The 54941-nt window shown below is 44.5% G+C and carries 74 protein-coding genes and 2 other annotated features (1 of these 76 running past the window's edge); of the genes, 70 read left to right on the top strand and 4 right to left on the bottom strand.

Translation table 11 applies throughout. From position 1 onward, the window contains the following. The 57 genes from clpC to rplQ all read left to right on the top strand — a co-directional run. Positions 1-345, top strand: the 3' end of a protein-coding gene (gene clpC, locus BBA02S_RS13460) for an ATP-dependent protease ATP-binding subunit ClpC (RefSeq protein ID WP_041101835.1). 2097 nt of this gene lie to the left of the window's left edge; the window shows 345 of its 2442 coding nt (coding positions 2098-2442); its start codon lies beyond the left edge, outside the window; the stop codon is at positions 343-345. A 134-nt stretch (positions 346-479) separates the two neighbouring features. Further along, positions 480-1853, top strand: a complete 1374-nt coding sequence (gene radA / locus BBA02S_RS13455) for a DNA repair protein RadA (protein WP_041114398.1) — start codon at positions 480-482, stop codon at positions 1851-1853. Between the two features lie 112 nt (positions 1854-1965). Continuing rightward, positions 1966-3060: a PIN/TRAM domain-containing protein gene (locus tag BBA02S_RS13450; protein ID WP_041101831.1), complete on the top strand. Its 1095-nt coding sequence runs from the start codon at positions 1966-1968 to the stop codon at positions 3058-3060. A gap of 13 nt (positions 3061-3073) precedes the next feature. Then, complete coding sequence (ispD, locus tag BBA02S_RS13445; protein ID WP_041101829.1) at positions 3074-3760, top strand: 2-C-methyl-D-erythritol 4-phosphate cytidylyltransferase; 687 nt, start codon at positions 3074-3076, stop codon at positions 3758-3760. A 19-nt stretch (positions 3761-3779) separates the two neighbouring features. Further along, positions 3780-4277 (top strand): 2-C-methyl-D-erythritol 2,4-cyclodiphosphate synthase, encoded by a 498-nt coding sequence (ispF, locus tag BBA02S_RS13440; protein ID WP_041101827.1) that lies wholly within the window; start codon positions 3780-3782, stop codon positions 4275-4277. Between the two features lie 57 nt (positions 4278-4334). Then, positions 4335-5795 carry a glutamate--tRNA ligase gene (gltX, locus tag BBA02S_RS13435; RefSeq protein WP_041114397.1) on the top strand — a complete coding sequence of 487 codons (1461 nt, stop codon included), beginning with the start codon at positions 4335-4337 and terminating at the stop codon, positions 5793-5795. Positions 5796-5839: 44 nt separating this feature from the next. Then, positions 5840-6070, top strand: a binding site (T-box leader). A 53-nt stretch (positions 6071-6123) separates the two neighbouring features. Further along, on the top strand, positions 6124-6789 hold the full coding sequence (epsC, locus tag BBA02S_RS13430; RefSeq protein ID WP_041101849.1) for a serine O-acetyltransferase EpsC: 666 nt from the start codon (positions 6124-6126) through the stop codon (positions 6787-6789). Continuing rightward, positions 6770-8170, top strand: a complete 1401-nt coding sequence (gene cysS / locus BBA02S_RS13425) for a cysteine--tRNA ligase (RefSeq protein WP_041114396.1) — start codon at positions 6770-6772, stop codon at positions 8168-8170. Before epsC ends, cysS begins: the two co-directional genes overlap by 20 nt. A gap of 2 nt (positions 8171-8172) precedes the next feature. Further along, positions 8173-8577: a Mini-ribonuclease 3 gene (locus BBA02S_RS13420; protein ID WP_041101821.1), complete on the top strand. Its 405-nt coding sequence runs from the start codon at positions 8173-8175 to the stop codon at positions 8575-8577. An 18-nt stretch (positions 8578-8595) separates the two neighbouring features. After that, positions 8596-9339: a 23S rRNA (guanosine(2251)-2'-O)-methyltransferase RlmB gene (rlmB, locus tag BBA02S_RS13415; protein ID WP_041114395.1), complete on the top strand. Its 744-nt coding sequence runs from the start codon at positions 8596-8598 to the stop codon at positions 9337-9339. A 2-nt stretch (positions 9340-9341) separates the two neighbouring features. Further along, positions 9342-9851, top strand: a complete 510-nt coding sequence (locus BBA02S_RS13410) for an NYN domain-containing protein (RefSeq protein WP_041101817.1) — start codon at positions 9342-9344, stop codon at positions 9849-9851. Positions 9852-9922: 71 nt separating this feature from the next. Next, a complete protein-coding gene (sigH, locus tag BBA02S_RS13405; protein WP_223662457.1) occupies positions 9923-10567 on the top strand; it encodes an RNA polymerase sporulation sigma factor SigH in 645 nt (214 codons plus the stop codon). Positions 10568-10635: 68 nt separating this feature from the next. Next, positions 10636-10782: a 50S ribosomal protein L33 gene (rpmG, locus tag BBA02S_RS20335; RefSeq protein ID WP_041101816.1), complete on the top strand. Its 147-nt coding sequence runs from the start codon at positions 10636-10638 to the stop codon at positions 10780-10782. A gap of 98 nt (positions 10783-10880) precedes the next feature. Continuing rightward, positions 10881-11066 carry a preprotein translocase subunit SecE gene (secE, locus tag BBA02S_RS13400; protein ID WP_041101814.1) on the top strand — a complete coding sequence of 62 codons (186 nt, stop codon included), beginning with the start codon at positions 10881-10883 and terminating at the stop codon, positions 11064-11066. Positions 11067-11213: 147 nt separating this feature from the next. Then, positions 11214-11747, top strand: coding sequence for a transcription termination/antitermination protein NusG (gene nusG, locus BBA02S_RS13395; RefSeq protein WP_041101811.1), 534 nt, complete (start codon positions 11214-11216; stop codon positions 11745-11747). Positions 11748-11915: 168 nt separating this feature from the next. Continuing rightward, positions 11916-12341: a 50S ribosomal protein L11 gene (rplK, locus tag BBA02S_RS13390; protein ID WP_041101809.1), complete on the top strand. Its 426-nt coding sequence runs from the start codon at positions 11916-11918 to the stop codon at positions 12339-12341. A 116-nt stretch (positions 12342-12457) separates the two neighbouring features. After that, complete coding sequence (rplA, locus tag BBA02S_RS13385) at positions 12458-13159, top strand: 50S ribosomal protein L1 (RefSeq protein WP_041101807.1); 702 nt, start codon at positions 12458-12460, stop codon at positions 13157-13159. A gap of 44 nt (positions 13160-13203) precedes the next feature. Then, positions 13204-13351 (top strand) — a sequence feature (ribosomal protein L10 leader region). Between the two features lie 68 nt (positions 13352-13419). Continuing rightward, positions 13420-13920 (top strand): 50S ribosomal protein L10, encoded by a 501-nt coding sequence (gene rplJ / locus BBA02S_RS13380; RefSeq protein ID WP_041101805.1) that lies wholly within the window; start codon positions 13420-13422, stop codon positions 13918-13920. A 67-nt stretch (positions 13921-13987) separates the two neighbouring features. After that, positions 13988-14353 carry a 50S ribosomal protein L7/L12 gene (gene rplL / locus BBA02S_RS13375; protein WP_041101803.1) on the top strand — a complete coding sequence of 122 codons (366 nt, stop codon included), beginning with the start codon at positions 13988-13990 and terminating at the stop codon, positions 14351-14353. Positions 14354-14547: 194 nt separating this feature from the next. After that, positions 14548-15150: a class I SAM-dependent methyltransferase gene (locus BBA02S_RS13370; RefSeq protein ID WP_041101801.1), complete on the top strand. Its 603-nt coding sequence runs from the start codon at positions 14548-14550 to the stop codon at positions 15148-15150. Between the two features lie 248 nt (positions 15151-15398). Then, positions 15399-18953, top strand: a complete 3555-nt coding sequence (gene rpoB, locus BBA02S_RS13365; protein WP_041101799.1) for a DNA-directed RNA polymerase subunit beta — start codon at positions 15399-15401, stop codon at positions 18951-18953. A gap of 107 nt (positions 18954-19060) precedes the next feature. Next, positions 19061-22654: a DNA-directed RNA polymerase subunit beta' gene (gene rpoC, locus BBA02S_RS13360; RefSeq protein WP_041101797.1), complete on the top strand. Its 3594-nt coding sequence runs from the start codon at positions 19061-19063 to the stop codon at positions 22652-22654. Between the two features lie 174 nt (positions 22655-22828). Continuing rightward, the gene (locus BBA02S_RS13355; RefSeq protein ID WP_041101795.1) at positions 22829-23080 is read left to right on the top strand and encodes a 50S ribosomal protein L7ae-like protein; all 252 of its coding nucleotides are present in this window, start codon (positions 22829-22831) and stop codon (positions 23078-23080) included. Between the two features lie 93 nt (positions 23081-23173). Then, positions 23174-23596 carry a 30S ribosomal protein S12 gene (gene rpsL, locus BBA02S_RS13350; RefSeq protein WP_041101793.1) on the top strand — a complete coding sequence of 141 codons (423 nt, stop codon included), beginning with the start codon at positions 23174-23176 and terminating at the stop codon, positions 23594-23596. Between the two features lie 45 nt (positions 23597-23641). Next, positions 23642-24112, top strand: coding sequence for a 30S ribosomal protein S7 (gene rpsG, locus BBA02S_RS13345; protein WP_041101791.1), 471 nt, complete (start codon positions 23642-23644; stop codon positions 24110-24112). Positions 24113-24158: 46 nt separating this feature from the next. Beyond that, on the top strand, positions 24159-26237 hold the full coding sequence (gene fusA / locus BBA02S_RS13340; RefSeq protein ID WP_041101789.1) for an elongation factor G: 2079 nt from the start codon (positions 24159-24161) through the stop codon (positions 26235-26237). Between the two features lie 129 nt (positions 26238-26366). After that, entirely contained in the window at positions 26367-27554 is a 1188-nt protein-coding gene (gene tuf, locus BBA02S_RS13335) for an elongation factor Tu (protein WP_041101787.1), read from the top strand. 291 nt (positions 27555-27845) lie between these two features. Next, on the top strand, positions 27846-28154 hold the full coding sequence (rpsJ, locus tag BBA02S_RS13330; RefSeq protein WP_019394071.1) for a 30S ribosomal protein S10: 309 nt from the start codon (positions 27846-27848) through the stop codon (positions 28152-28154). Between the two features lie 37 nt (positions 28155-28191). After that, positions 28192-28818, top strand: a complete 627-nt coding sequence (gene rplC, locus BBA02S_RS13325) for a 50S ribosomal protein L3 (RefSeq protein ID WP_041101784.1) — start codon at positions 28192-28194, stop codon at positions 28816-28818. Between the two features lie 30 nt (positions 28819-28848). Beyond that, the gene (gene rplD, locus BBA02S_RS13320) at positions 28849-29472 is read left to right on the top strand and encodes a 50S ribosomal protein L4 (RefSeq protein ID WP_041101782.1); all 624 of its coding nucleotides are present in this window, start codon (positions 28849-28851) and stop codon (positions 29470-29472) included. After that, on the top strand, positions 29472-29756 hold the full coding sequence (rplW, locus tag BBA02S_RS13315) for a 50S ribosomal protein L23 (RefSeq protein ID WP_041101779.1): 285 nt from the start codon (positions 29472-29474) through the stop codon (positions 29754-29756). Before rplD ends, rplW begins: the two co-directional genes overlap by 1 nt. A gap of 31 nt (positions 29757-29787) precedes the next feature. Then, on the top strand, positions 29788-30618 hold the full coding sequence (gene rplB / locus BBA02S_RS13310) for a 50S ribosomal protein L2 (RefSeq protein ID WP_041101777.1): 831 nt from the start codon (positions 29788-29790) through the stop codon (positions 30616-30618). 60 nt (positions 30619-30678) lie between these two features. Then, entirely contained in the window at positions 30679-30957 is a 279-nt protein-coding gene (rpsS, locus tag BBA02S_RS13305) for a 30S ribosomal protein S19 (RefSeq protein ID WP_041101775.1), read from the top strand. Between the two features lie 18 nt (positions 30958-30975). Continuing rightward, positions 30976-31317: a 50S ribosomal protein L22 gene (rplV, locus tag BBA02S_RS13300; protein ID WP_041101773.1), complete on the top strand. Its 342-nt coding sequence runs from the start codon at positions 30976-30978 to the stop codon at positions 31315-31317. A 3-nt stretch (positions 31318-31320) separates the two neighbouring features. After that, positions 31321-31977, top strand: a complete 657-nt coding sequence (gene rpsC / locus BBA02S_RS13295; protein ID WP_041101770.1) for a 30S ribosomal protein S3 — start codon at positions 31321-31323, stop codon at positions 31975-31977. A 2-nt stretch (positions 31978-31979) separates the two neighbouring features. Then, complete coding sequence (gene rplP / locus BBA02S_RS13290) at positions 31980-32414, top strand: 50S ribosomal protein L16 (protein WP_041101768.1); 435 nt, start codon at positions 31980-31982, stop codon at positions 32412-32414. Continuing rightward, complete coding sequence (gene rpmC / locus BBA02S_RS13285; RefSeq protein ID WP_041101766.1) at positions 32404-32607, top strand: 50S ribosomal protein L29; 204 nt, start codon at positions 32404-32406, stop codon at positions 32605-32607. Before rplP ends, rpmC begins: the two co-directional genes overlap by 11 nt. Before the next feature lie 19 nt (positions 32608-32626). After that, positions 32627-32890, top strand: a complete 264-nt coding sequence (gene rpsQ, locus BBA02S_RS13280) for a 30S ribosomal protein S17 (RefSeq protein ID WP_041101764.1) — start codon at positions 32627-32629, stop codon at positions 32888-32890. Between the two features lie 47 nt (positions 32891-32937). Beyond that, positions 32938-33306, top strand: a complete 369-nt coding sequence (gene rplN, locus BBA02S_RS13275; RefSeq protein WP_041101762.1) for a 50S ribosomal protein L14 — start codon at positions 32938-32940, stop codon at positions 33304-33306. Between the two features lie 46 nt (positions 33307-33352). Next, positions 33353-33664, top strand: a complete 312-nt coding sequence (gene rplX / locus BBA02S_RS13270) for a 50S ribosomal protein L24 (protein WP_041101761.1) — start codon at positions 33353-33355, stop codon at positions 33662-33664. A gap of 30 nt (positions 33665-33694) precedes the next feature. Further along, positions 33695-34234 (top strand): 50S ribosomal protein L5, encoded by a 540-nt coding sequence (rplE, locus tag BBA02S_RS13265; protein WP_041101759.1) that lies wholly within the window; start codon positions 33695-33697, stop codon positions 34232-34234. A gap of 25 nt (positions 34235-34259) precedes the next feature. After that, complete coding sequence (gene rpsN / locus BBA02S_RS13260) at positions 34260-34445, top strand: 30S ribosomal protein S14 (protein ID WP_001085700.1); 186 nt, start codon at positions 34260-34262, stop codon at positions 34443-34445. A gap of 29 nt (positions 34446-34474) precedes the next feature. Beyond that, positions 34475-34873: a 30S ribosomal protein S8 gene (gene rpsH / locus BBA02S_RS13255; RefSeq protein ID WP_041101755.1), complete on the top strand. Its 399-nt coding sequence runs from the start codon at positions 34475-34477 to the stop codon at positions 34871-34873. Positions 34874-34903: 30 nt separating this feature from the next. Beyond that, positions 34904-35440: a 50S ribosomal protein L6 gene (gene rplF, locus BBA02S_RS13250; RefSeq protein WP_041101753.1), complete on the top strand. Its 537-nt coding sequence runs from the start codon at positions 34904-34906 to the stop codon at positions 35438-35440. Between the two features lie 32 nt (positions 35441-35472). Beyond that, positions 35473-35835 (top strand): 50S ribosomal protein L18, encoded by a 363-nt coding sequence (gene rplR, locus BBA02S_RS13245; protein WP_041101751.1) that lies wholly within the window; start codon positions 35473-35475, stop codon positions 35833-35835. Between the two features lie 21 nt (positions 35836-35856). Next, complete coding sequence (rpsE, locus tag BBA02S_RS13240; RefSeq protein ID WP_041101749.1) at positions 35857-36357, top strand: 30S ribosomal protein S5; 501 nt, start codon at positions 35857-35859, stop codon at positions 36355-36357. Positions 36358-36370: 13 nt separating this feature from the next. Continuing rightward, positions 36371-36553, top strand: coding sequence for a 50S ribosomal protein L30 (gene rpmD, locus BBA02S_RS13235; protein ID WP_041101747.1), 183 nt, complete (start codon positions 36371-36373; stop codon positions 36551-36553). 32 nt (positions 36554-36585) lie between these two features. Further along, positions 36586-37026 (top strand): 50S ribosomal protein L15, encoded by a 441-nt coding sequence (gene rplO / locus BBA02S_RS13230; RefSeq protein WP_041101744.1) that lies wholly within the window; start codon positions 36586-36588, stop codon positions 37024-37026. After that, complete coding sequence (secY, locus tag BBA02S_RS13225) at positions 37026-38327, top strand: preprotein translocase subunit SecY (RefSeq protein WP_041101742.1); 1302 nt, start codon at positions 37026-37028, stop codon at positions 38325-38327. The genes rplO and secY overlap by 1 nt, the downstream gene beginning before the upstream one ends. 46 nt (positions 38328-38373) lie before the next feature. Next, entirely contained in the window at positions 38374-39027 is a 654-nt protein-coding gene (locus BBA02S_RS13220) for an adenylate kinase (protein WP_041101740.1), read from the top strand. Further along, the gene (map, locus tag BBA02S_RS13215) at positions 39024-39770 is read left to right on the top strand and encodes a type I methionyl aminopeptidase (RefSeq protein ID WP_041101738.1); all 747 of its coding nucleotides are present in this window, start codon (positions 39024-39026) and stop codon (positions 39768-39770) included. Before BBA02S_RS13220 ends, map begins: the two co-directional genes overlap by 4 nt. Positions 39771-39870: 100 nt before the next feature. Beyond that, positions 39871-40089, top strand: coding sequence for a translation initiation factor IF-1 (gene infA / locus BBA02S_RS13210; RefSeq protein WP_039234460.1), 219 nt, complete (start codon positions 39871-39873; stop codon positions 40087-40089). A 35-nt stretch (positions 40090-40124) separates the two neighbouring features. Continuing rightward, positions 40125-40238 (top strand): 50S ribosomal protein L36, encoded by a 114-nt coding sequence (gene rpmJ, locus BBA02S_RS13205; protein WP_000868344.1) that lies wholly within the window; start codon positions 40125-40127, stop codon positions 40236-40238. Between the two features lie 24 nt (positions 40239-40262). Beyond that, positions 40263-40628 carry a 30S ribosomal protein S13 gene (gene rpsM / locus BBA02S_RS13200; RefSeq protein ID WP_041101732.1) on the top strand — a complete coding sequence of 122 codons (366 nt, stop codon included), beginning with the start codon at positions 40263-40265 and terminating at the stop codon, positions 40626-40628. Positions 40629-40653: 25 nt separating this feature from the next. Continuing rightward, positions 40654-41043: a 30S ribosomal protein S11 gene (gene rpsK, locus BBA02S_RS13195; RefSeq protein WP_041101845.1), complete on the top strand. Its 390-nt coding sequence runs from the start codon at positions 40654-40656 to the stop codon at positions 41041-41043. Positions 41044-41214: 171 nt separating this feature from the next. Next, entirely contained in the window at positions 41215-42159 is a 945-nt protein-coding gene (locus BBA02S_RS13190; protein WP_041101730.1) for a DNA-directed RNA polymerase subunit alpha, read from the top strand. Between the two features lie 41 nt (positions 42160-42200). Beyond that, entirely contained in the window at positions 42201-42596 is a 396-nt protein-coding gene (gene rplQ / locus BBA02S_RS13185) for a 50S ribosomal protein L17 (protein WP_041101728.1), read from the top strand. Here the strand turns inward: rplQ and BBA02S_RS20725 are convergent. Then, the gene (locus BBA02S_RS20725; RefSeq protein WP_156136678.1) at positions 42580-42741 is read right to left on the bottom strand and encodes a hypothetical protein; all 162 of its coding nucleotides are present in this window, start codon (positions 42739-42741) and stop codon (positions 42580-42582) included. The genes rplQ and BBA02S_RS20725 overlap by 17 nt on opposite strands. Positions 42742-42869: 128 nt before the next feature. On the opposite strand from BBA02S_RS20725, the gene BBA02S_RS13180 reads away from it, so the two are divergent. The 6 genes from BBA02S_RS13180 to rpsI all read left to right on the top strand — a co-directional run bounded on the left by BBA02S_RS13180 (position 42870) and on the right by rpsI (position 47144). Then, positions 42870-43709, top strand: a complete 840-nt coding sequence (locus tag BBA02S_RS13180; RefSeq protein ID WP_041114394.1) for an energy-coupling factor ABC transporter ATP-binding protein — start codon at positions 42870-42872, stop codon at positions 43707-43709. Then, positions 43685-44554: an energy-coupling factor ABC transporter ATP-binding protein gene (locus BBA02S_RS13175; RefSeq protein WP_041101724.1), complete on the top strand. Its 870-nt coding sequence runs from the start codon at positions 43685-43687 to the stop codon at positions 44552-44554. The genes BBA02S_RS13180 and BBA02S_RS13175 overlap by 25 nt, the downstream gene beginning before the upstream one ends. After that, entirely contained in the window at positions 44551-45348 is a 798-nt protein-coding gene (locus tag BBA02S_RS13170) for an energy-coupling factor transporter transmembrane component T family protein (RefSeq protein WP_041101722.1), read from the top strand. Before BBA02S_RS13175 ends, BBA02S_RS13170 begins: the two co-directional genes overlap by 4 nt. Positions 45349-45360: 12 nt before the next feature. After that, positions 45361-46098, top strand: coding sequence for a tRNA pseudouridine(38-40) synthase TruA (truA, locus tag BBA02S_RS13165; RefSeq protein WP_041101720.1), 738 nt, complete (start codon positions 45361-45363; stop codon positions 46096-46098). 193 nt (positions 46099-46291) lie between these two features. After that, positions 46292-46729, top strand: a complete 438-nt coding sequence (gene rplM / locus BBA02S_RS13160) for a 50S ribosomal protein L13 (protein WP_041101718.1) — start codon at positions 46292-46294, stop codon at positions 46727-46729. 22 nt (positions 46730-46751) lie between these two features. Next, positions 46752-47144: a 30S ribosomal protein S9 gene (gene rpsI / locus BBA02S_RS13155; RefSeq protein WP_041101716.1), complete on the top strand. Its 393-nt coding sequence runs from the start codon at positions 46752-46754 to the stop codon at positions 47142-47144. A 99-nt stretch (positions 47145-47243) separates the two neighbouring features. On the opposite strand, the gene BBA02S_RS13150 is transcribed toward rpsI, so the two are convergent. Continuing rightward, a complete protein-coding gene (locus BBA02S_RS13150; protein ID WP_041101714.1) occupies positions 47244-47570 on the bottom strand; it encodes a four-helix bundle copper-binding protein in 327 nt (108 codons plus the stop codon). Between the two features lie 263 nt (positions 47571-47833). On the opposite strand from BBA02S_RS13150, the gene BBA02S_RS13145 reads away from it, so the two are divergent. From BBA02S_RS13145 to BBA02S_RS13130, 5 genes are all read left to right on the top strand, one after another. Then, the gene (locus BBA02S_RS13145; RefSeq protein ID WP_041101711.1) at positions 47834-49165 is read left to right on the top strand and encodes an FAD-dependent oxidoreductase; all 1332 of its coding nucleotides are present in this window, start codon (positions 47834-47836) and stop codon (positions 49163-49165) included. 147 nt (positions 49166-49312) lie between these two features. Continuing rightward, a complete protein-coding gene (locus tag BBA02S_RS13140) occupies positions 49313-49783 on the top strand; it encodes a staygreen family protein (protein WP_306305186.1) in 471 nt (156 codons plus the stop codon). Between the two features lie 129 nt (positions 49784-49912). Further along, positions 49913-50080, top strand: coding sequence for a hypothetical protein (locus BBA02S_RS21035; protein WP_169713120.1), 168 nt, complete (start codon positions 49913-49915; stop codon positions 50078-50080). Between the two features lie 95 nt (positions 50081-50175). Next, positions 50176-50880, top strand: a complete 705-nt coding sequence (gene cwlD / locus BBA02S_RS13135) for an N-acetylmuramoyl-L-alanine amidase CwlD (RefSeq protein ID WP_041101707.1) — start codon at positions 50176-50178, stop codon at positions 50878-50880. Positions 50881-50952: 72 nt separating this feature from the next. Then, the gene (locus BBA02S_RS13130) at positions 50953-52017 is read left to right on the top strand and encodes an Mrp/NBP35 family ATP-binding protein (protein ID WP_193791722.1); all 1065 of its coding nucleotides are present in this window, start codon (positions 50953-50955) and stop codon (positions 52015-52017) included. A gap of 42 nt (positions 52018-52059) precedes the next feature. Here the strand turns inward: BBA02S_RS13130 and gerD are convergent, their stop codons facing one another. Beyond that, positions 52060-52659: a spore germination lipoprotein GerD gene (gene gerD / locus BBA02S_RS13125; RefSeq protein ID WP_041101705.1), complete on the bottom strand. Its 600-nt coding sequence runs from the start codon at positions 52657-52659 to the stop codon at positions 52060-52062. Positions 52660-52802: 143 nt separating this feature from the next. Between gerD and BBA02S_RS13120 the strand changes: the two genes are divergently transcribed. Next, positions 52803-53414 carry a KinB-signaling pathway activation protein gene (locus BBA02S_RS13120; protein ID WP_041101703.1) on the top strand — a complete coding sequence of 204 codons (612 nt, stop codon included), beginning with the start codon at positions 52803-52805 and terminating at the stop codon, positions 53412-53414. Positions 53415-53443: 29 nt separating this feature from the next. Here BBA02S_RS13120 and BBA02S_RS13115 read toward each other — a convergent pair whose 3' ends face one another. Next, the gene (locus tag BBA02S_RS13115; RefSeq protein ID WP_041101702.1) at positions 53444-54190 is read right to left on the bottom strand and encodes a polysaccharide deacetylase family protein; all 747 of its coding nucleotides are present in this window, start codon (positions 54188-54190) and stop codon (positions 53444-53446) included. A gap of 127 nt (positions 54191-54317) precedes the next feature. On the opposite strand from BBA02S_RS13115, the gene BBA02S_RS13110 reads away from it, so the two are divergent. Beyond that, a complete protein-coding gene (locus BBA02S_RS13110; RefSeq protein WP_041101700.1) occupies positions 54318-54572 on the top strand; it encodes a hypothetical protein in 255 nt (84 codons plus the stop codon). The last annotated feature ends 369 nt before the right edge of the window (positions 54573-54941 follow it).

Here is a 54941-nt window from a genome sequence, read left to right as displayed (position 1 = left end):
GAGTTCATCAACCGTATTGATGAAATCATTGTTTTCCATGCTTTAGAGAAGAAGCATTTGAAAGAAATCGTTACGTTAATGGCGGATCAGTTGACGAGCCGCTTGAAAGAACAAGATATCATTGTTGACTTATCTGAGCGTGCGAAAGAAAAAATTGCCGATGAAGGCTATGATCCAGAGTATGGAGCCCGTCCTCTGCGCCGCGCTTTGCAAAAGCAAGTGGAAGACCGTTTATCGGAAGAGCTGCTGAAGGGCAAGGTGCTGGCAGGCCAGCAAGTGCTGGTGGATGTAGAAGACGGTGAATTCGTTGTAAAAACTAAAGAACCATCGACGGCGGCAAAATAAAGAGGCTGTCCTATCAATGCCCGGCTCCTCCTTGAACGGTTGCTATGGATATGCAACGCTGGAGGGGCCTGGCTTTTTGTTGTTGAAGCAGCTATTAATAAGTAATGAGGATCATGTAAAAAGGTGGAGTGAGCATGGCTAAGAAAAAGACAAAATTTATTTGCCAGTCCTGCGGCTATGAGTCGGCAAAATGGATGGGGCGCTGTCCGGGCTGCGGAGAATGGAACCAGATGGTCGAAGAGGTCGCTATCACGGGGACACCGAAACGGACCTTCATGCATTCCGAAACAACATCTGTTTCCAAACCGGCGAAACTTTCGAGCGTGGAGACTGTTCAAGAGCCGAGGGTAAAAACCAAGTTAAAAGAATTTAACCGAGTGCTCGGCGGCGGGGTGGTTCCGGGTTCGCTCGTTTTGATTGGCGGAGATCCCGGGATTGGGAAATCCACCTTGCTTTTGCAGGTTTCTGCCCAGCTGGCAGCAAATAAAAGCAGGGTATTATACATTTCCGGCGAAGAATCTGTTAAGCAGACGAAATTACGGGCAGAAAGATTAGCGATAAAGGAAGAAGAGCTCTTTATCTACTCGGAAACTAATTTGCAGCTCATTCATACAGCTATTGAGCAGCTGGCACCTTCCTTTGTGATTATCGACTCGATCCAAACCGTTTATCACCCGGAGGTTACTTCTGCTCCTGGCAGCGTTTCGCAGGTGAGGGAGTGTACGGCCGAGTTAATGAGAATTGCAAAAATGAACGGCATTGCTATCTTTATTGTGGGGCATGTAACTAAGGAAGGCTCAATTGCCGGACCCAGATTATTGGAGCATATGGTGGACACTGTGTTATATTTTGAAGGAGAGCGTCACCACACGTACCGGATTTTAAGAGCGGTAAAAAACCGTTTCGGGTCCACGAATGAAATGGGAATCTTTGAGATGAAGGAGGAAGGGCTCGAGGAAGTGGAAAACCCATCGGAGATTTTTCTCGAAGAACGTTCCCAAGGCTCATCAGGTTCGACAGTGGTTGCCTCTATGGAAGGAACGAGGCCGGTGCTTGTCGAGGTTCAAGCGCTTGTTTCGCCAACGGTTTTTGGAAATCCGCGGCGCATGGCTACCGGCATCGATCATAACCGGGTCACGCTCTTAATGGCGGTTCTTGAAAAGCGGGTTGGCCTGCTGCTGCAAAACCAGGATGCTTACTTGAAGGTAGCTGGAGGTGTGAAGCTTGATGAACCGGCGATTGATCTGGCTATTGCCATCAGCATTGCTTCAAGCTTCCGCGATGAACCGACCAATCCAACTGATTGTATAATTGGTGAAGTCGGGTTGACCGGAGAGGTGAGGAGGGTATCAAGAATAGAGCAAAGAGTCTTTGAGGCGGCTAAGCTCGGATTTACGAGAGTCATTCTGCCCGCAAATAATCTTGGCGGCTGGAAAGTTCCACCGGGAGTGAAAACGATTGGTGTCTCGACGGTGAATGAAGCACTTCAAGCTGTATTTGGCAAATAATTTTTGCAGACCAGCCTGCACAGCTGGCTGCAGGCTTTTAGGCATTTTTTTGAAAAAAACGGTTGTATGTGGAAAAATGTGTTTATAATGATAATAGGGAGGTGAAGTCAGGATGTTGAAGCGTCTCGTGCAGGCGGGGTTTATTATTTTAGGGGGAACACTTGGCATTATTCTTATTCCGGACTTATTAAAGCTTATTCATTTAGACCATTTAACTTTAATTAATAATCCGTACGTCGCAGCTATTTTAGGGGCCATCATTTTTTATGTGCTGACATTTTGGGTCGTGGATTATATTATTGATTTTGTTAAATGGATGGAGGATCGAATCGTTACAGCGCCGTTGACCGACATTCTTTCTGGAAGCTTAGGGTTGATTTTAGGTTTGATTGTTGCATTTTTGGCAGGGAATACACTGAATTCAATAGAAATACCGATCGTCAATACCGTAGCTCCGATTTTTCTGACTATCTTATTAGGGTATCTTGGTTTCCAGGTTGGTTTTAAAAAACGTGACGAGATTACCGGTTTGTTTACAATTAACCGAAACAGCCGAAAGAAAGAGGCAGAGGCGGCGGACAGTCCTCCTGCGGCACAGCAGTCATACAAAATTCTCGATACGAGCGTCATTATTGACGGTCGGATTGCTGATATTTGCCAAACCGGCTTTTTGGAAGGCTGCTTGATTATTCCGCAATTTGTGCTGGAAGAACTGCAGCATATTGCTGACTCTTCCGACACGCTGAAACGCACGAAGGGCCGAAGAGGGCTCGATATATTAAATCGCATCCAAAAAGAAATACCGGTGGAAGTAGAGATTGTTGAACGGGATTTCGAGGATGTACAGGAAGTGGATAGCAAGCTTGTCAAATTGGCCAAAGAAATGAATGGCATCGTCGTCACAAATGATTTTAACTTAAACAAAGTATGCGAGCTGCAAAAAGTACAAGTTCTCAATATTAATGACTTGGCCAATGCAGTGAAGCCGCTCGTGATCCCTGGGGAAGAAATGAAGGTGCTTGTCATTAAGGACGGGAAAGAACAGCGGCAGGGAATCGCTTATTTGGATGACGGCACGATGATTGTAGTAGAAGAAGGCCGTGATTATATCGGCAAGCAAATCGATGTGATCGTAACGAGCGTGCTGCAAACGTCAGCCGGCCGAATGATCTTTGCTAAGCCGAAGCTAATCGAAAAAGCGCTTTAAAGGAGCAGGAGACATGAATTATCAAGTGGTTATTCCAGCGGCTGGCCGGGGGACAAGAATGAAGGCAGATAAAAACAAATTGCTGCTTTTGCTGAAGGGGCGCCCGGTAATTATTCACACGCTGGAGGTTTTTGAGAAAGATCCTAATTGCAGCGGAATTATCCTCGTTGTTCAGCCGGAGGAAGCCTCGCTTTTTTCGAACTTAGTGAATGAGTACGATGTCTCGAAAGTGAAAAAACTGGCCCATGGCGGCAGTGAACGGCAAGAAAGTGTGTATAACGGGTTAAAGGAAGCGGACCCTTCAGCGGTTGTTCTTGTGCATGATGGGGCAAGACCTTTTATTACAACGCCAATCATTGCCCGTCTAGTTGAAAAAGCAGCGGAAGAGGGAGCAGCCATTGCGGCTGTTCCTGTGAAAGATACAATTAAGCGGGTCGAAAAAGGAAAGGTTGTCGAGACAGTTGAACGCTCGAGCTTGTGGTCGGTTCAGACGCCACAAGCTTTTCGCATGCCGCTGATTATGCAGGCTCATGAAAAAGCACAGGCGGATCAGTACGTTGGCACCGATGAAGCCTCTCTTGTTGAAAGAACGGGCAGATGTGTGCAAATTGTAGAAGGGGACTATGATAATATAAAGCTAACGACCCCTGAAGATCTTATCTTTGCAGAGGCAATTATTCAAAAAAGAAAATCATTATAGAGGCTGAAGGAGAAAAGGTATGTTTCGAATTGGACAAGGCTTTGATGTACATGAATTTGCAGAAAACCGCCCGCTGATTATCGGCGGTGTGACGATTCCTCATGAGAAAGGATTAATCGGGCATTCAGATGCCGACGTTTTGCTGCACACAGTAGCAGACGCTCTTCTCGGGGCGATCGGCGAAGGAGATATTGGCCGGCATTTTCCGGATACGGACCCGGCGTTTAAAGATGCCGATTCGGCGGTTTTGCTTCAGCATGTATGGAAGTTAGTGAAAGAAAAAGGCTATACGCTCGGCAACGCCGATTGCACGATTATGGCACAGCGGCCTAAAATGGCGCCTTATATCGGACAAATGAGAGAGCGGATTGCAGAGCTGCTGGAAGCGGATGCTTCACAAGTGAATGTGAAAGCAACCACGACAGAAAAATTAGGCTTTGTCGGCAGAGAAGAAGGAATTGCCGCACAAGCGGTGGTTCTGTTAATAGCAAAAGAAAATGAATCCTCTTCCTTCTAGTAAAAGCCGGTGGTAAAATAAAAAAAGTTACAGGAACGATTGGAGGAGGAACAAATCATGGCAAACGAAATCCGCGTGCGTTACGCGCCGAGCCCAACAGGCCATCTGCATATCGGCAATGCGCGTACAGCGCTTTTTAATTATTTATTCGCCCGCAGCAAAGGCGGAAAGTTTATTATTCGAATCGAGGACACCGATCAGAAGCGAAACATCGCAGGCGGCGAAGAAAGCCAGCTGAAGTATTTAAAATGGCTCGGAATTGACTGGGATGAAAGTGTTGACAAAGAAGGAGAATTCGGTCCTTACCGCCAGTCTGAGAGAAATGACATCTACAAAAAATATTATGATCAATTAGTAGAAGAAGGAAAAGCGTATAAATGCTATTGCACGGAAGAGGAACTGGAAGCTGAACGGGAAGCGCAGCAGGCAGAAGGAAAAGACATGGCTGGGTACTCTGGAAAGTGCCGTCACCTCACTCCGGAAGAAAGAGCGGCCAAAGAAGCGGAAGGCCGGAAGCCGAGTATTCGGATTAAGGTTCCTGCCGGGGAAATGCTGACATTTAATGATATGGTAAAAGGCGAAGTGTCTTTTGAATCGGAGGGCATTAGCGATTACGTGATCGTAAAGAAGGATGGAACGCCTACATATAACTTTGCGGTAGCCATTGATGATCATTTAATGAAGATGACGCATGTACTGCGCGGAGACGATCATATTTCCAACACGCCTAAACAGCTGCTTATTTACAATGCGCTTGGCTGGGAGCCTCCAACCTTTGGCCATATGACATTGATTGTCAATGAAAGCCGCAAAAAGCTGAGCAAGCGTGATGAGTCCATTATTCAATTTATTGAGCAATATAAAGAACTTGGCTATTTGCCGGAAGCATTATTTAATTTTATTGCTCTGCTAGGCTGGTCTCCTGCCGGCGAAGAGGAAATCTTCTCGAAAGAAGAATTCATTGAAATGTTTGATGCAAGCCGCTTGTCTAAGTCCCCGGCTTTGTTTGATCAGCAAAAGCTCTCATGGATGAACAATCAATACATGAAAAAAGTAGATTTAGACCGGGTAGTAGAGTTGGCTGCTCCTCACCTTGTAAAGGCAGGATGGATCGCGGCTGAGCGTTCTCCTGAGGAAGAAGAGTGGGTGCGTGAGCTGATTGGGCTTTATCAAGAGAAGATGAGCTTTGGCGCACAAATCGCAGAGATGGCTGAGCTGTTTTTCAAAGAAGACGTCAGCTATGAGGAGGAAGCGAAAGCTGTGCTTGCAGAAGAACAAGTTCCGGAAGTCATGGCTTCTTTCCTTGAGAAAGTCGAAGCAATGGGCAACTGGCAGGCGGATGAAATTAAGCAGGCTATGAAGGCTGTTCAAAAGGAAACCGGGCATAAGGGGAAAAAGCTCTTCATGCCAATCCGTGCCGCTGTGACTGGCCAAACGCACGGACCTGATTTGCCGAAAGCGATTGAACTGCTCGGGAAGGAAAAAGTTGCCGAGCGCCTGCGCAAGATCCATAGTTAACATTTTTGCGAAAATGTAATATAGTAAATGTACAGTTTATTTATAAATGAACGTTGATGAGGAGAAGTAAATAATTGAAGCTTTACAGAGAGAACCGTCACCGGCTGCGAACGGTTTAAGCCACTCAATTATTGAAATGCCCCTCTGAGTCTGTTGCCGAAAGGAATGCGAGTAGGCAGCAGCGGGAACACCCGTTACCAGTTTAGAGTTGGATGAACAGGCTTATGCTTGTTTTTCAAACAGAGTGGAACCGCGTCAATTAAAACGTCTCTGTCTATACAGAGGCGTTTTTTATTTTGTTTTCATACAAAGGGGGATAGCAATGGGGTTGTTTAAGTTACTGAAGGAAGACATTGATACTATTTTTGAGCAGGACCCGGCGGCCCGCAGTTATGTGGAGGTTATTCTAACTTATTCAGGACTGCATGCCATTTGGGGCCATCGTTTGGCGCACGGATTTTACAAAAGGAAATTTTTCTTTCTTGCTCGTCTGATCTCCCAAATCAGCCGCTTTTTCACCGGCATCGAAATCCATCCAGGCGCTCAAATCGGCCGGCGGCTTTTTATCGATCATGGAATGGGAGTAGTGATCGGGGAAACGTGTGAAATCGGCGACAATGTGACATTATATCAAGGCGTGACACTCGGAGGAACCGGCAAGGAAAAAGGCAAGCGGCATCCAACGGTCAAGGACAATGCTTTAATTGCCTCTGGTGCGAAGGTGCTTGGCTCGATTACTATTGGAGAAAACTCTAAAATCGGGGCAGGCTCTGTTGTTTTAAGGGATGTGCCGCCAAATTCAACCGTTGTTGGCATTCCAGGAAAAATCGTAATCCGCGACGGGAAAAAGGTCCAGAAGGATTTGAACCACCATGACTTGCCGGATCCAATTGCCGATCGTCTTTCCTTTATGGAGAAGGAAATTGCCAGACTGCAGCAGGAGCTTCAGGAAGCGAAGAAAGGAGAACAGTTAAATGGCCATTCGCGTTTATAATACATTGACGAGACAGAAAGAGGAGTTTATTCCCCTTGAAGAGGGAAAAATAAAAATGTATGTATGCGGTCCAACTGTATACAATTATATTCACATCGGAAATGCCCGGCCGGCGATTGTCTTCGACACGGTTCGCCGGTATTTTCAATACAGCGGCTATGATGTGACGTATGTTTCCAACTTCACGGATGTTGATGATAAATTGATCAAAGCAGCCAATGAGCTGGGCGAAGAAGTTCCGGCGATTGCGGAACGCTTCATTCACGCATATTTTGAAGACACGGAGGCGCTTGGCTGCCAGAAGGCGGATATGCATCCGCGTGTAACTGAAAATATTGATACGATTATTGAATTCATTGAGACACTGGTTGAGAAAGGTTACGCTTATGCCTCTGAAGGAGATGTGTATTACCGTACGCGCAAGTTTGCAGGGTACGGGAAGCTTTCTCATCAATCAGTAGATGAGCTGAAGGTTGGTGCCAGAATTGGTGTAGGCGAAAAGAAAGAGGATGAGCTGGACTTTGCCTTGTGGAAAGCAGCCAAGGATGGCGAGATTTACTGGGAAAGCCCGTGGGGAAGAGGGCGTCCGGGCTGGCATATTGAATGCTCAGCTATGGCAAGGAAGTATTTAGGCGACACCATTGACATACATGCCGGCGGCCAAGACTTGACGTTCCCGCACCATGAGAATGAAATTGCTCAATCAGAGGCGCTGACTGAAAAGCCATTTGCCCGTTATTGGCTGCATAACGGCTACATTAACATTGATAATGAAAAAATGTCGAAATCCCTCGGCAACTTTGTTCTTGTACACGACATTATTCAACACGTTGATCCGCAGGTCCTGCGCTTTTTCATGCTATCTGTGCATTACAGACATCCGATTAACTATAACGAAGAGCTGCTTGAAAATGCGAAAACGGCGCTGGATCGCCTCAGAACAGCTTATGAAAATTTAAAACACCGCAAGCAGTTAAGCGCCAATTTAACGGATAATGATCAGCAGTGGCTGGAGAAAATAAAAGAGCTGCATCAGACGTTCAAGAAGGAAATGGATGATGATTTTAACACAGCGAATGCGATCTCCGTTTTGTTTGAGCTTTCCAAGCAGGCGAATTATTATTTGATGGAGAAAAACACATCGGAAACAGTCATTGATGCCTTTTTAAAGGAATTCGAAGATTTATTCTTTGTGCTCGGATTAAAGTTGGAGGCGGAAGAAGCCCTGTTAGATGAAGAGGTTGAATCACTGATCGAACAGCGGATTCAAGCAAGAAAAGACCGTAATTTTCAGCTGGCAGACGACATTCGTGATAAGCTGAAAGCAATGAATATTATTTTGGAAGATACGCCGCAAGGCACGCGCTGGAAAAGAGGATAAGGATGCTGGAGTTTAAACCGTTGAAGGAAGCCGCGCAAATGAATAGTCTCGCTTTGGCCTATATGGGGGATGCGATTTACGAAGTGTATGTCCGCCGTCACTTGCTGGAGCTGGGGAAAGTGAAGCCGAATCAGCTTCATAGAGAAGCGACCCGGTACGTATCGGCAAAAGCCCAGGCGAGCTTTTTATACCGCATGATTGAAAGCAGCTTTTTGTCAGAGGCCGAGCTTGCTGTTATAAAAAGGGGCAGAAATGCCAAATCAGGAACTGTTCCGAAAAACACCGATATTCAAACTTACCGGCATAGCACCGCCTTTGAAGCGTTGATTGGCCTGTTGTTTTTAACAGGAGAGGAACAGCGGCTGACGGAAATAATCGACTTTTGTCTGCCGCAGGAAAATCAGTAAGAAAGGGGGAGAATCTGGATGTCCAAAGAATTTATTGCAGGTCGCAATCCCGTGCTTGAAGCGTTAAGATCCGATCGTGAAATTAATAAGATCTGGATAGCGGAAGGAGCACAGAAAGGGCCTGTTCAGCAAATTATCAAAAAAGCAAAAGAGAAAAATGTCCTTGTTCAATTTGTGCCTAAACAAAAAATTGACCAGATGAGTGAGGAGAATCACCAAGGGATCGTTGCTTCCGTTGCGGCATATGACTATGCAGAACTTGATGATTTATTCGCGAAGGCGGAAAAAAGCGGGGAAGAGCCGTTTTTCCTTCTTCTTGATGAAATCGAAGATCCCCATAACCTCGGGTCCATTATGAGAACAGCTGATGCAGTAGGTGTGCATGGCATCATTATTCCAAAGCGGCGGGCTGTCGGCTTGACGGCTGCTGTGGCCAAAGCGTCGACCGGAGCCATTGAATACATCCCGGTTGTCCGGGTGACGAATTTGGCGCGGACAATTGATGAGCTGAAGGAGCGAGGAGTATGGATTGCCGGTACAGACGCCAAGGGAGCCGAGGATTACAGACGGTTTGATGGAAAGATGCCGCTTGGACTTGTGATTGGCAGTGAAGGAAAAGGAATGGGGCGCTTGATTCGAGATAAATGCGATTTTCTGATCCAGCTGCCAATGGTCGGCCGCGTCACCTCTCTCAACGCTTCTGTGGCTGCAGGTATCCTTATGTACGAAGTGTATAGAAGGCGGCATCCTTTAGGGGAATAACAATGAACATCCTCATAGTTGACGGCTATAACATTATTGGCGCTTGGCCGGAACTTCAAAAACTGAAAAAATATGATCTTGCTTCTGCCCGTGACCGCCTGATTCAGCTGATGGCTGAATACCAGGGGTTCACGGGCAGCCGGGTCATTGTCGTGTTTGATGCCCATTATGTCAAAGGCACAGAGAAGAAATACCGGGATTCAAAAGTCGAGGTCATTTTCACCCGGGAAAACGAATCGGCGGATGAGCGGATTGAAAAGCTGGCGATCGAATTAAATAATATAAAAAATCAAGTTTTTGTAGCGACCTCCGATTTTACGGAACAGTGGGTGATTTTTGGGCAAGGAGCTTTGCGTCTCTCTGCTAGAGAATTGCTTACAGAGCTGGAAGTTACAAGCAAAAAGATCGGCAAAAGCGTGAAGAAATTCCATGAAAAAAAACCCAATTCGAAAATTCCTCTTACAGACGAAGTGGCAGAAATTTTCGAAAAGTGGCGCCGCGGCGAGAAATGAAACGTTGACGTTCGAAAAATTCGTGCTGTATAATGTTGCTATCTATGGCTTTGCAGGCGGAGGGGATGTGTGTGGGTTTGAACCGTTCAAGCAATACAACATTGGAAACGCTTCAAGATGAGCAACTCATAGAACTAGTTCACAATGGAAACAGCGATGCTCTGGATTACTTGATTCACAAGTATAAAAATTTTGTCCGGGCAAAAGCACGTTCCTACTTTTTGATTGGAGCCGACAGAGAAGATATTGTCCAAGAGGGGATGATTGGGCTTTACAAAGCAATCCGGGATTATAAAGAGGACAAGCTGACAACGTTTAAGGCTTTCGCTGAGCTTTGTATCACAAGACAAATTATCACTGCCATTAAAACAGCCACAAGACAAAAACATATTCCGTTAAATTCCTACATTTCACTCGATAAACCAATTTACGATGAAGAATCCGACCGGACGTTAATGGATGTCATCACCGGCGCAAAAATTATGAATCCGGAAGAGTTGATTATCAATCGCGAGCAGTTTAATAGTATTGAAGACAAAATGAATGAGTTATTGAGCGATCTGGAGCGGAAAGTGCTCGCCCTGTATTTGGACGGGCAATCCTATCAGGAAATTTCGGAAGAGCTTAACCGTCACGTCAAATCGATTGATAATGCGCTGCAGCGTGTGAAGCGAAAACTCGAGCGCTATCTGGAGTTTAGAGAGATCACATTGTAGGCAATGACTTGACTAGTTCCGCTGATAATGTTATTTTTTACAATTGAGATAGATAAGGTGGATTCACAATGACAAAAAAGAGAATATTAGCTTGTTCCGAGTGCGGTTCAAGAAACTATTCCGCTCACAGCAAAGCCAACAGTGAAGAACGCCTGGAAATCAAGAAGTTTTGCCGCACTTGCAACGGCCACACGATCCATAAACAAACGAAATAACGATTGGAAGCGGCCGCTTCAACCAGGCTGGCATCTGCAGCCGGCCAATAATTAATCATCTTTGGAGAAAAGTTGATTTCACCTTTGGAGGGTTCGAAATGTCGAGCATAACACAATTTTTCCGCAACGTCGGTTCGGAAATTAGAAAAGTCAGCTGGCCGAAGAAAAAAGAGCTGACGGGATATACAATCACTGTTATTACAACTGTGTTCTTTTTGGCCATCTTTTTTGCGGTAGTTGATTTAGGTATCTCATCAATTGTACGATGGGTTTTGTCTCTATAATTTTCAACTTTGCCGCTTCGTTTTGAATATACTGTTTTTTGATATGGTATAATGAAACATCATAGAGAAGAAAAAAAGCCCGCTTCAACGGGTTTTTTCATTTGCTTTTCAAAAGTAAAGGAGGGAAGGACGCTTTAGTCCCTTTCTATGGAGAAGAATTGGTACGTTGTACACACATATTCAGGATATGAGAATAAAGTAAAAGCTAACCTGGAAAAACGCGTGGAATCCATGGGTATGCAAGATAAAATCTTTCGTGTCATTGTTCCGGAAGAGGAAGAAACTGATGTGAAAAACGGTAAAAAGAAAGTAACAAAGAGGAAGGTATTCCCAGGTTACGTTCTGGTAGAAATTGTAATGACGGATGACTCTTGGTACGTTGTCCGCAATACGCCGGGCGTTACCGGGTTTGTAGGCTCCTCTGGCCACGGATCAAAGCCGACCCCGCTCTTGCCGGATGAGGTCAAGAACATTCTGAAGCAAATGGGCATGGATGAAAAACGCAAGGACGTAGACTTCGAGGTAAACGAAACGGTTATCGTTAATGAAGGGCCATTTGCCAACTTTGAAGGAACGGTGGAAGAAATCGACTTTGACAAAGCAAAACTCAAAGTGCTTGTGAACATGTTTGGCCGTGAAACTCCGGTCGAGCTTGATTTTAACCAAGTGAATAAATTATAATGGAAAACGTCTTGAAATATTAAGTAAATAATGATAATATTTTTAAGTCAGTATGTCTTTAAAGACAGACTAATTTTAATTGACCATCTTTAATTATAGTTAAAGATGTTATTGAGTGGGAGGGGAAACCCCCAAATACCACATCACGGACTTAAGGAGGTGTGTCTCGTGGCTAAAAAAGTTATTAAAGTTGTTAAGTTGCAAATCCCTGCAGGCAAAGCAAACCCTGCGCCGCCGGTTGGTCCTGCACTTGGTCAAGCTGGTGTAAACATCATGGGATTCTGTAAGGAGTTTAATGCACGTACAGCGGATCAAGCTGGTTTGATCATTCCAGTTGAAATTTCGGTTTTTGAAGACCGTTCATTTACATTCATCACAAAAACTCCGCCGGCTGCTGTACTTCTTAAGAAAGCAGCAGGTATTGAGTCTGGTTCCGGTGAACCAAACCGCAATAAAGTTGCGACAGTAAAACGCGATAAAGTTCGCGAAATCGCTGAAACAAAAATGCCTGACCTTAACGCAGCTAGCGTTGAAGCAGCTATGCGCATGGTTGAAGGTACTGCCCGCAGCATGGGTATTGTGATTGAAGACTAATCGTCTGTAGATGTTGTTCAAGGGTTGCGCTGTGAATGTATTTTATCATTACTTCACACGCAACCTTTATTCGTGGGAGGTTATTCCGCTAAAACCACATAAGGAGGAAGTTTTAAATGGTTAAAAAAGGTAAAAAGTTTCAAGAAGCAGCGAAGCTTGTTGATCGTACGACAGCTTATGCTCTTGACGAAGCAGTTGAATTAGTAAAGAAAACAAACTTTGCGAAGTTTGATGCAACAGTAGAAGCAGCTTTCCGTCTTGGTGTAGATCCGAAGAAAGCTGACCAGCAAATCCGCGGAGCAGTTGTGCTTCCAAACGGAACTGGTAAAACACAAAAAGTTTTAGTGTTTGCAAAAGGTGAAAAAGCGAAAGAAGCAGAAGCAGCTGGAGCTGATTATGTAGGAGATGCTGACTACATCAACAAAATCCAACAAGGTTGGTTTGAGTTCGATGTTATCGTAGCTACTCCTGACATGATGGGTGAAGTTGGTAAGCTTGGACGCGTGCTTGGACCTAAAGGTCTTATGCCAAACCCTAAAACAGGCACAGTAACTTTCGACGTAACGAAAGCTGTTCAAGAAATCAAAGCTGGTAAAGTAGAATACCGCGTTGATAAAGCTGGAAACATCCACGTTCCGATTGGTAAAGTTTCTTTCGACAATCAAAAGTTAATCGAAAACTTTAACACAATCTTCGAAACAATGCTGAAAGCAAAACCGTCAGCTGCAAAAGGCACATACATGAAGAACGTTACCATCACTTCAACAATGGGTCCTGGCGTTAAAGTAGATCCTTCTTCTGTAGCTGTTGCAAAATAAATTGACAACAAAAGCCGAATTTGATATAATTCGTTTTGTTGCAAAATAATTGAACATTTATACCGTAGACAGCAGGTGCTGAAAAGCTTAATTTCCCGCCGAGGTAATACGAATATATAGAGTGTAGCTGTATGCTGTGCTTTTCGTAACCTCCACGTCTATCGGACATGTGGAGGTTTTTTACTTTCATCTAAGGTATGAATGGGCAAGCAAAGCAGCAAACCATTTGTTTGCTGAGAAATCTACAGGAGGTGTAAAAGATGAGCAGTGTAATTGAGCAAAAGAAACAGTTAGTAAGCGATATTGCTGATAAATTCAAAGGCAGTGCATCTACAGTTATCGTAGACTACCGCGGATTAACAGTAAGCCAAGTAACTGAACTTCGTAAACAGCTTCGTGAAGCTGGCGTTGAATTTAAAGTATACAAAAATACTTTAACTCGCCGTGCGGCTGAAGCTGCTGAGATTTCTGGCCTAGAAGAATTCTTAACTGGCCCGAATGCGATTGCATTCAGTGCAGAAGATGTAATTGCACCAGCAAAAATTCTTAACAGCTTCGCGAAAGAAAACGAAGCGTTAGAAATCAAAGCAGGTGTATTAGAAGGAAACGTTGTAACGGTAGAAGAAGTGAAAGCTCTTGCTGAACTTCCATCCCGCGAAGGCCTTCTTTCTATGCTACTCAGCGTGTTGCAAGCTCCTATGCGCAACTTCGCTCTTGCAGCAAAAGCTGTTGCCGATCAAAAAGAAGAACAAGGCGCGTAAGCTGATTTTTTCAGAAGCCGCGTAAACGAATAAAAACAGAAAGCAAACATAAGGAGGAAACTTTAAAATGACTAAAGAACAAATCATTGATGCGATTAAAGAAATGTCCGTTCTTGAATTGAACGACCTAGTAAAAGCTATTGAAGAAGAATTTGGTGTAACTGCAGCTGCTCCAGTAGCAGTAGCAGGCGGAGCTGCTGGCGGAGACGCTGCAGCTGAAAAAACTGAGTTTGACGTTGTGCTTACTGATGCAGGCGCTCAAAAAATCAAAGTTATTAAAGTTGTTCGTGAAGTCACAGGTCTTGGACTTAAAGAAGCAAAAGAACTTGTTGACAACACTCCGAAACCAGTTAAAGAAGGAGCTTCTAAAGAAGAAGCTGAAGAAATCAAAGCTAAACTTGAAGAAGTTGGCGCTGGCGTAGAAGTTAAGTAATTAAGCACGGATGATGACAAAGCCCGCTGGATCCAGCGGGCTTTTATTTGTGAGCAGGCACTAATCCCTCAAGGTCATTTGCCGGTCCGGCTGTATGACCGAAACATGCTTTTTCCTCTTCGTGTCTTATATTTGCCGGAGTTAACAAGGCACTTCCGCTTTTTCTAATAAATTATCAGAATGGAGGGACACGCATGACCAACCATTATTTTTCTCAAACACCTGATAGCGAGAGTGAGCCAAGGTTTTGGGAGTATTCTTTAAAAGGCCGAAAATTCCGCTTCAAAACAGATGCGGGGGTTTTTTCAAAAAAAGAAGTGGACTTCGGTTCGCGTCTCTTGATTGAAACATTCAAGCTTCCTGAAACGGAAGGTCCTATTCTTGATGCCGGCTGCGGGTACGGGCCGATTGGTCTTTCTATTGCCCATGCTTTTCCTGATCGAATCGTTCACATGATTGATGTGAATCAGCGGGCTCTTTCTTTAGCGAAAGACAATGCGGGCCTTAACCAGATTCAGAATGTGAAGATTTATGAGAGTGACCGTCTGGAAGGGGTGGAAGAGCGCGGTTTTGCTGCTGTCCTAACGAATCCGCCGATTCGGGCAGGGAAGAAGGTCGTCTTTGACTTTTTTTATCAAAGCTACGAAAGGCTGGCTGCGGGCGGAACGTTATGGGTTGTTATTCAAAAGAAGCAAGGCGCGCCTTCTGCTGTGAAAGAAATCGAATCGCTGTTTGGAAATGTGGAGCTGGTAGACCGCTCAAAGGGATATTATATTATCAAGGCGGAAAAGCGTTGACTCGCAAATAGCTCTATGTTATTATTGTAAAATGCCAGAATAATAATTGTGACCATTTTTGCTATAAATTCTTTTAGGTTGTATAATTATTGGTTGAAATGGCTACGATGCTAAAATAATAGTTCATCACGCGTAAAATGAGGTTTTCTTTGAAAAAACCTTTTTCTTTTTGTCTTACAGCAAGGCTGGCTGCCCTGCTATAAGAAGTATATAGGCAACTAAAACGCTTGATTTGAGGGGTGAATCAGTTGGTAGGTCAACTAGTTCAGTACGGACGACACCGCCAGCGCAGAAGCTATGCGCGCATTAGTGAAGTTTTAGAATTACCAAATCTCATTGAAATTCAAACATCCTCCTATCAGTGGTTTCTTGATGAGGGCTTGAGAGAAATGTTTCAGGATATTTCTCCTATTGAAGATTTTACTGGTAATCTTGCATTGGAATTTATCGATTACAGTCTCGGAGAACCGAAATATCCGGTGGATGAGTCTAAGGAGCGCGATGTAACTTATTCTGCTCCGCTTCGAGTCAAAGTCCGTCTTTTAAATAAAGAGACTGGAGAAGTGAAGGATCAGGAAGTATTCATGGGCGACTTCCCGCTTATGACTGAAACAGGAACATTTATTATCAATGGAGCAGAGCGCGTTATCGTCTCCCAGCTTGTTCGTTCTCCAAGTGTTTACTACAGCGGAAAAATGGACAAAAACGGAAAGCGCGGTTTTACTGCTACCGTTATTCCGAACCGCGGGGCTTGGCTGGAATATGAAACAGATGCAAAGGATATTGTATATGTTCGTATCGACCGCACACGCAAATTGCCAGTGACTGTATTGCTGCGTGCTCTCGGGTTTGGCTCTGATCAAGAAATCATTGACCTTATAGGTGATAACGAGTACATCCGCAATACTCTGGAAAAAGACAATACGGAAAGCACCGAAAAAGCACTTATTGAAATTTATGAGCGCTTGCGTCCGGGCGAGCCCCCGACAGTCGAAAATGCCAAGAGCTTGCTGATTTCCCGTTTCTTTGATCCAAAGCGCTATGATCTAGCGAGTGTTGGGCGCTACAAAATGAACAAAAAGCTCCACACGAAAAATCGCTTGTTTGGACAGCGCTTGGCTGAAACTTTAGCAGATCCGGAAACTGGTGAAATCATTGCGGAAAAAGGCACACTTCTTGACCGCCGTGCACTCGATAAGATTATACCGAATCTGGAAAATGGTGTCGGCTTTAAGGTTTATCGCCAATCCGGCGGGGTAGTGGAAGAGGATATCGTTGTCCAATCCATTAAGATTTATGCCCCTAACAGTGAAGATGAAAAAGTGATTAATATCATCGGGAATGGTTTCCCTGATGTGAATGTCAAACATATTACACCAGCTGATATCATTTCATCCATCGGCTATTTCTTTAACCTGCTGTATGGTGTGGGCGACACAGATGATATTGACCATCTTGGTAACCGCCGTCTTCGCTCTGTCGGCGAATTGCTCCAAAATCAATTCCGTATCGGATTGTCCCGTATGGAGCGTGTTGTTCGCGAACGGATGTCCATTCAGGATACGAATACGATCACACCGCAGCAATTGATTAACATCCGTCCGGTGATTGCTTCAATCAAGGAGTTCTTTGGAAGCTCCCAGCTTTCACAGTTCATGGATCAGACGAACCCGCTGGCTGAATTGACGCATAAGCGCCGTCTGTCGGCCCTTGGACCTGGTGGATTAACGAGGGAGCGCGCCGGCTTTGAAGTCCGTGACGTTCACTATTCCCACTATGGCCGCATGTGTCCAATTGAGACGCCGGAGGGACCAAACATCGGGCTGATCAACTCACTTTCCACTTATGCGAAGGTGAACCGTTTCGGCTTTATTGAAACACCTTACCGGAAAGTAGATCCTGATACTGGCCGGGTAACCGACCGGATCGACTACTTAACAGCGGATGAAGAGGATAACTACGTAGTCGCTCAAGCGAACGTTCGTCTGAATGAAGACGGTTCGTTTGCCGACGAAGAAGTAGTAGCCCGCTTCCGAAGCGAGAACACCGTCGTCAAACGTGAGCGTGTGGATTACATGGACGTTTCTCCGAAGCAGGTTGTATCGGCTGCGACAGCATGTATCCCGTTCTTGGAAAACGATGACTCCAACCGTGCATTGATGGGTGCGAACATGCAGCGGCAAGCTGTGCCTTTGATGCAGCCAGAAGCGCCAATTGTCGGTACTGGAATGGAATACGTTTCAGGAAAAGACTCTGGAGCTGCTGTCATTTGTAAACGAGCTGGAATTGTTGAGCACGTAGAGGCTAGAGAGATCTGGGTCCGCCGCGTAGAAGAGGTGGATGGAAAAGAAATCAAAGGGGACCTTGATAAGTACCGTCTCCTGAAATTCATCCGCTCTAACCAAGGTACATGTTACAACCAGCGTCCGATTGTCAGCGTAGGTGACCGTGTGACAAAAGGAGAAATTCTTGCGGACGGTCCATCCATGGAGAAAGGTGAACTTGCCTTGGGCCGAAATGTTATGGTCGGCTTTATGACATGGGATGGTTACAACTATGAAGATGCCATCATCATGAGTGAAAGACTTGTGAAAGATGATGTTTATACATCGATTCATATTGAAGAATATGAATCAGAATCACGCGATACAAAGCTTGGACCGGAAGAAATCACCCGCGATATTCCAAACGTCGGAGAGGATGCGCTTCGCAACCTTGATGAACGCGGAATTATCCGCATCGGAGCCGAGGTAAAAGACGGCGATCTTCTCGTCGGAAAAGTAACGCCAAAAGGTGTCACAGAGCTGACCGCAGAAGAACGGCTTTTGCATGCGATCTTCGGGGAAAAAGCGCGTGAAGTGCGCGATACATCCTTGCGTGTGCCGCACGGCGGGGGCGGAATCGTCCTTGATGTGAAGGTATTTAACCGTGAAGATGGCGATGAATTGCCGCCGGGCGTAAATCAGCTTGTTCGCGTATACATTGTTCAAAAACGTAAAATCTCTGAAGGAGACAAAATGGCCGGACGCCACGGAAACAAAGGGGTTATCTCCCGGATCTTGCCGGAAGAAGACATGCCTTACCTTCCGGATGGCACACCGATCGACATTATGTTAAACCCATTAGGGGTACCTTCACGGATGAACATCGGACAGGTAATGGAGCTCCATTTAGGTATGGCAGCCCGCTATTTAGGAATGCATGTAGCAACCCCTGTATTCGATGGAGCAACGGAAGACGATGTATGGGAAACAATTGAAGAATCCGGCATGTCCCGTGATGCGAAAACCGTTCTTTATGACGGCCGCAGCGGAGAGCCGTTCGATAATCGTGTATCTGTCGGTATCATGTATATGATCAAACTTGCTCACATGGTTGACGATAAACTTCATGCCCGTTCAACAGGACCTTACTCTCTTGTTACCCAGCAGCCGCTTGGAGGAAAAGCTCAATTCGGCGGTCAGCGTTTCGGAGAGATGGAGGTATGGGCGCTTGAAGCTTATGGTGCTGCTTATACACTTCAAGAAATTCTTACTGTCAAATCCGATGATATTGTTGGTCGTGTGAAGACATATGAAGCGATTGTCAAAGGTGAAAATGTTCCAGAGCCAGGCGTTCCGGAATCATTTAAAGTCTTGATCAAAGAGCTTCAAAGTTTAGGAATGGACGTTAAGATTATGTCCGGCGACGATCAGGAAATTGAAATGCGGGATTTGGAGGACGAGGATGACATTCAGCAGGCGGATACATTAAACATCGCTCCTGAAGAAAACCTGTCCGAAAAAGTAAGTTCAACGGATTAATTTATTAGCAGGCCGGGGAATTTCATCAGCTTTCTCCGGCTGTCTTTCATAGATAGCAGTTTAAGCATACTCGTTAGAACCTGTAGACTGAAAGGGAGGTAGGCCCCTTGCTAGATGTAAACAATTTTGAATACATGAAAATCGGTCTGGCATCACCGGATAAGATTAGATCTTGGTCATACGGTGAAGTGAAAAAACCGGAAACGATTAACTATCGTACATTAAAACCAGAAAAAGACGGATTGTTTTGTGAGCGTATTTTCGGACCTACGAAAGACTGGGAATGTCATTGTGGGAAGTATAAGAGAGTACGCTACAAAGGCGTTGTCTGTGACCGCTGCGGCGTGGAAGTGACAAAAGCGAAAGTCCGCCGCGAACGCATGGGCCACATTGAATTGGCAGCCCCTGTTTCGCACATCTGGTATTTTAAAGGCATTCCAAGCCGTATGGGACTTGTGCTCGACATGTCTCCGCGTGCTCTAGAAGAAGTGATTTACTTTGCTTCTTACGTTGTTACTGAAGCTGGAGATACAGCGCTTGAAAAGAAACAGCTTCTCTCTGAGAAAGAATACCGTGCATATCGCGAAAAATACGGCAACAAGTTCCAAGCGTCAATGGGTGCCGAAGCGATTAAAAAACTTCTTCAGGACATCGATCTTGAAAAAGAAGTAGACTTTTTGAAAGAAGAGTTAAAAAGTGCACAGGGCCAGCGCCGTACAAGAGCAATCAAGCGCCTGGAAGTCATTGAAGCATTCCGTCATTCCGGAAATCACCCGAGCTGGATGATTCTCGACGTGCTTCCTGTTATTCCGCCGGAACTGCGTCCGATGGTACAGCTTGATGGCGGCCGGTTCGCAACTTCTGATTTGAACGATTTATACCGCCGGGTGATTAACCGGAACAACCGCTTAAAGCGCCTGCTGGACCTTGGAGCTCCAAGCATTATCGTTCAAAACGAAAAACGGATGCTTCAAGAAGCGGTAGATGCCTTAATCGATAATGGCCGCCGCGGCCGTCCGGTGACAGGACCAGGTAACCGTCCATTAAAATCACTTTCACATATGCTGAAAGGAAAACAAGGCCGTTTCCGCCAAAACTTGTTAGGAAAGCGTGTTGACTATTCCGGCCGTTCCGTTATCGTTGTAGGACCGAACTTGAAAATGTATCAGTGCGGCCTTCCGAAAGAGATGGCATTGGAATTGTTCAAGCCGTTCGTTATGAAGGAATTGGTTGAAAAAGGTCTTGCTCATAATATTAAAAGCGCAAAACGCAAAATTGAACGCGTACAGCCGGAAGTATGGGACGTGCTTGAAGAGGTCATTAAAGAGCACCCTGTTCTTCTAAACCGGGCACCAACTCTTCACCGCCTAGGTATTCAGGCATTTGAACCTACGCTGGTAGAAGGGCGTGCGATCCGTCTTCATCCGCTCGTTTGTACAGCGTACAATGCGGACTTTGACGGTGACCAGATGGCTGTCCACGTACCGTTGTCAGCAGAAGCGCAGGCTGAGGCCCGGATGCTGATGCTGGCGGCTCAAAATATCTTGAACCCGAAAGATGGTAAACCGGTTGTTACGCCGTCTCAGGACATGGTATTAGGTAACTATTATTTGACGCTTGAGCGCGAAGACGCAATCGGCGAAGGCATGATTTTTAAAGATGTAGATGAAGCGTTAATTGCCTATCAAAATGGTTATGTACATCTTCATACACGAGTAGCAGTCGCTGCTTCTGCTTTAAATAATCAAACATTTACCGAAGAGCAAAACAAAAAGCTGTTAATTACTACAGTCGGAAAGATGATTTTCAATGAGATTCTTCCGGATACCTTCCCATACATCAATGAGCCGACAAACACGAACCTGGTCGTGAAAACACCAGAAAAGTATTTTGTCGAGCCGACAGAAAATGTTAAAGAACATATCCAAAAACAAGAGCTGATTGCTCCGTTTAAGAAGAAAATTCTTGGAAACATCATTGCGGAAGTATTCAAGCGTTTCAAAATTACCGAAACGTCCAAGATGCTTGACCGCATGAAAGACTTAGGATTTAAACATTCGACAAAAGCCGGTATTACAGTAGGTGTCGCCGACATCGTAGTATTGGGTGAGAAAGAACAAATCCTTAAAGAAGCACAAGCAAAAGTGGATAACGTCCTGAAGCAGTTCAGACGCGGTTTAATCACTGAGGAAGAACGCTATGATCGCGTAATTTCTGTCTGGAGTGCAGCGAAAGATACGATCCAAGGCAAATTGATGGCTTCATTAGATAAGCGCAACCCAATCTTCATGATGAGTGACTCAGGTGCCCGTGGTAACGCATCTAACTTTACTCAGCTTGCAGGTATGCGCGGTCTCATGGCCAACCCGGCTGGCCGGATTATTGAACTTCCGATCAAGTCAAGTTTCCGTGAAGGCTTAACCGTATTGGAATACTTTATCTCCACACATGGAGCGCGTAAAGGTCTGGCGGATACAGCTCTTAAAACAGCTGACTCGGGTTACTTAACTCGCCGTCTCGTTGACGTGGCGCAGGATGTTATTGTTCGTGAAGATGATTGTGGAACAGACCGCGGTTTGCTCATTCGTTCCATTAAAGAAGGCACGGAGATTATTGAACCATTAGAAGAGCGTCTCGTTGGCCGTTATGCAAGAAGAACGATTGCTCATCCTGAAACAGGGGAAATAATCGCGCGGGAAAACGATCTGATTGATGAGGATATGGCTAGTGTCATCGTCAATGCGGGCATTGAGGAAGTGTGGATTCGATCTGCCTTCACTTGTAATACCCGCCACGGCGTATGTAAAAAATGTTACGGCCGCAACCTGGCGACCGGTCAACAAGTGGAAGTCGGCGAAGCAGTCGGCATCATCGCTGCTCAATCCATCGGTGAGCCTGGTACGCAGTTAACAATGCGTACGTTCCATACAGGCGGGGTAGCCGGGGACGATATTACCCAAGGTTTGCCGCGTATTCAGGAATTGTTCGAAGCGCGTAACCCGAAAGGTCAAGCGGTTATCTCCGAAATTGATGGTGTGGTTACAGCCATTAATGAAGGCCGCGACCGCCAGCAAGAGATCGTTGTCCAAAGCGATGTAGAAAGCCGCACATATACGGCTCCTTACACAGCTCGCTTGAAAGTAGCTGTCAATGATCAAGTTACCCGCGGCCAAGAGCTGACGGAAGGTTCTATCGATCCGAAAGAATACTTGAAGATCACCGATGTGGCTTCTGTTCAAGAATACTTGCTGCGCGAAGTACAGAAAGTATACCGGATGCAAGGGGTAGAAATCGGCGATAAGCATATTGAAGTTATGGTTCGGCAGATGCTTCGCAAAGTGCGCGTAATTGATGCGGGTGAAACCGATGTGCTGCCAGGAAGCCTGCTTGAAATCCATCAATTCAGAGATGCCAATGAGCAAGCATTGCTTGAAGGTAAATTGCCGGCAACAGGAAGACCTGTTCTTCTCGGTATTACAAAAGCATCCTTGGAGACAGATTCATTCTTGTCTGCGGCGTCCTTCCAGGAAACAACTCGTGTCCTGACAGATGCAGCTATCAAGGGCAAGCGCGATGAATTGTTAGGATTGAAAGAAAACGTGATTATCGGAAAACTTGTTCCAGCTGGAACAGGTATGCAGCGGTACCGCAATTCAGAGCCGATCTTAGCGGCACCTGAAGAGTCTGTTACAGTAGAATGATAACGCACGCTAAATGAGGGGGGAGCGATCCTCTTCTCTTTAGCTGATTATTGGCCGGAGCCTGCTTCTTTGGCTCCGGCATAATAATTTATTTTCACAGTTGACATTTAAAAACATGAGTGATAATATAATCAAGGTGCTCCTATGAACCTTGTTACTTTGGAGGATGTTCACATGTCTTATGATAAAGTAGCGAAGGCGCAACACTTAGCGATAGGAACAAAACAAACAGTAAGAGCTCTTGAGAGAGATCAAGCTCAGCAAGTAATGATCGCTGCTGATGCCAGCCCCTTTTTGCGAAAAAAGGTGGAAGATCTGGCGAAACAAAAAGCAGTGCCGTTTACTTATGTGGATTCTATGCTGAAATTAGGAAAAGCATGCGGGATTGATGTCAAGGCAGCTGCTGTTGCTATTATTAATGAATAATGTTTTTGCATGAAAGTGCAAAGACTTTGTTTTTAATTAAAAATGGTCCACCTGGATGTGTGGGCTTAAGAAAAAGGAAGGGAGGATTTATATATGCCTACTATTAACCAGTTAGTGCGTAAACCTCGTAAATCAAAAATTTCTAAATCCAAATCACCAGCACTTAATAAAGGCTATAACAGCTTCAAAAAAGCGCAAACGGATATTAATTCACCACAAAAACGCGGAGTTTGTACTCGTGTTGGTACAATGACTCCTAAAAAGCCTAACTCAGCTTTGCGTAAATATGCACGTGTTCGCTTGAGCAACGGCATTGAAGTGAATGCTTATATTCCTGGTATTGGACACAACCTTCAAGAGCACAGCGTTGTGCTGATTCGCGGAGGAAGAGTAAAGGATTTACCAGGGGTTCGTTACCACATTGTCCGCGGTGCGCTTGATACTGCCGGCGTAGAAACTCGTCGTCAAGGCCGTTCTAAATACGGAATGAAGCGTCCGAAAGAAGCTAAAAAATAAAAACATTAACTATACTAAAGGAATTACATGAAAGGAGGATTTTACATGCCACGTAAAGGTCCTGTAGCGAAGAGAGATGTACTGCCAGATCCAATGTACAACTCCAAATTAGTTACTCGTCTCATCAACAAAATGATGATCGACGGTAAAAGAGGTAAATCACAAGCTATTCTTTACGCATCATTCGATCTTATCCGTGAACGTACGGGCAAAGATCCAATGGAAGTATTTGATCAAGCAATTAAAAACATCATGCCAGTATTAGAGGTTAGAGCACGCCGTGTAGGTGGTGCAAACTACCAAGTACCAGTTGAGGTTCGTCCTGAGCGCCGTACAACTCTTGGTCTTCGCTGGTTAGTTAACTATTCTCGTCTTCGCGGTGAGAAAACAATGGAAGAGCGCCTTGCAGGCGAGATCCTTGATGCAGCTAACAACACTGGTGCTTCAGTTAAGAAGCGCGAAGATACTCACAAAATGGCAGAAGCAAACAAAGCATTTGCTCACTACCGCTGGTAAGATTACTTTTAAAATCATCTTAACTTAAGGAAGGAGAAAGACATACATGGCAAGAGAGTTCTCCTTAGAAAACACTCGGAATATCGGCATCATGGCTCACATCGATGCCGGTAAAACGACGACTACCGAGCGTATTCTCTACTATACAGGCCGTATCCATAAAATTGGTGAGACTCACGAAGGTGCGTCTCAAATGGACTGGATGGAGCAAGAACAAGAGCGCGGTATCACAATCACTTCTGCTGCGACAACTGCTCAGTGGAAAGGCCATCGTGTAAACATCATCGACACACCAGGACACGTAGACTTCACTGTTGAGGTTGAACGTTCCCTTCGTGTACTTGATGGTGCAGTAACTGTACTTGATGCCCAATCCGGAGTTGAGCCGCAAACAGAAACAGTTTGGCGCCAAGCAACTACATATGGCGTTCCGCGTATCGTATTTGTTAACAAAATGGATAAGATCGGTGCAGACTTCCTTTATTCTGTCGGCACAATCAATGACCGTTTGATGGCAAATGCACATCCAATTCAACTTCCGATCGGTGCCGAAGATGAATTCCGCGGCATTATCGACCTAGTTGAAATGAAAGCAACTTTCTACGGAAACGACCTTGGAACTGAAATCGAAACAGGGGATATCCCTGAAGATATGCAAGACCAAGCAGAAGAGTACCGTGAAAAGTTAATCGAAGCGATTGCTGAATTCGATGAAGAAATCATGGAAAAATACCTTGGCGGCGAAGAAGTAACAATTCCAGAAATCAAAGCCGCTATCCGTAAAGGTACAATCAACGTTGAGTTCTTCCCTGTACTTTGTGGAACAGCATTCAAAAACAAAGGTGTTCAATTAATGTTGGATGCAGTTATCGACTATCTTCCAGCTCCAACAGATGTACCAAACATTAAAGGTACTCTGCCAGACAGCGATGAAGAAGTTACTCGTCCTTCATCAGACGATGCACCATTCTCAGCTCTTGCATTTAAAGTTATGACTGACCCTTATGTAGGTAAGTTAACATTCTTCCGTGTGTACTCTGGTATTTTAAATTCAGGTTCATACGTACAAAACTCTACAAAAGGCAAGCGTGAGCGTGTCGGTCGTATCCTGCAAATGCATGCGAACTCCCGTGAAGAAATCTCTGAAGTGCATGCAGGCGATATCGCTGCAGCAGTTGGTTTGAAAGATACAGCTACTGGGGACACTCTTTGTGATGAGAAGCATCTCGTTATTTTAGAGTCTATGGAATTCCCAGAGCCGGTTATCTCTTTATCAGTTGAGCCGAAATCAAAAGGCGACCAAGATAAAATGACAACTGCTCTGCAAAAACTTCAAGAGGAAGATCCTACTTTCCGCGCAGAAACAAACCCTGAAACAGGGCAAGTTGTTATCTCTGGTATGGGTGAGCTTCACTTGGATATCATCGTAGACCGTATGCGTCGCGAATTTAAAGTAGAAGCAAACGTGGGTGCTCCACAAGTAGCTTACCGCGAAACTTTCCGTTCTTCTGCACAAGTAGAAGGTAAGTTTGCCCGCCAATCCGGTGGACGCGGACAATATGGTCACGTTTGGATCGAATTCACACCTAATGAAGAAGGCGCTGGTTTCGAATTTGAAAACGGCATCGTTGGTGGGGTTGTTCCGCGTGAATACATTCCGGCTGTTCAAGCTGGTCTTGAAGATGCATTGCAAAACGGTGTACTTGCCGGCTATCAATTGATCGACATTAAAGCAAGACTGTTTGACGGTTCTTACCATGATGTTGACTCCAGTGAGATGGCGTTTAAAATTGCTGCATCTATGGCATTGAAAAATGCGGCTTCTAAATGTAATCCGGTTCTTCTTGAGCCAATGATGAAAGTAGAAGTTGTTATTCCTGATGAATACCTTGGAGATATCATGGGCGACATCACTTCCCGCCGCGGACGCGTGGAAGGTATGGAAGCTCGCGGTAACGCTCAAGTAGTAAAAGCGTTCGTTCCACTTTCTGAAATGTTCGGTTATGCTACTTCCCTGCGTTCTAATACACAAGGTCGCGGAACTTATTCTATGCACTTTGACCACTACGAAGAAGTGCCGAAATCAGTTTCTGAAGAAATCATCAAGAAAAATAAAGGTGAATAATTGATTTATACTCTTTAATGAAGTATAAATACAATGTAAGCTTTGGTATCTTTGAAGACGGAATTAAGTTCCGCCTTCAAAGTCCCTATATAAATTAATTAATTTGACAATTCAAAGGAGGATTTCCTAATGGCTAAGGAAAAATTCGACCGTTCCAAAACACATGCGAATATCGGTACAATTGGTCACGTTGACCATGGTAAAACAACTTTAACAGCAGCAATCACAACTGTTCTTGCTAAAAAAGGCGGAAGTGAAGCACGTGGTTACGACCAAATCGACAACGCTCCAGAAGAGCGCGAGCGCGGTATCACAATCAACACTTCTCACGTTGAATATGAAACTGACAAACGTCACTATGCACACGTTGACTGCCCAGGACATGCTGACTACGTTAAAAACATGATCACTGGAGCTGCTCAAATGGACGGCGGTATCCTAGTAGTATCTGCTGCTGACGGCCCAATGCCACAAACTCGTGAGCACATCCTTCTTTCTCGTAACGTAGGTGTACCTTACCTAGTTGTATTCTTAAACAAATGCGACATGGTAGACGACGAAGAGCTTCTTGAGCTTGTTGAAATGGAAGTTCGTGACCTTCTTTCTGAGTACGATTTCCCTGGAGATGACGTACCAGTAATCAAAGGTTCTGCTCTTAAAGCTCTTGAAGGCGAAGCACAATGGGAAGAAAAAATCATCGAGCTTATGGACGCTGTTGATGAGTACGTTCCAACTCCAGAGCGCGACACTGACAAACCATTCATGATGCCTGTTGAGGACGTATTCTCAATCACTGGCCGTGGTACAGTTGCAACTGGCCGTGTAGAGCGTGGACAAGTTAAAGTCGGTGACGAAGTTGAAATCATCGGTTTAGCTGAAGAAGCTAAGAAAACAACTGTAACAGGTGTAGAAATGTTCCGTAAGCTTCTTGACTATGCAGAAGCTGGCGACAACATCGGTGCTCTTCTTCGTGGTGTAGCACGTGAAGACATCCAACGTGGACAAGTACTTGCTAAGCCAGGTTCAATCACTCCACACACTAAATTCAAAGCTGAAGTTTATGTATTGTCTAAAGAAGAGGGTGGACGTCACACTCCATTCTTCACTAACTACCGTCCTCAGTTCTACTTCCGTACAACTGATGTAACTGGTGTAGTTAATCTTCCTGAAGGCGTAGAAATGGTTATGCCTGGAGACAACATCGAAATGAACGTAGAACTTATCTCTCCAATCGCGATCGAAGAAGGAACTCGTTTCTCTATTCGTGAAGGTGGACGTACTGTAGGTTCAGGCGTTGTATCTACAATCGAAAAATAATAACAGCTTGAAGAAAGCAGGCGGTTTTTCCGCCTGCTTTTTTATTTGCTTCTTTCTGCTATTGATATACAGAGACAATGCGTGTATAATAGTAAAGGTGTGCTAGAGAAGAAATATAGTAAATATAGTTGCACACATCGAAAACTTCGTGTATAATCAATAACGTTGGTTTTTGACAGCGATGATGCAGAAGGTTGCTGACACACCCGGCCGCTTTGCCATGGCGAGTGTCGTCAGGATATTTCTGCGGAGAATGTCTATTAGCAAATAGGCGGAAAAGGAGGGAAAATAATGGCAAAAGAAAAAATTCGTATTCGTTTGAAGGCATATGACCACAGAATTTTAGATCAATCAGCAGAAAAGATCGTTGAAACAGCAAAACGTTCTGGTGCTAACGTATCGGGTCCGATCCCGTTGCCAACAGAAAAATCTGTTTACACAATCTTACGTGCGGTTCATAAGTACAAAGATTCTCGTGAGCAATTCGAGATGCGTACACATAAACGTTTAATCGACATCGTGAATCCAACACCACAAACTGTTGATTCATTAATGCGTTTAGACCTGCCATCAGGCGTTGACATTGAAATTAAACTTTAATTACTATAAAAAATTATTAATTCAGGAGGTGTGACTCATGACCAAAGGAATCTTAGGAAGAAAAATCGGTATGACTCAAGTATTTGCTGAAAACGGTGAACTAATTCCAGTTACTGTGATCGAAGCAGCTGCAAACGTTGTACTGCAAAAGAAAACGATCGAAGGCGATGGCTATGAAGCTATTCAGTTAGGTTTTGATGACAAGCGTGAAAAGCTTGCAAACAAACCAGCTAAAGGTCACGTTGCAAAAGCTAACACTGCACCTAAGCGCTTCATTCGTGAGTTCCGTAACTTCGGTGAAGAAGTAGAGGTTGGTCAAGAGGTTAAAGTAGATATTTTCGCTGAAGGAGATATCATCGACGTAACAGGAGTATCAAAAGGTAAAGGTTTCCAAGGTGCAATCAAACGCCACGGACAAAGCCGCGGACCTATGTCCCACGGTTCCCGTTACCACCGTCGCCCAGGTTCTATGGGACCAGTTGCTCCTAACCGCGTATTCAAAAACAAATTGCTTCCAGGCCGTATGGGTGGCGAACAAATCACTATCCAAAACCTGCAAGTAGTGAAAGTTGACGCAGAGCGCAACGTAATTTTGGTTAAAGGAAATGTTCCTGGACCGAAAAAATCCCTAGTGAAAATTCAAAGTGCGGTAAAAGTAAAATAATCAACTTTTTCTAGAAAGGAGGAAACAAGAATGCCGAAAGTTACATTATTAAACCAAAACGGAGCTGAAGTTGGTGAAATCGAACTGAACGATTCCGTTTTCGGTATTGAACCTAATCAACATGTTTTATTCGAAGCAGTAATGATGCAACGCGCATCTTTACGCCAAGGAACAAGCAAAGTAAAAAATCGTTCTGAAGTACGTGGCGGCGGCCGCAAACCGTGGCGTCAAAAAGGTACTGGACGTGCTCGTCAAGGATCTATTCGTTCTCCACAATGGCGCGGAGGCGGAACAGTATTCGGACCTGTTCCACGCAGCTACAGCTACAAATTACCGAAAAAAGTTCGTCGCTTAGCGATTAAATCTGCCCTTTCTTCTAAAGTTGCAGAGCAAAACATCATTGTTTTGGAAGCTCTATCTTTCGATGCTCCAAAAACAAAAGAATTCGCAAGCGTATTGAAAAATCTTTCTGTGAACAGCAAAGCGCTAATCGTAACAGAAGCTTTAAATGAAAATGTTGCATTGTCTGCACGCAACATCCCAGGCGTGACAGTAGTAGATGCAAACGGCGTTAGTGTTTTAGATGTTCTTGGACACGAAAAACTAATCATCACTAAAGCAGCTGTTGAAAAAGTAGAGGAGGTGCTTGCATAATGGATGCTCGCGATATCATTAAGCGCCCCGTCATTACAGAACATTCAACTGAAATTATGGCTGATAAAAAATATACGTTTGAAGTTGATGTGAAAGCTAACAAAACTCAAGTTAAAGATGCGATTGAAGAAATCTTTGGCGTGAAAGTAGCAAAAGTAAACATCATGAACTACAAAGGTAAGTTCAAGCGTATGGGTCGTTATGCAGGTTATACAAACAAACGCCGTAAAGCGGTTGTTACATTAACTCAAGACAGCAAAGAAATCGAACTATTTGAAGTTTAATTCAACAATATAAGAAGAGGAGGGAAATGACATGGCGATTAAAAAGTATAAACCAACTACCAACGGCCGTCGTAACATGACGTCACTTGATTTTGCAGAGCTTACAACTGATAAGCCGGAAAAATCGTTGTTGGCGCCTCTTAAAAAGAAAGGCGGCCGTAACAACCAAGGTAGAACTACTGTTCGTCATCAAGGTGGCGGCCATAAGCGTCAATACCGTATTATCGACTTCAAACGCGATAAAGATGGTATACCTGGACGCGTTGCCACAATCGAGTATGATCCAAACCGCTCAGCAAACATTGCGTTAATCAACTATGTTGACGGTGAAAAACGCTACATTCTAGCACCTAAGAACTTAAAAGTCGGAATGGAAGTTATGTCCGGACCGGAAGCAGATATCAAAGTAGGTAATGCTCTTCCTTTAGTTAACATTCCTGTAGGTACAGTTGTTCACAACATCGAATTAAAGCCTGGCAAAGGCGGACAATTGGTGCGTTCAGCTGGTACATCTGCACAAGTGTTAGGTAAAGAAGGAAAATACGTTCTTGTTCGTTTGAACTCTGGTGAAGTTCGCATGATCCTTGCTACTTGCCGTGCAACTGTCGGCCAAGTGGGCAACGAGCAGCACGAACTTGTAAACATCGGTAAAGCAGGTCGTTCTCGCTGGTTAGGCAAGAAGCCAACTGTACGTGGATCTGTAATGAACCCGAATGACCATCCACACGGTGGTGGTGAAGGACGTTCTCCAATCGGACGTAAATCACCAGTTACACCATGGGGCAAACCAACTCTTGGTTACAAAACTCGTAAGAAGAAAAACAAAAGCGACAAGTTTATCGTACGTCGTCGTAAAAAATAACGTAATTGCACTACGGTTCCTTTCGCGAACCGTAGACCAATTGCGAAGGGAGGTACCAAAATGGGCCGTAGCTTGAAAAAAGGACCTTTTGTTGATGATCATCTATTCAATAAAATTGAAAAATTAAATGAAGCTGATAAGAAACAAGTGGTAAAAACTTGGTCTCGCCGTTCAACAATCTTCCCTGCTTTTATCGGTCACACAATCGCTGTATACGATGGCCGTAAGCATGTTCCTGTTTATGTAACAGAAGATATGGTAGGACACAAACTTGGCGAGTTTGCGCCAACGCGCACGTATAAAGGTCACGCTAGTGACGATAAAAAAACAAGACGCTAATGAGAGGAGGGTATCCCAATGGAAGCAAAAGCTGTTGTAAGAACAGTTCGTATTGCTCCTCGTAAAGCACGTTTAGTGATTGATCTGATTCGAGGAAAGCAAGTAGGGGAAGCGGTAGCTATTTTGCGTCATACACCAAAAGCTGCATCTCCGGTCGTTGAAAAATTACTTAACTCTGCGATTGCTAACGCAGAACATAACTATGACATGGACATTAACAACCTTGTTGTTAAACAAGCATTTGTTGACGAGGGTCCGACTTTAAAACGTTTCCGTCCACGTGCAATGGGACGCGCAAGCGCAATTAATAAACGTACAAGCCACATCACAATCGTGGTATCAGAAAAGAAGGAGGGATAATTCGTGGGTCAAAAAGTACATCCTAATGGTTTACGTGTCGGTATCATCCGTGACTGGGATTCAAAATGGTATGCAGAGAAAGATTACGCAAACCTTTTGCATGAAGATCTTAAAGTTCGTGAATATATCGAAAACCGCTTAAAAGATGCTTCTGTATCTCGAATTGAAATTGAGCGTGCTGCTAACCGCATCAACATTACTGTTCATACAGCTAAGCCTGGTATGGTTATCGGTAAAGGTGGATCTGAGGTTGAAGCACTTCGCAAGTCTTTAAATCAACTAACAGGCAAACGAGTTCATATTAACATCGTTGAGATTAAAAGAGCTGATTTAGATGCTAAGCTTGTAGCTGAAAACATCGCTCGCCAATTAGAAAACCGTGTATCTTTCCGTCGTGCGCAAAAGCAAGCGATCCAACGCACAATCCGCGCTGGTGCAAAAGGAATCAAAACACAAGTTTCTGGACGTCTTGGCGGCGCTGATATCGCTCGTGCTGAACATTACAGTGAAGGAACAGTTCCACTTCATACACTTCGTGCGGACATTGACTATGCGCATGTTGAAGCTGACACTACTTATGGTAAGCTTGGCGTGAAAGTATGGATTTATCGTGGAGAGGTTCTTCCTACGAAGAAGAAGTCTGAGGAAGGAGGAAAATAATCATGTTATTGCCTAAACGCGTAAAATACCGTCGTGTACACCGTGGAAAAATGCGCGGTCAAGCAAAAGGCGGTACAGAAGTAGCATTTGGCGAATATGGTCTTCAAGCTATTGAAGCTTCATGGATCACAAACCGTCAAATCGAAGCTGCCCGTATTGCGATGACTCGTTACATGAAACGTGGCGGTAAAGTATGGATCAAAATTTTCCCACACAAGCCTTACACTGCAAAACCTCTTGAAGTTCGGATGGGTTCCGGTAAAGGTGCTCCTGAAGGATGGGTCGCTGTAGTAAAACCAGGGAAAATCATGTTTGAAATTGCTGGTGTATCTGAAGAGGTAGCTCGTGAAGCACTTCGTCTGGCATCACACAAGCTGCCAGTTAAATGTAAAATTGTAAAACGAGAAGAAATTGGTGGTGAATCAAATGAAGGCTAATGAGATTATTGAATTAACCACTGCCGAAATTGAGCAAAAACTTAAGTCTTTAAAAGAAGAGCTCTTTAATCTTCGTTTCCAATTAGCGACTGGTCAACTTGAAAACACTGCTCGCATCCGTGAAGTACGCAAAGCGATCGCTCGTATGAAAACTGTTATTCGTCAAAGAGAGATCGATGTTAACAATCGATAATTGAGAGGAGGTTTGCACAATGAGTGAACGTAACCAACGTAAAGTTTATACTGGACGTGTTGTGTCTGACAAAATGGACAAAACTGTGACTGTTCTCGTAGAAACTTACAAAAAGCACTCACTTTACGGCAAACGCGTTAAGTACTCTAAAAAATTCAAAGCTCATGATGAGCTGAATGAAGCAAAAATCGGTGATGTTGTCCGCATCATGGAAACTCGCCCATTATCTGCTACGAAACGCTTCCGTTTAGTTGAAGTTGTAGAAAAAGCAGTTATTATCTAATTCATTATTGTTCGGATAGAAAGTGAATCCGAAGGGAGGTAACATAAATGATCCAACAAGAATCTCGTTTAAAAGTAGCTGACAACTCAGGAGCTCGTGAAGTGTTAACGATCAAAGTTCTTGGTGGCTCTGGCCGTAAAACTGCAAATGTCGGAGACATCATCGTCTGCACGGTGAAACAAGCAACACCAGGCGGCGTTGTCAAGAAGGGTGACGTAGTAAAAGCTGTTATCGTACGTACAAAACGTGGAATGCGCCGTAACGATGGATCTTATATCCGTTTCGATGAAAATGCGTGCGTAATCATTAAAGATGACAAGAGCCCTCGTGGAACTCGTATCTTTGGCCCGGTTGCACGTGAATTGCGTGACAGCAACTTTATGAAAATTGTTTCTCTTGCTCCGGAAGTAATCTAAATGAAAGCAATTTTATCAACTTGGCCATTCAAGGAGGTGCGATGAAATGAATGTTAAAAAAGGCGATAAAGTAATGGTCATCACGGGCAAAGACAAAGGAAAAACAGGCATCGTGCTTGCAGCTTTTCCTAAAAAAGACCGTGTGCTTGTAGAAGGCATTAATATCGTGAAGAAGCATGCGAAACCTTCACAAGTAAATCCGCAAGGCGGAATTATTAGCCAGGAGGCACCTATTCACGTTTCTAACGTTATGCTTTTAGACCCGAAAACAAACGAGCCTACTCGCGTAGGATTCAAAGTGGTTGACGGCAAAAAAGTACGTGTAGCAAAAAAATCTGGTGAAACTTTAGATAAATAATAAGTCTGTTAATGAAGGGAGGTACACTATATGAACCGCCTTAAAGCAAAGTTTAATGAAGAAATTACACCTGCTTTAATGAATAAATTCAATTACAAATCAATTATGCAAGTACCGAAAGTTGAAAAGATTGTAGTTAATATGGGGGTAGGCGATGCTGTTCAAAACGCGAAAGCACTTGACACAGCTGTTGAAGAATTAGCCTTGATCACTGGTCAAAAGCCAATGATTACACGCGCTAAAAATTCGATTGCGGGCTTCCGCCTTCGTGAAGGTATGCCTATCGGAGCGAAAGTAACATTACGCGGTGAGCGTATGTACGAATTCCTTGATAAATTAATCGCTGTATCACTTCCACGTGTACGTGACTTCCGTGGTGTTTCTAAAAAAGCATTTGACGGACGCGGAAACTACACACTTGGTGTGAAAGAGCAATTGATCTTCCCTGAAATTGATTACGATAAAGTAAGCAAAATCCGCGGTATGGATATCGTAATTGTAACAACTGCGAACACTGACGAAGAGGCTCGCGAATTGTTAACTCAAATTGGAATGCCGTTCCAAAAGTAATCTCTATAAAAAGGGAGGCGAAAATGTGGCTAAAAAATCAATGATTGCGAAGCAAAAACGCACACCTAAATTTAAGGTGCAAGAGTATACACGCTGCGAACGTTGTGGGCGTCCACACTCTGTATACCGCAAATTTAAGCTTTGCCGTATTTGTTTCCGTGAACTTGCATATAAAGGACAAATTCCTGGTGTTAAAAAAGCTAGCTGGTAATACCCAGAATTGGGAAGGAGGTAAATAGAATGGTTATGACAGATCCAATTGCAGATTTGTTGACTCGCATTCGCAATGCGAACATGGTACGTCACGAGAAATTAGAAGTGCCTGCTTCTAACATCAAGAAGGAGATCGCTGAAATTTTAAAGCGTGAAGGTTTCGTACGCGACGTAGAATTTATCGAAGACAACAAGCAAGGCGTAATCCGTATTTTCTTAAAATATGGTGCGAACAATGAGCGTGTTATTACTGGCTTGAAACGTATCAGCAAACCTGGTTTGCGCGTATACGCGAAAGCTGACGAAATGCCAAGAGTACTTAACGGTTTAGGTATTGCTCTTGTATCCACATCTAACGGTGTGTTAACTGATAAAGAAGCCCGCGCTAAACAAGTAGGCGGCGAAGTATTAGCATACGTTTGGTAATATTCTCGTAATGAATGGAGGTGCAACAATATGTCTCGTGTAGGGAAAAAACCTATTGAGCTTCCAGAAGGCGTAACAGTAACAAACGACAACAACACAGTTACTGTAAAAGGCCCAAAAGGTGAGCTTGTAAGAACATTTAACAAAGATATGAAAATTGAGATTGAAGGCAACGTGATCACAGTCGTTCGTCCTTCAGAATCTAAAGAACACCGTACAATCCATGGTACGACTCGTGCGCTTTTATCAAACATGGTTGAAGGTGTATCTAAAGGTTTCGAAAAATCTCTTGAATTGATCGGTGTTGGATACCGTGCACAAAAACAAGGAAACAAACTTGTTCTGAATGTCGGTTACTCTCATCCGGTTGAAATGGAACCAGAAAATGGCGTAGAAGTTGAAGTTCCTTCTAACACAAAAGTAATTGTTAAAGGAATCAGCAAAGAGCGTGTAGGAGCTTTCGCTGCAAACGTTCGCGCAACTCGTCCGCCAGAGCCTTATAAAGGCAAAGGGATCCGTTATGAAGGCGAGCACGTACGCCGTAAAGAAGGTAAGACAGGTAAGTAATGTCGCTTAAGTAAACGAAAGGAGTGACCACAATGATTACGAAGCAAGATAAGAATAAAACGCGTAAAAAGAGACATGCTCGTGTACGCGCGAAAATCAGCGGTACAGCAGCTCGTCCACGCTTAAATATCTTCCGTTCTAATCAGCACTTGTATGCTCAAGTGATCGATGATGCGAACGGTGTAACGCTTGCCAGTGCTTCTACAATCGAAAAAGATTTCGGTCTAGAAAAAACAGGCAACGCTGAAGCAGCTGCCAAAGTTGGCGAACTAGTTGCTAAAAGAGCGAGCGAAAAAGGAATCAAATCCGTAGTATTTGACCGCGGAGGTTACTTATATCATGGCCGCGTAAAAGCTTTAGCAGAAGCAGCGCGCGAAAATGGACTGGAATTCTAATAAAGAAGGAGGGACAAATTAATGCGTCGCATTGATCCAAATAAACTTGAACTTGAAGAACGCGTAGTTACGGTCAATCGTGTAGCAAAAGTAGTAAAGGGCGGACGTCGTTTCCGTTTTACTGCGCTTGTGGTTGTCGGTGACAAAAACGGACACGTAGGCTTTGGTACTGGTAAAGCACAAGAAGTACCTGATGCTATCCGCAAAGCAATCGAAGATGCAAAGAAAAACCTGGTTACTATTCCGATCGTTGGAACAACAATTCCACACCAAGTAATTGGCCGTTTTGGCGGTGGCGAAATTCTCTTGAAGCCTGCTTCTGAAGGTACGGGAGTTATCGCTGGCGGACCGGTTCGTGCGGTACTTGAACTTGGCGGTGTAGAAGACATTCTTTCTAAATCACACGGTTCAAACACACCAATCAACATGGTACGCGCTACTATTGAAGGAATTAAGCAATTGAAGCGTGCAGAGGATGTTGCTAAATTACGCGGAAAATCAGTAGAAGAACTGTTAGGATAAGGAGGGATTTACAATGGCTGAAAAATTATCAATTACCCTCACTCGCAGCTTGATCGGTCGTCCGAAAGATCAACGTGAAACAGTTAAAGCTCTTGGCCTCCGCAAAATGCACCAAACAGTGGAGCACCAAGATAACGCAGCAATCCGAGGTATGATTAACAAAGTATCTCACTTAGTAACTGTCAACGAACAATAATTTTTATCTAGAGAATAAGGAGGTGCACGAACATGAAACTTCATGAATTAAAACCTGCTGAAGGTTCTCGTAAAGCTCGCAATCGTGTTGGACGTGGTCCAGGTTCTGGTAACGGCAAAACTGCTGGTAAAGGACATAAAGGACAAAAAGCTCGTTCCGGCGGTGGTGTACGTCTTGGATTTGAAGGGGGACAAACTCCTTTATTCCGTCGTTTGCCGAAACGCGGTTTCACTAACATCAACAGAAAAGAGTATGCGATCGTTAACCTTGATGCATTAAATCGCTTTGATGAAGGCACAGAAGTCACACCAGAGCTTCTTATCGAAACTGGTGTTGTCAGCAGTGAAAAAGCAGGAATCAAAATTCTTGCTAAAGGCAACGTTGAGAAAAAATTGACTGTAAAAGCTCATAAATTCTCTTCTGCTGCTCAAGAAGCAATTGAAGCTGCCGGCGGTAAGACTGAGGTGATTTAATGTTTCGCACAATCTCCAATTTTATGCGTGTGGGTGATATAAGAAGAAAAATTATATTCACCCTCCTTATGTTAATCATTTTCCGTATCGGCACATTTATTCCAGTTCCGTATGTGGATGCAAATGTACTGAAGATGCAGGAGCAGGCAGGATTAATTGGTTTCCTTAATACTTTTGGGGGAGGGGCACTCAAAAACTTCTCCATCCTTGCTATGGGAATTATGCCTTATATCACTGCTTCCATCATCGTTCAGTTATTGCAAATGGACGTGGTTCCGAAGTTCACGGAATGGTCAAAGCAAGGGGAGGTTGGCCGGCGCAAGCTCTCTCAATTCACTAGATATTTCACAGTTGTTCTTGGATTTATCCAGGCGCTCGGAATGTCTTACGGCTTCAACCGTTTATACGGCGGAATGCTGATTGAAAGCAACAGCGTAGGCGCTTATCTCCTTATTGCACTCGTATTAACAGCGGGTACGGCTTTTCTTATGTGGCTTGGGGAGTTAATAACTTCTAAAGGTGTCGGCAACGGAATTTCGGTTATTATCTTTGCCGGAATTGTTGCAGGGATCCCAAATGCGATAAATCAAATTTATGCACAGCAAATTGAGGGAGCTGGCGAGCAGCTGTTCCTGAAAATTGTCGTGCTATTATTGATTGCCTTGGCTGTTCTGGCCATTGTCGTTGGAGTCATCTTCTTCCAGCAGGCATTGCGTAAGATTCCAATTCAATATGCCAAGCGCGTAACAGGAGAAGGCGGAATGGGTGCACGGGGAGCTCAGTCCACACATTTACCGTTAAAAGTAAATGCTGCTGGAGTTATTCCTGTCATTTTTGCTGTAGCCTTCCTGGTTACACCGCAAACACTAGCGTCTTTCTTCGGTTCGAATGAAGTGACGACGACAATTCAAAACATCTTTGATTATCAAAAGCCAGTAGGAATGGTCATTTATATCGCATTGATCGTTGCATTTACGTATTTCTATGCGTTTATTCAAGTCAATCCGGAGCAATTAGCCGATAATTTGAAGAAACAAGGTGGATACATTCCGGGCATTCGTCCTGGGAAAAACACGCAGGACTATCTGACAAGCGTTTTATACCGACTAACATTTGTTGGAGCAATATTCCTGTCTGTCATCTCCATCCTTCCTGTATTCTTTATTAAATTTGCAGGTCTTCCACCAGCTGCACAAATTGGCGGCACGAGCTTGCTGATCGTAGTTGGAGTTGCATTGGAAACAATGAAGCAATTGGAAGCCCAGCTTGTCAAACGCCATTACAAAGGCTTTATTAAATAAAGGCAAGCTGTTGCACGTCTCGAATCAGACTGAGGGGGGTATACAAATGAATCTAGTATTAATGGGGCTGCCAGGTGCCGGAAAAGGCACGCAGGCCGAACGAATTGTTGAAAAATATGACATTCCGCATATTTCTACAGGTGATATGTTCCGCGCAGCTATGAAAGAAGGCACGGAATTAGGGCTGAAAGCCAAGTCCTTTATGGATGCAGGCGCGCTCGTTCCTGATGAAGTAACGATCGGAATTGTTCGCGAAAGATTGAGCAAGCCAGATTGTCAAAACGGCTTTCTTCTTGATGGTTTTCCGAGAACTGTTGCCCAGGCGGAAGCGCTTGAAGGCATCCTGGAAGCTCTTGGAAAGAAAATCGATTATGTGATCAACGTAGATGTTGATAAAGATATTCTTATGGCACGTTTAACAGGTCGCCGTATTTGCAAAAGCTGCGGAGCTACTTACCATCTCGTATTTAATCCGCCAGCTGCTGAAGGCAAATGCGACCGTTGCGGCGGGGAACTTTATCAGCGTGCAGATGACAATGAAGAAACTGTTCAAAACCGTCTGGATGTCAATTTAAAACAAACTGAACCATTACTAGATTTCTACCGGCAAAAAGATTATTTAAAAGATATCAACGGCCAGCAGGAAATCGGCAAAGTCTTTGAAGACATTGATCAGCTTCTGAAAGGCTTAACTGAATGATCATTTGCAAAACCCCTCGAGAGATAGAGATTATGAGAGAAGCAGGACGGATTGTGGCTTTGACACACAGGGAACTGCAGAGATTTATCTCTCCCGGTATAAGCACGAAGCAGTTAGATGAAATTGCAGAGAAATTTATTAGGCAGCATGATGCAATTCCTTCTTTTAAAGGGTATAATGGTTTTCGTGGCAGCATTTGTGCATCTGTTAACGAAGAGCTCGTCCACGGGATTCCTGGAGACCGAATTTTAAAGGATGGGGACATCATCAGTCTGGACATTGGCGCTGACTATCGGGGGTACCATGGTGATTCTGCCTGGACTTACCCTGTTGGCACCATTTCTTCTGATGTCCAGCAGCTGTTGAAAGTGACTGAGGAATCGCTCTTTGTTGGTTTAGAGGAAGCGAAGCCGGGTGAACGTCTTTCAAACATCTCCCATGCGATTCAAACATATGTAGAATCTCACGGCTTTTCAATAGTGCGCGAGTATGTAGGACACGGGATTGGTCAAAACTTACATGAGGACCCGCAAATTCCTCATTATGGTCCTCCTGGAAAAGGTCCAAAGCTCAAACCTGGAATGGTGCTTGCAATCGAACCGATGGTGAATGCTGGAAGCCGCTATGTAAAAACACTTGGAGATAACTGGACAGTTGTTACCCAAGACGGGAAAATGTGCGCTCATTTTGAGCATACAGTTGCAATTACCGAAACAGGTTTTGAGATTTTAACTAAAGCCTAACACATATGTGCTTCTCCAGAGGTTGGTTCACATAAGTCTAATAACCAGGGCCGCTTGATTTGCAGCGAGTTCTGTATGAAAAGAGAAGGGAGAGTAAAGAATGGCGAAAGACGATGTAATTGAAATTGAAGGTACTGTAGTTGAAACTTTGCCGAACGCTATGTTTAAGGTAGAATTAGAAAATGGCCATACGATCCTTGCCCATGTATCTGGAAAGATCCGTATGCACTTTATCCGTATTCTGCCTGGAGATAAGGTAACTGTTGAACTTTCTCCTTACGACTTAACTCGCGGCCGTATTACTTACCGCTATAAATAACTTATGCACTCCGGACTATAAGGAGGTTGGAAAAAATGAAAGTTAGACCATCAGTAAAGCCAATCTGTGAGAAATGTAAAGTCATTCGCAGACGCGGCAAAGTAATGGTTATTTGTGAAAACCCTAAACATAAACAAAAACAAGGTTAATTTGAATAGGAGGTGCACATTCATATGGCACGTGTAGCAGGTGTTGATATTCCACGCGACAAGCGTGTAGTTATCTCATTAACTTACATCTACGGTATTGGCAGACCAACTGCCCAAAAAATCCTGGCTGAAGCCGGTGTTTCTGAAGACACTCGTGTGCGTGATCTGACAGAAGACGAATTAAACAAAATTCGTGAGATCATCGATAAATTGAAAGTTGAGGGTGACCTTCGTCGTGAGATCTCTCTTAACATCAAACGTTTAATGGAGATCGGTTCTTACCGTGGTATCCGTCATCGTCGCGGTTTACCAGTTCGCGGACAAAACACGAAGAACAATGCGCGTACGCGTAAAGGTCCTCGTAAAACTGTAGCTAACAAGAAAAAATAATTGGTAAAGGAGGTCAATGTTAGACATGGCTCGTAAACAACAATCTCGTAAGCGTCGTGTGAAAAAGAATATCGAATTAGGTATTGCTCACATTCGCTCAACATTCAACAATACAATCGTAACAATTACAGACGTTCATGGTAATGCTCTTGCTTGGTCTAGTGCAGGTGCCCTTGGATTTAGAGGCTCTCGTAAGTCTACTCCATTCGCGGCTCAAATGGCTGCTGAAACAGCTGCAAAAGCATCAATGGAACATGGTATGAAATCTCTTGAAGTAACAGTTAAAGGTCCTGGTTCTGGCCGTGAAGCTGCGATCCGCGCTTTGCAAGCTGCAGGTCTTGAAGTAACTGCTATTAAAGACGTTACTCCTGTTCCTCACAACGGATGCCGCCCTCCAAAACGTCGCCGTGTTTAATTTTCCTGTATAAGAATTATATCTTTGGCAATAATGGGATATAATTGAATGTTGCGCTCGTTACAGGACTACTAAACCAGTTGTGGTGCACAGTCGGGAACGTAAACATGGGGAAATTTCGGTTATAAGGTTCAGGCCGGAGTTTCGACGTATTGAAGGAGGTATAATTGAATGATCGAAATTGAAAAGCCAAAAATTGAAACGGTCGAGATCAGCGATGATGCCACTCATGGCAAATTCGTCGTGGAACCACTTGAGCGTGGGTATGGTACAACTTTGGGTAACTCCTTACGTCGCATACTATTATCCTCACTTCCAGGTGCTGCAGTCACATCTATCCAGATTGATGGAGTATTGCATGAGTTCTCAACAATTGAAGGTGTCGTGGAAGACGTTACATCTATCATCTTAAACATTAAGAAACTGGCGCTCAAAATCTACTCAGATGAAGAGAAAACGCTGGAAATAGATGTACAAGGAAGCGGCGTAGTAACTGCTGCTGACATTACACATGACAGCGATGTGGAAATCTTAAACCCTGATTTGCATATTGCTACTTTAGGAGAGAACGCTCATTTCCGCATGCGTCTCACTGCACAGCGCGGAAGAGGATATAATCCAGCTGATCAGAACAAAAAGGAAGATCATCCAATTGGTGTCATTCCAGTTGACTCCATCTACACTCCGGTTGCCCGTGTAAACTATCAAGTGGAAAGCACTCGCGTGGGGCAGTTAACGAACTATGATAAACTCTCATTGGATGTGTGGACTGATGGCAGCATCGGCCCGAAAGAAGCGATTTCTTTAGGCGCCAAAATCTTAACTGAACACTTAAACATCTTTGTCGGCTTAACAGACGAAGCTCAAAATGCAGAAATTATGGTGGAAAAAGAAGAAGACCAAAAAGAAAAAGTTCTTGAAATGACTATTGAAGAACTTGATCTGTCCGTCCGTTCTTACAACTGCTTAAAGCGTGCTGGCATCAATACGGTGCAAGAGCTTGCTAATAAGAGTGAAGAAGATATGATGAAGGTCCGAAATCTTGGCCGTAAGTCACTTGAAGAAGTGAAAGCAAAGCTGGATGAGCTCGGATTAGGTCTGAAAAAAGAAGATTAAACATCGAATAAAAGTAAAATTCAACAAAGGAGGGTATCTTCATGGCTTACAGAAAGCTAGGACGTACAAGCGCTCAGCGTAAAGCGATGCTTCGTGATTTGACAACTGATTTAATTATCAGCGAGCGTATTGAAACAACTGAAGCACGTGCAAAAGAGCTTCGCTCAGTTGTCGAGAAAATGATTACACTTGGTAAACGCGGTGATTTACACGCACGCCGCCAAGCAGCTGCTTTCCTTCGCAACGAAGTAGCATCAACAATTGAAGTTGAAGGCAAAGACGGCAAGAAAAAAGAAAAACCAGTTTACGCATTGCAAAAGCTTTTCTCTGATGTCGCTCCTCGTTACAACGAGCGTCAAGGCGGTTACACGCGCATCATGAAAATCGGTCCTCGTCGTGGTGACGGTGCACCAATGGTTATTATTGAGCTTGTGTAATTTTCGATAAAACCACCACAAGGGCAGAACCATCCAGCGCGGCTGTGTTTTGCCCTTTTCTCGTAATTTTCGTTAAAGACTGAATCATTTGAAGCTTGAGCGTTACGATGAGCATTCTCTTAGGTGACTCGTCTAGCTCATGCACCCCTTCCGCTCTTAACTTGTTTAAGAGGCCGCTTTATGGGCAGGATCTTTTTCCTTGGAACGGGGTGCGGGCTTTTTTTGTATTCAGAATGTTTTGACCGTCTATTCAGCTAGGAAAAGAGGGGAACCATGAAAGAGAGTATTATTTCGATCAATCGCGTCCACTTTCGTTATCCGGAGCAAACAGAATACGCTCTAAAAGACATCACATTCCAGGTAGCAAAAGGTGAATGGCTGGCCATTGTCGGTCATAACGGCTCAGGGAAGTCCACGCTGGCAAAGATGCTGAACGGCCTCCATTATCCGCAAGAAGGCGAAGTAACGATCTGTGATTTTCCTCTGAAAGACGAGTTTGTCTGGGATATACGCAGACGTCTTGGCATGGTGTTTCAAAACCCTGATAATCAGTTTGTCGGCACAACAGTACAGGATGATGTGGCTTTTGGGTTAGAAAATAATGGAGTGCCGCATGAAGTGATGGTTGAACGAGTGGAAAAGTCGCTTCAGCGCGTGGGCATGCTTGATTTTCTGAATCAAGAGCCGCACCATCTGTCCGGCGGGCAAAAACAGCGGGTAGCGATCGCCGGAGTGATTGCTCTCCAGCCCGATATTATTTTATTAGATGAAGCAACCTCGATGCTCGATCCGCGTGGAAGGGAAGAGGTGCTTCAAACCGTCCGCCAGTTGAAGGACGAACAGGATCTAACAGTTATTTCTATTACGCACGATTTGGAGGAAGCTTCCCGTGCGGATCGCATCATTGTATTGAATAAAGGATCGGTTTACCGGGAAGGCACTCCAGAAGAGATTTTTCAGATGAATGAGGAATTAGTGGAACTTGGCTTGGATGTGCCCTTTCCAGTCAAATTGAGCGGAGTCCTTCGTTCGCAAGACTTTGAGATTGCAAGCAATTATTTAACAGAAGAAGAGCTGGTGAGAGAGCTATGGACATCCAACTTCAAGAAGTAGAATATCGCTATGCAGCAGGAACACCGTTTGAGCGTCTGGCGATTCAGGACGTCAGCTTTGCCATCCCAGCGGGGGTCTTCTTAGCGGTAGTCGGCCACACGGGCTCCGGAAAATCAACGATCATTCAGCATCTAAATGCTTTGCTGCAGCCTACGAAAGGGCAAGTGATTATTGGTGATCGGGTCATTGCAGCCGGAAAGAAAGAGAAGAACTTAAAATCCGTCCGCAAAAAAGTAGGGACGGTCTTTCAATTTCCTGAGCATCAATTATTTGAAGAAACCGTAGAAAAGGATATTTGCTACGGGCCGGTTAATTTCGGCGTGCCTGAGGCAGAAGCGAAGGAACGCGCCCGGCGTTTAATTGGCCAGGTCGGGCTTCCTGAGGAAGTGCTGCAAAAGTCTCCTTTTGATTTATCGGGGGGACAAATGAGGCGGGTAGCTATTGCCGGTGTGCTGGCTATGGAGCCGGAGGTGCTTGTGCTTGATGAGCCGACAGCAGGCTTGGATCCCCGTGGCCGAAAAGAGATTATGGAGATGTTTTATACGCTTCATCGAGAGCGGGGGCTGTCGACGATCTTGGTGACCCACAGCATGGAGGATGCGGCATTGTACGCGGACGAAATGATCATTATGCATCAGGGAAAAGTTTGTAAGCAAGGAAAGCCGCGGGAGCTGTTTTCCCATCCGGAAGAGCTTGCTGCTTTTGGCCTGAGCGTTCCGGAGGTCGTTCGGTTCCAGCAAAGCTTTGAGGCCTTGTCCGGCATCACGCTGGAGAAAACGTGCCTGACGATTGAAGAGCTGGCTGAAGAGCTGGCGCGTGCGAAAGAGCGGGGTGGCGCCAAATGATGGAGAAAATGATTTTCGGCCGCTATTTGCCGCTGCAATCGGTCGTTCACCGGCTTGATCCGCGGGCAAAGCTGCTGTTTATATTCGGGTTTGTGATCGTTGTTTTTTTGGCGAACAATGCCCTTTCTTATGGATTATTAGCCGTTTTTACGCTCGTATTCATTTATTTATCAAAAATTAACGTTCGCTTTCTTCTCGCTGGGCTGAAGCCGGTTATTTGGCTTATTGCTTTCACGTTTTTATTGCATATCTTTTTAACAAGAGAAGGCGATTTATTGTTTGAAGCGGGCTTTTTAAAGGTTTATGAGGGAGGAGTCCGGCAAGGCGCCTTTATTTCCTTGCGTTTCTTGCTATTAATCTTTGTTACTTCTTTGCTGACGCTGACCACCTCTCCTATATCCATTACGGACGGGCTGGAAAGCTTGCTGAAGCCTTTTAAAAAGCTGAAACTGCCCGTGCATGAGCTGGCATTGATGATGTCGATTTCCCTGCGCTTCATCCCGACTTTGATGGATGAGACGGATAAAATTATGAAGGCGCAAATGGCCAGGGGCGCAGACTTTTCCAGCGGCCCGATCAAAGAGCGGGTGAAAGCAGTAGTTCCTTTGTTAATTCCTCTGTTCGTCAGCGCTTTTAAGCGGGCTGAGGAGCTGGCCGTGGCGATGGAAGCGCGCGGCTATAAAGGAGGAGAAGGACGGACGAAATACCGGCTGCTGCACTGGCAGGGAAGGGACACGGCTGCTCTTATTATATTAGTCGTGCTGGCTGCCCTGCTATGGTGGACAAGAAGTTAATGGAGTGATGATATGCCGCGAGTGAAATGTACAATAGCTTATGATGGCGCACGTTTTTCCGGCTACCAGGTTCAGCCGAACAGCCGCACGGTGCAAGAAGAGCTGGAAAAGGCGCTGTCTGTGATTCATAAAGGCCTCGATGTGAAGGTGACAGCGTCGGGCCGGACGGATGCCGGTGTTCACGCGAAAGGACAGGTCATTCATTTTGATACGCCTCTCGCTATTCCGGCTCTTCGCTGGCCATCAGCCTTGAACAGCCGCCTTCCGGAAGACATAGCAGTGAAGCAGGCGGAAATCGTGTCAGAATCCTTTCACGCGCGTTTTTCAGCTGTCGGCAAGGAATACCGCTATAAAATTTATCAAGAGGCTGTCCGCGATCCGTTTCACCGCTTCTATGCCTGCCACTCGCCGCTGGAATTAGATCAGGCGCTGATGCAGAAAGCGGCGCGCTCGCTTATCGGAACCTATGACTTTACAAGCTTTTGTTCGGCGAAAACAGAAGTTGAGGACAAAGTGAGGACCATTACCAAACTGGAGGTTATCCAGCATGGCAAAGAAATGGAGCTCCAGGTGGCCGGGAGCGGGTTTTTATACAATATGGTCCGGATTATCGCCGGCACACTAATGGAAGTAGGCAGGGGAAGGATCGCCCCCGATTGTATGCCGGACATTCTTGCCGGCCGTGACCGTTCCTTGGCAGGAAAGACGGCTCCGGCAGAAGGCCTGTATTTGTGGGAAGTGTTCTATTAGCCTTTCCAGCCGGCCGCTGCCATGGCAACTAGCCCGGGTGTCACATTTTTTCTTGACATTGACTCCTGGAAGTTATATTATATCCTATGGTACGTTATTTAACCCCACGATAAGCCCCGGAAACTTATTCGTGATATAAATAAAATACAATGAACAATGAAACAATGAATTCAATTTAGGAGGGCAAATACCAATGCGTACGACTTATATGGCGAAAGCAAGCGAAATCGAACGTAAATGGTACGTAGTTGATGCTGCAGGCCAAACACTAGGCCGCCTTGCTAGCGAAGTTGCGTCTATTTTACGTGGTAAACATAAACCAACATTTACACCACATGTTGACACTGGTGATCATGTGATTATCATCAACGCAGAAAAAATCGAATTAACAGGCAACAAATTAGCGGACAAAATTTACTACCGCCACAGCATGTATCCAGGCGGTTTGAAAACTCGTACAGCTAATGAAATGCGCACAAACTACCCTGAAAGAATGCTTGAGCTTGCTATCAAAGGCATGCTTCCAAAAGGTTCTTTAGGACGTCAAATGGCTAAAAAATTACATGTATACGCTGGTTCTGAACATAAGCACCAAGCTCAACAACCGGAAGTTTACGAACTTCGCGGCTAATTATTAAGAGGAGGTTATTATCTTGGCACAAGTTCAATATATCGGAACAGGCCGCCGCAAGAGCTCTGTTGCTCGTGTGCGCCTAGTACCTGGAGACGGAAAAATCGTCATCAATGGACGTGACGTAGAAGACTATATCCCATTCGAAGCATTACGTACAGTAATCAAGCAGCCGCTTGTAGCAACTGAAACAGCTGGCAGCTACGATGTACTTGTTAATGTAAACGGTGGCGGCTACACTGGACAAGCGGGAGCGATCCGTCACGGCATCGCGCGTGCGCTTCTTCATGTAGACCCTGAATACCGCGCTGTTTTAAAACGTGCTGGCTACCTAACTCGTGATGCCCGCATGAAAGAACGTAAAAAATACGGTCTTAAAGCAGCTCGTCGTGCACCTCAGTTCTCAAAACGTTAATTATTGGCGTTTTCAAAGGCTCTCAAGCTTTTTGCTTGGGGGTCTTTTTTAGCATATCAAACGAAAAAAAAGCAGGGAGACCAAACTCCCTGCTTTTTTTTATAGAGCACCTCGGCAAGCTTCTGCGCATTTCATGCAGGCTTCCGCACAACGCTGGCAATGGTCATGAGTATGCTTTTTGCATTCGTTTCCGCATGCTTCACAAATGTCTGCGCATAGTTGCGCAAGTCTGGAAATGAATGGAGAATTGCGCGCGATCGCGGCTTCCAAGAAGCCGCAGATGTCTGCGCACTCACGGTCCAGACGGATGCAGTCAGTCATCATGCTGACATCCTTTTCCTTTAAGCAAGCGTCAAAGCAGCGGTTGCATGCTTCCATGCATTCATGCAGTGCTTGTAATAATTTGTTGTACTGTTCAGTTGCCATGTATATTCCCTCCTATACTGTTTATTGCCTTCGGTACTAACGCTTCCCGTTTAGTTACTATTTAAACGCAAAAATGAAAACTCCATAAAAATTGCACAAATTCGATGGTTTGTCGGGAAACAAAGCGGTTAAAGAGGTTTTCCGGGGAAATAATCAAACGGTACGCTGATGGGAAGAGGACTTGGTTATAATGTTAAATAGGCGAGTACTTGCTGAAGCAGAGGTTCAGGAAGAGGAAAGGATTGTGACTGGAGGGATCAGATATGAAATATGTTATTGTTGGCGGCGATGCTGCTGGGATGAGTGCTGCGATGGAAATTGTCCGGCATGATGAAAAGGCTGAAATCATCACATTGGAAAAAGGGTTTATTTATTCCTATGGCCAATGCGGATTGCCTTATGTGATTGATGGACGAATTGAAAGCACCGACCGTGTGATTGCCCGGTCGGTGGAAGCGTTCCGGGAAAAATATGGAGTGGATGCCCGGGTCGGCCATCTGGTGACCGGGATCGATAGTGAAAGCAAAGCGGTGCATGGAACGGTACTGCCGGAACGTACATCGTTTCAGCTATCCTACGATAAATTATTAATTGCGACAGGAGCAGCTCCTGTCCAGCCGAATTGGCCTGGGGTGCATTTAGAGGGCATACAGCATTTTAAAACTATTCCGGATACCAATCAATTAGTCGAGCGATTGCCAGGTGTTAAGAATGTCTGTGTGATTGGCGGCGGCTATATCGGTTTGGAAGTAGCTGAAGCGTTGGTTTGCGCAGGGAAGAAAGTAAGGCTGATCCATAGAGGTGAGCGGGTAGCCAAGGTATTCGATGAAGAGATCGCGGCCGTCATTCAAGAAAAAGCGGCAGAAAAGGGAATAGCTCTTCATTTAAATGAGAAAGTAACCGGTTTTTTAGGAGAAAAGCGAGTAGAGAAGGTGCAGACGGACAAGGGAGAGTATCGGGCGGATCTCGTGGTGATTGCTATTGGGATAAAGCCTGCTACGCAGTTTTTAGATCATACAGGCATTCATCGTTTGAATAACGGAGCGATCTTGACAAACAGGCAGATGGAGACATCCATCAAAGATATATATGCGGCGGGAGATTGTGCGGCGCATTTTCATCGCTTGAAGGGGCGATATGATTATATCCCTCTTGGAACGACAGCAAATAAGCAAGGGCGAATTGCCGGGCTCTCCATGTGCGGAATGCAGGCCCAATTTCAAGGGGTTGTCGGGACCTCCATTTTAAAATTTTTTGATTTGGCGGCAGCGAGAACCGGTCTTCATGCCAACGAACTGGAGCTGCTTGATTATCCTTATAAACAATATACTTTTGAAGGCTACCATATTGCCGGATATTACCCTGGAAAGGAGAAAATAAGGCTAACCCTTTATTATGACCCGAGGAATAGACGGCTGTTAGGGGCTCAGGCGATTGGAGGAGAAGGAGTCGATAAGCGGATTGATGTCGCTGCGACAGCTTTGTATGCTGAAATGACTATTGATGAATTGCTGGATCTTGATCTGGCTTATGCCCCGCCATTTAATGGAGTGTGGGACCCGCTGCAGCAAGCCGCTCGGCGCCTGCAGCCTTAAAGAGATCATCCCAAAAAGACCGCCTGTTTGCTAAATGGGCGGTTCTATTATAGAACGACGGAAGATATGCTAGGGATATAAAGACCAAAAGAGAGTGGATGAAAAGGTTGTTTCCTGTATCGATTAACAGCGAAGGAGCCGATGCCGATGTTTGATCCGCGAAAACTATCTGTGAAGCTGATCCCGCCTGCTGCGTCTGACCAGCCGGTAGATGGGAGAAAATATACGCTCACCCATTCAGATGTGACCGCTCAATTATTTTTGGACATTGGGTACGTATATAACTATAAAGCCGTCAATTGGAAAATGAGAGATGAAGTACTGGCAGAATGGAAAAAAGATCGCGAGGGCAGACTCCGTCTAGCGGGAAAAGCCTATGTAGACGGAGGGGAATTCAGCAAGGAAGAAGCGGGTGCCCGATTTAATATTTTCCAGCGGGAGATGAGTACGGCGCTAAAGGGCATCGTATATGGCGATTGGTCATTTTACAGCAGCTATCCGGCTTTGCTGAATGCCCCGATCTTTATCCATTATGAATCTGCTTATCCGTCCTATAACCGCATTTTTTATTACGGAACCCCGCGCCAATACCTTGCTCAAATTTCTCAAGGCTCGTGATCAGCTAAGCTTTGATCTTCTGGATCAGGGCTTTTTTTGTATGAAAGCGGATCTGTTCGTTCGTGAATATGAAAGCCGGGAACAGGAGACGCTAAGAATAATTCAACAGCAGAGAAGAGAGGTGATGAGATGGCAAAGCGCAAAGCAGAGAGAAATGCGGTCGAAAAATATGCAAAAACTCCGAAGAAGAACATTGAGGAAGCAGATTATTCGGTGGAGTTTGCTGACGGCGAAGATCCGATGAAAGGGGCAAACCGCAACTCAAATCTCGGTCGCAAAGGAAGAGGCAGCGAATAAGCAAGGGAGCCGACTATCCTCTTTTTTGTGGACGTACTCATAATTCCCCCACTTGTCCCATATGATGTCAACAGGAGAGGAAAAGGGGGAGTTGGATGAGAGGATGGAAGAGGTGGATTGCTTTTTTGGTGAGCGGTGCCATCCTTATTTGTGTCATTCAATTTTTTAAAGATCATAATATGTCCTGGAAGCCTTGGAATATGCCGCTTTCGGGGCAAATCATTTATTTAGATGCCGGGCATGGCGGACCAGACGGCGGAGCGGGAGACAAGGAAGCGCTTGAAAAGGATATTGCTTTGGCCGTCACCGAGAAAGTCCGTGATTATTTGCAGGGGCAAGGGGCCATTGTTCTTATGACAAGGGAGAAGGATGTCGATCTTGCCCCTTCGGATATTCGGTCATACCGTTCGCGAAAAACAGAAGACTTGAAAAAACGCCTGCAATTAGTGAATGAGTCAGAAGCGGATTTGTTTGTCAGCGTTCATTTAAATGCGATTCCTTCTCCGCGCTGGAGAGGAGCACAAACGTTTTATGCCCCTCATATGAAGGAGAATAAAAAATTAGCCAAGGCTCTCCAAGCTGAGCTTGTCTTAAATCTTGAAAATACGACAAGAGAAGCAAAAGCCATTAACCATGTGTACTTGCTGAAGTACGCCAAAAAGCCGGGAGCGCTTGTAGAGGTCGGTTTTCTCTCCAATCCGGCGGAAAAGCAGGACTTGATGACGGAAGAATATCAGGAAAAAGTGGCCGCCTCTATTTATAAAGGAATCATGAATTATCTCGATGATAAAGAGGGATAAGGGCAGGAGCGCCCTGCCCTTTTTTTGGTGGGCGGTTATGGTATACTGTAAGAGAAATGAAAGAGATAAAGGATGGTGGATAATGTGGTAACGCCAGAGCAAGTAAGGGATATTTTAAGTCAAATGAATGACCCTTTTTTACATACAACCTTGGCAGAGACAAATGGGATCGTGGATATTAATGTAAAAGAAGAGAAGCAGCACGTTAGTGTGAAAGTAGCCATTGCCAAGACAGGGACAGCTGAACAGCTGCAATTCCAAATGCAAATCGTAGAGGCATTGAAAGCGGCAGGTGCCCAAACGGTCGGCATTCGCTTTACCGAGCTTCCGGAAGAAGTGCTTGCCAACTATCGCGGATCGGCGGGAAGCCAAGATCATAGCTTGCTTTCACCGGAAAGCAACACAACGTTTATCGCCATCGCGAGCGGAAAAGGCGGCGTCGGAAAATCAACAGTTTCCGTCAATCTGGCGGTTGCTCTCGCCCGCTTAGGAAAAAAAGTAGGACTGGTCGACGCGGATATTTACGGATTCAGCGTGCCTGATATGATGGGAATTACACAGCGTCCGGTCGTGCGCGGAGATAAGATTGTTCCCGTTGACCGCTTTGGCGTTAAAGTGATTTCCATGGGCTTCTTCGTGGAAGATAATGCACCTGTGATTTGGCGCGGACCGATGCTTGGGAAAATGCTGAATAACTTCTTTGAGGAAGTAGAATGGGGAGAGCTGGACTACCTGCTGCTTGATTTGCCGCCAGGAACAGGCGATGTAGCGCTTGATGTGCATTCCATGATTCCTCATTCAAAAGAGATTATCGTTTCCACACCGCATCCGACAGCCGCCTTTGTTGCTGCTCGTGCTGGAGCGATGGCGCTGCGCACGGATCATGAAGTGATCGGCGTAATTGAAAACATGGCTTATTTCGAAAGCAAAAAGACCGGAGAAAAAGAATATGTTTTCGGACGCGGCGGCGGAGATAAGCTGGCGGAAGAGCTGCATACAGAAGTATTGGGACGGCTTCCACTTGAGCAGCCTGATTGGAATGAAGAAGAGTTTGCTCCTTCCGTCTACGCGGAAGATCACAAACTTGGCAAGATCTATCAGGAAATTGCTGAAAATGTTATTAATAAATTAGGTTAAAAAGAACAGCCGGTGAGAGGTGCTCCCGGCTGCTTTCTTAGTTTAAGCACCACTGCCCTGTTTATTTCCTTGCTTCTTTTCTTTGTCACCGCCTGCTGTTTCTTCTGCTGCGGCTTTCAGCAAAATGTCCTGTATTTTTGCTTTATATAAAGGACTGTCGAATGTCTCGTTCATGACTTTTTGCAAGTGCTCGCGATATTCTTTGCTCTTCAGCAGTTTTGTGACCGTTTTTTGGTATTCAGGGTCCTCCATAATGCTAAGCATCATGGCTTGATATTGAGGGTCTTTCATGAGGGATTTTAATAACTCTTCATGCTCCTTCCTCATTCCTTTGGCCACGGCGCTGGCGAAGGCCGGATCTTTAAAAGCATCCTTCCAGAATTTCTCTCCTTTTTCAGAAACAAGCGTACTTTCAATCGTTTGGGTAACCATTTTTTGATCCATGACGAGCTGCTGCTTTACTTTCTCATCCTTCATCATTTCTTGAACGGCTTTTTTGCCGTCATCTGTTTTTAATATGTCAACAACCATTTTCTTGGTCGCTTCATAATCCATTTGGGAGTTTCCGGCATCAACCGCGCCCCCTCCGCAAGCTGCTAAGGAAAAAACAAGAAGGAGGAGCGGCAAGATAGGTTTCCACATAAAAGAAGCTCCTTTCTAGCCTTTTCTTATTGTTAATATGAGCAGTCAAAAAGAAATTATACAGCTGCAGCGGAGTGCCTGGATTTTTTTTATCTTCATTGTTACAATCAAAAGAGCATAATATATAGTTGGGGGATAACAAGGTGACAATCCGGAATTGGATCAGGTTTTTTGTACATACACTATTGATCGGCGGGATAGCAGCCAGCATTCTTGGCTTTTTTATCCGCTGGGATGAATTATCGCCGTTAATCAGTTCAGGCGGCTGGAAAGATATTTTTTCGATTTTAACATGGCATGTATTTGTAGGATTTACCTTTAGTGTCATCAGCCAAATGGGCTTTTTTGCTTACTTGACTGTGCATCAATTCGGAGCGGGCCTGTTTCGGTCGTTTTGGAACAGTGTGCAATTAGTGATCATTGCGTTTGTGTTATTCGATCTTGTTTATTTTCGCTTTCAAGCGTTTGCCGATAAAGGGGAATCGATCGTTCCTTACCTGGGGGTAGCGCTGCTTCTTCTTTTGATCAGCTTGGGCGTTGCTTTTTTCAAAGCGAAGCAATCAAATAAACGCGTGTTTATCTCGGCTTTGTTTTTTATGATTGTCATTACAGTGCTTGAGTGGCTGCCGGTTCTTCAAGCAAATAATACGAAATGGCTGTACATTATGTTGTTTACCTTAGTGCCATGCAATGCCTTTCAATTGCTGGCTTTGCCGAAATATAATCAACGTTCATCACAAAAAAGCGGAGCTTAACGGCTCCGCTTTTTTGTGGTTGCTTTCAGCTAAGGAATCAGCTTTGTTTCCACTTCACCATTGGCAATGAGCTCAGAAACTGTAACCAGCTTGCCGGCTGATCTTGTCGTTTCAACAATTTGAGGAAGAGCTGCATTGGTTTGCTTGGCTGAGTCCGAAGCATGCATAAAGAGGATATCTCCGTTTTTTGCTTCCTTCACTTTAGATAAAATAAGGGAAGTGCCCGGATTTCTCCAATCGTTCGTATCTACGCTCCAATGGACATACGTTAAATTCATTTCATCCGCTATTTTCAGCACTTGCTTATTAAAGTGGCCGGTCGGTGCCCGCATTAACTTGATTTTTTCAATTTGTAATTTTTTAAATACTTCCTGTGCTTTCAGCAAATCCTTTTTAACCTCTTCTTTTTCCATTGATGTGTAATCGACATAATTGTAGCCAAGCAGGCCGATTTCAAAATGGTGCTTCTCCATTTTTTTTACAAGATCAGGATGGCGCTCTGCCCACGAACCGGACAAGAAAAAAGTAGCTTTGACTTTGTGGCGGATGAGCGTTTGTAAAATTTTTTCCGCTTTTTCATCCCCCCACCCGATATCGAAAGTGAGAGCAATCCCATTTTCTCCCTTATAAATGGCTTTAGGAGATTCTTTCTCTAAAAAAACGGGAATACTTAAAAGATTTTGGGTAAACAATAAAAGAGCTGTGAAAAAAGAAAGTGAAACGAGCAACAAGAACTGTTTGGTTTTTTTTATGTGCAAACTATAAAAGAACGTCATGCTCTCCCTCCGCTAAAATCATCTTATTCAACTTTATGAGCATGTACACAAATAATATGACAAACAAATAGATTTGCCGAATAGCATAGTAGTATGACAATGACTAAAAAGAAAAATGGGTGATGAGATGTTGGCATTATTAATTAACGAAGAAGAAAAAAAGGAAATTTATTATTTGATTAAACGGGAAATGGACGAAATTTTATTTGACCTGGGAGATTCGCGAATAGATGAGTCTGTAAAAAGTTCTATGAGAAAAAAATATACGAAGCTATTTAAACTATTTAAAAGAGTAGCGGATGAAAAAGAATGCATGAAGTACCTGGCATATAGATTGTCAGCTGAAAACACGCAATCATCAGCTTCTTCCTCTGACGCGTGAGCAAGCAGTTTCAAGAATTTAAAGCAAAAGAGTTTTCGTTCTCACAGGCCTATCCGTTTACGGAAAGAAAACGAATTGAGGCCAAAGAAAGAATAGGGAACCAATCGCGATCGAGGTGTTCTGGAAGACAGTTAGGGCCGATCTTACAAGGCAAAGGGACTGTCTTTTTTTTGTTGGATTGTCGGCGATTTTAATTAAAGAAAATATAAATAAAATAAATTGTTGACATAAATAATTGATTCATGTTAAATTATTTATTGTCGCTGAAAACAAAGCGGCTGATTGAAAAATGAAATTAACTGTTGACTTTCAAATCGCAAAGGTGTTATGATAGCAAAGTCGCTGTTAACGACAAAAGAAAAATTGATC

This window comes from Bacillus badius NBRC 15713 (assembly GCF_001591605.1).
In the GTDB taxonomy this organism is placed as follows: domain Bacteria; phylum Bacillota; class Bacilli; order Bacillales; family Domibacillaceae; genus Pseudobacillus; species Pseudobacillus badius.
Note: the sequence above shows the minus strand (reverse complement) of the source record. Positions and strands in the feature narration are given on the sequence as shown.

Bases quoted from the DNA above. Each gene is read 5' to 3' on its own strand.
- rplP (WP_041101768.1), top strand. From the start codon at position 31,980: ATGTTATTGCCTAAACGCGTAAAATACCGTCGTGTACACCGTGGAAAA.
- ispF (WP_041101827.1), top strand. From the start codon at position 3,780: ATGTTTCGAATTGGACAAGGCTTTGATGTACATGAATTTGCAGAAAAC.
- nusG (WP_041101811.1), top strand. From the start codon at position 11,214: ATGGAGAAGAATTGGTACGTTGTACACACATATTCAGGATATGAGAAT.
- rpsJ (WP_019394071.1), top strand. From the start codon at position 27,846: ATGGCAAAAGAAAAAATTCGTATTCGTTTGAAGGCATATGACCACAGA.
- BBA02S_RS13115 (WP_041101702.1), bottom strand. From the start codon at position 54,190: ATGACGTTCTTTTATAGTTTGCACATAAAAAAAACCAAACAGTTCTTG.
- radA (WP_041114398.1), top strand. From the start codon at position 480: ATGGCTAAGAAAAAGACAAAATTTATTTGCCAGTCCTGCGGCTATGAG.
- rplO (WP_041101744.1), top strand. From the start codon at position 36,586: ATGAAACTTCATGAATTAAAACCTGCTGAAGGTTCTCGTAAAGCTCGC.
- rplA (WP_041101807.1), top strand. From the start codon at position 12,458: ATGGTTAAAAAAGGTAAAAAGTTTCAAGAAGCAGCGAAGCTTGTTGAT.
- BBA02S_RS13170 (WP_041101722.1), top strand. From the start codon at position 44,551: ATGATGGAGAAAATGATTTTCGGCCGCTATTTGCCGCTGCAATCGGTC.
- BBA02S_RS13150 (WP_041101714.1), bottom strand. From the start codon at position 47,570: ATGGCAACTGAACAGTACAACAAATTATTACAAGCACTGCATGAATGC.
- rplQ (WP_041101728.1), top strand. From the start codon at position 42,201: ATGGCTTACAGAAAGCTAGGACGTACAAGCGCTCAGCGTAAAGCGATG.
- rplN (WP_041101762.1), top strand. From the start codon at position 32,938: ATGATCCAACAAGAATCTCGTTTAAAAGTAGCTGACAACTCAGGAGCT.
- rpmG (WP_041101816.1), top strand. From the start codon at position 10,636: ATGACAAAAAAGAGAATATTAGCTTGTTCCGAGTGCGGTTCAAGAAAC.
- rpsM (WP_041101732.1), top strand. From the start codon at position 40,263: ATGGCACGTGTAGCAGGTGTTGATATTCCACGCGACAAGCGTGTAGTT.
- map (WP_041101738.1), top strand. From the start codon at position 39,024: ATGATCATTTGCAAAACCCCTCGAGAGATAGAGATTATGAGAGAAGCA.
- rpsQ (WP_041101764.1), top strand. From the start codon at position 32,627: ATGAGTGAACGTAACCAACGTAAAGTTTATACTGGACGTGTTGTGTCT.
- BBA02S_RS13140 (WP_306305186.1), top strand. From the start codon at position 49,313: ATGTTTGATCCGCGAAAACTATCTGTGAAGCTGATCCCGCCTGCTGCG.
- BBA02S_RS13190 (WP_041101730.1), top strand. From the start codon at position 41,215: ATGATCGAAATTGAAAAGCCAAAAATTGAAACGGTCGAGATCAGCGAT.
- rpmD (WP_041101747.1), top strand. From the start codon at position 36,371: ATGGCTGAAAAATTATCAATTACCCTCACTCGCAGCTTGATCGGTCGT.
- BBA02S_RS13355 (WP_041101795.1), top strand. From the start codon at position 22,829: ATGTCTTATGATAAAGTAGCGAAGGCGCAACACTTAGCGATAGGAACA.
- rpsS (WP_041101775.1), top strand. From the start codon at position 30,679: ATGGGCCGTAGCTTGAAAAAAGGACCTTTTGTTGATGATCATCTATTC.
- ispD (WP_041101829.1), top strand. From the start codon at position 3,074: ATGAATTATCAAGTGGTTATTCCAGCGGCTGGCCGGGGGACAAGAATG.
- gerD (WP_041101705.1), bottom strand. From the start codon at position 52,659: ATGTGGAAACCTATCTTGCCGCTCCTCCTTCTTGTTTTTTCCTTAGCA.
- BBA02S_RS13130 (WP_193791722.1), top strand. From the start codon at position 50,953: ATGGTGGATAATGTGGTAACGCCAGAGCAAGTAAGGGATATTTTAAGT.
- BBA02S_RS13450 (WP_041101831.1), top strand. From the start codon at position 1,966: ATGTTGAAGCGTCTCGTGCAGGCGGGGTTTATTATTTTAGGGGGAACA.
- rpsH (WP_041101755.1), top strand. From the start codon at position 34,475: ATGGTTATGACAGATCCAATTGCAGATTTGTTGACTCGCATTCGCAAT.
- rplL (WP_041101803.1), top strand. From the start codon at position 13,988: ATGACTAAAGAACAAATCATTGATGCGATTAAAGAAATGTCCGTTCTT.
- BBA02S_RS13410 (WP_041101817.1), top strand. From the start codon at position 9,342: ATGAACATCCTCATAGTTGACGGCTATAACATTATTGGCGCTTGGCCG.
- infA (WP_039234460.1), top strand. From the start codon at position 39,871: ATGGCGAAAGACGATGTAATTGAAATTGAAGGTACTGTAGTTGAAACT.
- tuf (WP_041101787.1), top strand. From the start codon at position 26,367: ATGGCTAAGGAAAAATTCGACCGTTCCAAAACACATGCGAATATCGGT.
- rplM (WP_041101718.1), top strand. From the start codon at position 46,292: ATGCGTACGACTTATATGGCGAAAGCAAGCGAAATCGAACGTAAATGG.
- rpsE (WP_041101749.1), top strand. From the start codon at position 35,857: ATGCGTCGCATTGATCCAAATAAACTTGAACTTGAAGAACGCGTAGTT.
- rplW (WP_041101779.1), top strand. From the start codon at position 29,472: ATGGATGCTCGCGATATCATTAAGCGCCCCGTCATTACAGAACATTCA.
- cwlD (WP_041101707.1), top strand. From the start codon at position 50,176: ATGAGAGGATGGAAGAGGTGGATTGCTTTTTTGGTGAGCGGTGCCATC.
- rpsK (WP_041101845.1), top strand. From the start codon at position 40,654: ATGGCTCGTAAACAACAATCTCGTAAGCGTCGTGTGAAAAAGAATATC.
- rpsG (WP_041101791.1), top strand. From the start codon at position 23,642: ATGCCACGTAAAGGTCCTGTAGCGAAGAGAGATGTACTGCCAGATCCA.
- BBA02S_RS21035 (WP_169713120.1), top strand. From the start codon at position 49,913: ATGGCAAAGCGCAAAGCAGAGAGAAATGCGGTCGAAAAATATGCAAAA.
- rplV (WP_041101773.1), top strand. From the start codon at position 30,976: ATGGAAGCAAAAGCTGTTGTAAGAACAGTTCGTATTGCTCCTCGTAAA.
- rpsL (WP_041101793.1), top strand. From the start codon at position 23,174: ATGCCTACTATTAACCAGTTAGTGCGTAAACCTCGTAAATCAAAAATT.
- rplE (WP_041101759.1), top strand. From the start codon at position 33,695: ATGAACCGCCTTAAAGCAAAGTTTAATGAAGAAATTACACCTGCTTTA.
- BBA02S_RS13220 (WP_041101740.1), top strand. From the start codon at position 38,374: ATGAATCTAGTATTAATGGGGCTGCCAGGTGCCGGAAAAGGCACGCAG.
- truA (WP_041101720.1), top strand. From the start codon at position 45,361: ATGCCGCGAGTGAAATGTACAATAGCTTATGATGGCGCACGTTTTTCC.
- rplB (WP_041101777.1), top strand. From the start codon at position 29,788: ATGGCGATTAAAAAGTATAAACCAACTACCAACGGCCGTCGTAACATG.
- rplR (WP_041101751.1), top strand. From the start codon at position 35,473: ATGATTACGAAGCAAGATAAGAATAAAACGCGTAAAAAGAGACATGCT.
- rlmB (WP_041114395.1), top strand. From the start codon at position 8,596: ATGTCCAAAGAATTTATTGCAGGTCGCAATCCCGTGCTTGAAGCGTTA.
- rpmJ (WP_000868344.1), top strand. From the start codon at position 40,125: ATGAAAGTTAGACCATCAGTAAAGCCAATCTGTGAGAAATGTAAAGTC.
- secY (WP_041101742.1), top strand. From the start codon at position 37,026: ATGTTTCGCACAATCTCCAATTTTATGCGTGTGGGTGATATAAGAAGA.
- rplC (WP_041101784.1), top strand. From the start codon at position 28,192: ATGACCAAAGGAATCTTAGGAAGAAAAATCGGTATGACTCAAGTATTT.
- BBA02S_RS13145 (WP_041101711.1), top strand. From the start codon at position 47,834: ATGAAATATGTTATTGTTGGCGGCGATGCTGCTGGGATGAGTGCTGCG.
- rplJ (WP_041101805.1), top strand. From the start codon at position 13,420: ATGAGCAGTGTAATTGAGCAAAAGAAACAGTTAGTAAGCGATATTGCT.
- fusA (WP_041101789.1), top strand. From the start codon at position 24,159: ATGGCAAGAGAGTTCTCCTTAGAAAACACTCGGAATATCGGCATCATG.
- rplD (WP_041101782.1), top strand. From the start codon at position 28,849: ATGCCGAAAGTTACATTATTAAACCAAAACGGAGCTGAAGTTGGTGAA.
- BBA02S_RS13175 (WP_041101724.1), top strand. From the start codon at position 43,685: ATGGACATCCAACTTCAAGAAGTAGAATATCGCTATGCAGCAGGAACA.
- BBA02S_RS13110 (WP_041101700.1), top strand. From the start codon at position 54,318: ATGTTGGCATTATTAATTAACGAAGAAGAAAAAAAGGAAATTTATTAT.
- BBA02S_RS13180 (WP_041114394.1), top strand. From the start codon at position 42,870: ATGAAAGAGAGTATTATTTCGATCAATCGCGTCCACTTTCGTTATCCG.
- rpmC (WP_041101766.1), top strand. From the start codon at position 32,404: ATGAAGGCTAATGAGATTATTGAATTAACCACTGCCGAAATTGAGCAA.
- secE (WP_041101814.1), top strand. From the start codon at position 10,881: ATGTCGAGCATAACACAATTTTTCCGCAACGTCGGTTCGGAAATTAGA.
- BBA02S_RS13420 (WP_041101821.1), top strand. From the start codon at position 8,173: ATGCTGGAGTTTAAACCGTTGAAGGAAGCCGCGCAAATGAATAGTCTC.
- BBA02S_RS13370 (WP_041101801.1), top strand. From the start codon at position 14,548: ATGACCAACCATTATTTTTCTCAAACACCTGATAGCGAGAGTGAGCCA.
- rplF (WP_041101753.1), top strand. From the start codon at position 34,904: ATGTCTCGTGTAGGGAAAAAACCTATTGAGCTTCCAGAAGGCGTAACA.
- cysS (WP_041114396.1), top strand. From the start codon at position 6,770: ATGGCCATTCGCGTTTATAATACATTGACGAGACAGAAAGAGGAGTTT.
- gltX (WP_041114397.1), top strand. From the start codon at position 4,335: ATGGCAAACGAAATCCGCGTGCGTTACGCGCCGAGCCCAACAGGCCAT.
- rplX (WP_041101761.1), top strand. From the start codon at position 33,353: ATGAATGTTAAAAAAGGCGATAAAGTAATGGTCATCACGGGCAAAGAC.